Genomic DNA, 57,190 nt, shown 5'->3' on the forward strand with positions numbered 1-57,190 from the left:
CCTTCTGCGATTTTCTTGGGAAGATATCGTACGGGCTTTACGTGTACCACATGCCCATCATTTTCCTTTTGCGCACAATTCTGAAGTCTTCTTTCGGCAACCAACCGGCGGCGTGGCTCGTCTATGTCCTGGTTCTGGGCGGAACCATCGTGGCGGCGTACCTGTCGTACCGTTTCTTTGAACTGCCGTTTTTACGCTTAAAGGACCGCTTCAGTATTGTCTTAAGCCAAGGTTTCGCAGTCGGGCACGAGGTGCAGGCGGCTCACAGCCAGTCCGGCTCTACCGGTCCTGTGCCGAAAGATCCCGAAGGGTAGTGCAGCTTTTTTAAGAGAAGTCTTGGCAGGTAACCTAGAAAGGCTCCAACAATGTCACGGTGGCACAAGAAAATCTTGGCAGTCCTCATGCAGTGGGATTACGGCATCGCCGCGCGCGGCATTTCCATCGAGAAATCCAGCTTCTATCCCTGCCTCCAGGACTTGGTAGCCGATGTCGAACCGCTGTGGTACGACGACTACCTCCACAATCCGGGCCCTCTGCAGGAGGTGGTGCTGGCCAAGGCTCGCGAAGTGAAGCCGGATCTGATCCTCTTTGTTCCCTACACGGACCAGTTTTCCCTTGAGACACTCGACACCCTCAGGAAAGAGTTCGCCACCTACTGCTGGTTTGGTGACGACCAGTGGCGCTTTGAAAGCTTTACCTCGCGTTACGCCCCGCATTTTACCCACGTCTCCACCACCGACCCCTGGAGTGTGCCGAAATACCAGGGGCTCGGCATCGAGCCGATTCTTACCCAGTGGGCCGGTCAACCGTTTCTCGCCGATCGCGGGGCACTCAAAGAGGATAAAGCCTTTCGTTACGACGTCTCGTTCATCGGGGCTGCCACCAAGTACCGGAAGTGGTTTGTGGAGAGCCTGGGCAAATGGGGTATCCGGATCGAGTGTTTCGGTCACGGCTGGCCCAATGGGCGTATCGACAACGAGGAGATGGAGACCATCTTCCGGACCAGCCGGATAAATCTCAACATTTCCAATAGTGTCAGCCACGATATCCGCTTCGTCCTGAGCAGTCCCAGAAACCTCTTGCACTACCTGCGCTCCCCCAAGCGGGTGGAGCAGATGAAAGCACGCAATTTCGAGATTCCGCTTGCGGGGGGATTCCAGTTGACCAACTACGTCCCCTGCCTCGAGCGCTACCTCACCATAGGCACTGACGTGGCGGTCTATTCCACCCCGGAGGATTGCAGCGGGCAGATCCGCTACTACCTGGCGCAAGAAGAGGAGAGGATCGCCGTGGCAGAAGCGGGACATGCCAGAGCCTTGTCCGAGCATATCTATAAGCATCGGCTCGAGAGCATACTCGAAGCGATCTGGGGCGCCTCCCCCGAGAAGGCCTGACGTGACCATGACGAGGAAGGCAGCCATAGTCGTCAGCGACTATTACCAGAACAACAATCTCTTCAAGCGCAACGATCCGGCCTACGACCGCGACGATTGTCTCTACTGCTTTTCCAGGTTGAGAGAGAAGCTGGGTGCTGCTGGTATCGAGCTTAATACCTCGGACATCAGCAAGGTTTCCGATGCTGAAATCGTCATCTACAACGACATGCCCCGCGAACTTCCCGAGAAGCTGCCGGGGCAAAAATTCTACTTGCTGGCTCTGGAGAGCATTGCCATCCATCCGGCCAATTTCGAGGTCGCCCGATACGGCAGCTTCGACAAGGTCTTTACCTGGTACGACAACATCGTCGACCGGGACAAGGTGGTCAAGGTCAATTACGCTTTTCTGTTCAAGACCGACTTCGATCTGAGCGGCGGCAACAAGAACAAGCTGGTGTGCCTGATGGCAAATAATAAAAGATCCAGCCACCCGGGCGAGTTGTACACCACGAGAAAAAAGGCCATTGCCTGGTTCGAGGCCCATCACCCGGAGGATTTCGATCTTTTCGGCCAAGGGTGGGATCTGCTCTTTGCCGGGACCAAGCTTGCCGGCGTGATCAGGAGGCTCGGCCTGAAGCGCTTCTTTAGACGTAACCTCCATGCCTGCTACCGGGGAATCGCCCAGGAAAAACTCCCCGTGGTCAGCAGGTACCGTTTCAGTCTCTGCTTCGAAAACGTCAGAGACATTCCGGGGTACATCACGGAGAAAATCTTCGACTGTTTCTTTGCGGGGTGTGTTCCGGTGTACCTGGGGGCCAACAACGTAACCGACTACATCCCCTCGGACTGTTTCATCGACATGCGCCGGTTCAAGGACTTCGCAGCGCTCTACCAGCATCTGGTTGCCATGTCGAACCACGAGTATCTCGGTTACCTGCAGCGCATCAAGGGTTTCCTCACCAGCGAGGCATCGTATGCCTTTACCGGCGATTATTTTGCCGACACGGTAGCTCGGGGTATTGCCGGTGAATAAGAACATCGTCGTCATAACGCTGGGCCGGGTCCTGCAGATGGTGATCGCCCTGATCTCGGTCCGCGTGTTTACCTCGCTGCTGAGCAAGGGAGAGGTAGGCAACATCTACCTGATCAACTCGATGTTCGGCTTTTTCGGGCTGGCACTGATCAACCCGGTGGGATTGTACCTGAACCGCAAGTTGCACCGCTGGGCTGAGGAAGGAGTCATCCTGAGCCGATTCCTGGTCTTCAATGCCTACCTCGCCATCCTCGCGCTCCTCTCGGCAGGGGTGGTTTTTGCCGCCAGTCGCTACGGAAGGGTAGGGGAGACCATCGACCTGCGCCTGCTCGTCCTCTTCCTGATGTTGAGCGTCTACTTCACCACCTGGAACCAGACCATCGTACCGGCGCTGAACCTCTTGAACCACCGCGTGAGCTTCGTGGTCTTTACGCTCCTCACTCTCGGCACCGGTCTCCTTTGTTCGATTCTCCTGGTGCAGTACGAAGCTGCCACTGCGGTCTCCTGGTTGAGCGGGCAACTGGTCGCTCAAGCCGTAGTCGCGGTGGCGGCACTGGTGTATTTCCAGAAGATGGTCCAGGAGAAGGTCAGCCTTGCGGCAGTCCGCCAGGTGACGACGCGCGAAAACCTTTTCAACGTCCTGCACTTCGTATTCCCCCTCGGATGCACCACGTTTTTCATGTGGCTGCAGAACCAGTCGTACCGGATCGTCATCGAGAAGGCCATCGGGACTGAGTTCCTGGCGCTCCTCGGCCTGGGGATCGGACTCGCCTCAAACATGGCGGGAGCCGCAGAATCCCTCATCCAGCAACTCTACCTTCCCGGTTTCTATCGAGACATAAACACGCCTGATCCTGCCCGGCGTACCGCGGCGTGGAACGCCATGGCACAGCTTACCATCCCCGTCTATATCTCTCTCACCATCATGGTTTCCTGTCTGGCCCCGTTCCTGCTCCATATCCTGGCCAGCAAAAAGTTCGGTGACGCGTACATCTTCGTCATATACGGAGCATGGATCGAGTTCTTCCGGATGACGGCAGGAATCCTCACCTCCGTCGCCCACGCCGAGATGCAGACCAAGTACCTGTTGCGCTCCTACTGTTTCGGTGGTCTGGCTGCGGTAGCCGGGACGGTTTGGGCGGCACGCCTTGAGAACTACGCCCAGGCCATACCGCTGGTCCTCGTGGTGAGCGGTCTCATCGCCATGACGGTCATGTACCTCGACATGAGAAAGATCATGCCGATCAAGGTGGGAATCCGCCGTCTGAGGAAATCCATCCTGCTGTCACTGCCGTTTGCCGTTTCGTTGCCTTTCTTTGGTCAGGAACCTACCATGCTTGTGTCTCTGCTCCTGGTAGGCATCTGTGGGTGCTATTTCATCGCGAGCCAGTACTGGTTGGCACGGCCACTTCTTAAGGAGCATGCTCTGTGACGCGTGAAGCTCCTCTCGTCTCCATCTGTGTCCCCAGCTATAATTCTGCGCGTTACCTCAGGTACACGCTCGATTCCATCGTGTGCCAGAGCTACCGCAACATCGAAGTGATCATCTCCGATAACGCTTCGACCGATGGCAGTGTTGCCATCGCCAAAGAGTACGCGGAACGTCACGGCTTCAGGCTCATCGTGAACGAGAAGAATATCGGGGCGGGCAACAACTGGAACCTGCTCATCGGTCAGGCGCGCGGCGAGTTCCTGGCCATTTACCACTCGGACGACGTGTACGGGCCGGAGATCGTGGAACAGTCGGTCGCGGCCCTGCTGCGCGAGCCGCGTGCCGGGCTCGTCGGTACCCTCGCCACGGTGATCGACGAAAACGGAGACGAGGTTTCGCCCATACTGCTGCACCCCGAGGTGCCGGAGTTGCCCTGTTACGGGTTTCCGGAAGTCTTCCGCGCGGTGCTCAGAGATGGCGCGGGACGCATCTTTTTGGTGACGCCGTCCATCATGGTAAGGCGCAGCTGTTATCAGGAGCTGGGGATTCTGGACAACAGCGGGCGGTTTCGTTCTGCCGCTGACTACGAGATGTGGTTCAGGATCGCCGCGCGGCACCCCGTTATCGTGATTCCGCGCCCGCTCATGCGTTACCGGGTGCATCAGGGACAGGGGAGCGAACAGGAGTTGCGGCGCAACGTCGCGCTTCCCGACATCGTCTCGGTACTGGACGCCTATCTCGATGCTGCCGGAGACGATGCCGCTCTTCGCGCCGAATACCGGCGCTATCGTAACCGCGTCTGCTTCAAGACCGCCCTGAAGCAGAACTGCTGCGGCGAGTTCCGTCGCAGCCTCGACACCATCGGGCTCATCGACGGCACGAGCTATGCGGTCGCCGGCGCGGCCCTGGGGTTCGCCAACCGGCTGCACCTCAACCTGCGCATCTGGCCGGCTCGCCCCTGGCCCTGTCGCGTGCCACGGGGGCGGAACTGATGGCTCGGCCGCTCAAGGTCCTCTACCTGCTGCACGATGCGCGGCGCTCCGGCGTGCCGGCCGTCGCCGCGAACTTCATCCGGCTGGCCGCCGGGGTGAACGTCGAGCCGACGGTACTTTTTGCCTACGACGGGATCTATGCCGACGAGCTGCGTGCCGAGGGTGTTCCGGTCCTGACACTCGGTCCGCGCACCCCGCTCTGGTGGCGGGCCAAGAGGTTCCTGCTGAACCGCTACCTTTTGACCCACGGCACGACGTTCGACGTCGTCCACATCCACAGCCTGAAACTGGCCTGGTCGGTGCTGATCGCCAAGGCGCTGGGGCTCAAGGTGGTGTTTCACCTGCACGAATTGCCGCGCCGGGGCGACTGGCTCTTGCAGCGGGCGATCGCGGCGGCGGACGCCGTCGTCTACTGTTCCGAGACCTGCGCGGCCCACTACGCCGGTTATCCCGCACGGCTTAGCCGCACCATCGTCAACGCCATGCACCTCCCGCCGGCTGCGCTGCACCGGGAACCCGCCGGGCGGCTCAAGGTGGTGATGGCGGCTTCGCTCAACAAGAACAAGGGGCAGGACCTTTTGCTCAGGGCGTTCGCCAAGCTTGCCTGCCGGGACGCCGAACTCTGGCTCTACGGCACCACCGGGCTCTCGGCACGCCGCTACGTTCGTGAGTTGCAGGTCTTTGCAGAACAGCACCAGTTGGGCGAGCGCGTCTTCTTCCCAGGTCCCAGCACGGAGGTGTTCCGGGTGTTCGCCGAGGCGAGCGTCGTGGTCCACACCTCGTGGACCGAATCGTTCGGGATGGCCCTGGTCGAGGCACAGTCCTGTGCCGTGCCGGTCATCGCCCACGACCTGGAAGGGATGCGCGAGGTGGTGCTGGATGGCGTCACCGGGTACCTGGTACAGCCCGGTGCTGTCGAAGAGCTCGCGGCGCGGCTCGACGAGCTTTTAGGCGATGCGGCACTGCGCAGTAAGATGGGCGAGGCGGGGCGCGCCATGGTGGAGCGGCGCTTCGACATGACCTCGCGCGTCGCGGAGTACCGGCAGCTGTACGACGAGGTTCTCAACCGATGAAGATCGTGTTCCTGGCACCCTTCGGTATCCGCCCCAAGGGGACGGTAGTGGCCCGCATGCTCCCGCTGGCTGTCGAGCTGCAGCGCCTGGGGCGTGAGGTGGTCATCGTGGCGCCGCCCTACACCAACCCCGAGGACTCCGGCAAGACCGAAATCCTGCGCGGCGTCCGTCTGGTGAACGTGCGACTCCCGGTCGGCGGCAAGGCGCTCGGCGCACCGCTTCTGGCCTGGCGCCTGCTCAAAGCCTCCCTGGCGGAGCGCCCCGACATCGTGCACCTTTTCAAGCCCAAAGGGTACGGCGGGCTTGCTGCCATGCTCATGCTCTGGTTCGGACGGGTCGGCATCCGGATGCCCCGGTTTTTCCTGGACACCGACGACTGGGAAGGGCGCGGCGGCATGAACGATTTGCACCAGTACTCGACGGCCGAGAAACGGCTCTATGCCTTCCAGGAACAGTGGCTGCCGCGCCGCGCGGTCGGCGTCACGGTGGCAAGCCGCATGCTCGAAGGTGCCATCCGCGACATGGGAGTCGAGGCACGCCGGCTTTTGTACCTCCCCAACGGGGTCGAGGACTCAGCCCTAGGCGACGGGGCGAAGGCCCGCCAAAGGTGGGGGATCCCGCCAGAGGTCCCGGTGCTGTTGCTCTACACCCGTTTCTTCGAATTCAGCCAGGAGAAGCTGCACCGGGTTTTTGCCGAGGTGCACCGAAGGGTGCCGCAGGCCCGGCTCCTGGTGGTCGGTAAGGGGCGGCAGAACGAGGAGGAAGAGCTTGAACTGGCGGCTCGCCGGGAAGGCTTTGCCGAGGCGTTGATCCTGGCGGGGTGGGTCGAGGTTGCCGATCTCCCCGACTACCTGGCGGCCGGCGATGTTGCCATCTACCCGTTTGCCGACACCCTGCTGAACCGTGCGAAGTGCCCGGCGAAACTGACGGAACTTTTGCGCTCCCGGGTGCCGGTGGTGGCCGATGCTGTGGGCCAGATCGAGGAGTACATCGAGTCAGGCGCGACGGGGCTGCTCTGCCCGCCCGACGACTGGCAGGATATGGTTGACAAAACCGTCGAGATGCTTGAAAACTCACAGCTGCGCCGGCAGTTCGGCGTGGCTGGACGACAACGGCTTCTGGACCGGTTCAACTGGCAGAATCTGGCCGGTGCCCTGGACAGCTTTTACCGGGAACTCACTGGAAACGCGAACCCTGGTAGCTAAAGAAGAATCACGCAGCGCCCGAACGTCTTATTGTGGAGCTTAAATCAATGACCGAACGTAGAAAAGACCTCCTTTGCCTATCCGCTCTCTTCGTGGTGCTCATGCTTTTCTACGCGAAGATCCTTTTCACGGGGAAGGTGATCAGCGCTCCAGATATCATCAACGAGTCCTACTGGGGATTCGTCTCGCAAAAAAGCGAGCCCTTCTGGGATATCTTCGCCTTCGACAAGGTGCAGGCAGGGTGGAACATCTTCATCAACAGCGGGTTCACCTCGGAAGGTGGCATCTCGCCGATCCATTTCCTTTTCTGGCTCAAGCTCATTCAGTTCGTCTTCCCGCTCCCCTCGGTGGTCGCCTGGCACATCGTGCTGCACCTCTTTTTCGGCGCGACGGGTCTTTTCCTGTTCTGCCGGGCAATCGGCGCCGGCCGGCTGGGCAGCCTCCTCGCCGCGCTCATCTTTGCGATAGCCCCCGAAAACGCCACGCTCATCAATGCCGGGCACGTGATGAAGATCGCCACCATCTCCTACGCCCCCTGGGCCTTCTACGTCCTGGAACGTGGTTTTCTGACCAGGCGGCTGATTTTTTTCCTGGCCACCGGCCTGGTCCTGGCGCTGCAGTTTTTCAACACCCACTGGCAGATCGCCTACTATACCTGCCTGTGCATCGGTATCTACGGCATCGTGCGTTCCCTGATCATCCTGCGCTCGCCGCAGGAGCGGGCCCTGTTCCCGGTCCCCAAGCTCTTCGGAATGAACCTGGTGGTGCTGGTCTTCTTCCTGACCACGGTCTCCGTCGGTTTGTTGCCCTTAGCCAACTGGTCGCAGGACACCAACCGCGGGGTGCAAAGCGGCGCGAACCAGGGTAAAGGGGGGCTCAGCCGCGACGAGGCGATGTCCTGGTCGCTGCCGCCCGAGGAGGTCGGCGCCTTCGTCATTCCCGGTTTCTTCGGCCTTTCCCGTCAGGAAGGGGGAGAAAACCCGAAGAACATCGCCAGCTACTACTGGGGGCGCATGAACTTCACCCAGACGGCGAGCTACATGGGGCTGCTCCCCTGGCTCCTGGTGCCGCTGCCGCTCATCTTCCGCCGCAACCGCTACACCTGGCTGGCGACCGCGGCGATCGTCGGCGGCGTATTCTTCTCGATGGGGAAGTACAGCCTCTTCTATAACCTGCTCTTCGACTACTTCCCCGGGATCAACCGGTTCCGGGTTCCCAAGATGATCATGTTCATCCCGGTCATGGGTCTGGGGGTCCTCTCCGCGTTCGGCCTCGACCTGCTGCTCGATCCGCGTACCAGGGAGACCAGACAGTTCAAGAAATACCTGATCGGGGTGACGGTACTCCCCGTCGCTCTTCTGCTGCTGTTGGGGGCGGAACTGATCGGCAGGGATTTCTGGATCAACCAGTTCATCGACATGCTCTCGCAACCAACCCGCTACCAGCCGCAGAGCGAGCAACTCGTGCTGCAGCGTTGGACGAACCTGGTGACCGAGACCGGACTCGCAGCCGGACTGGCCGCGCTTTTCGCGGCTGTTTTCTGGGCCTATCGGAAAGGGGTGCTCGCGGCGAAGTTCCTCCCCGCGGCGCTGCTGGTCCTGTTCCTGGTCGACGTCGGGAGGATCGACAGCAAGTTCCTCTTCACCATTCCCGTCCCCGAGAAGAACCGGGCGCAAAAAACTCCGGTCATCGAATACCTGATCCAGCACCGTTCGGATCAGTACCGGGTGCTTCCGATGGACGGCAGCGATCCGATGGCGTACGTGGCGCAGAACATACCCGTGATGTTCACCTCGAACGCCGTGCAGCAGCGCCGTTGGCAGGAGTTCCTGGACAACGTCAACATGGCCTCCGCGATGCTGGACCTCCTCAACATCAGGTACCTCGTGATCGGCAGCGAGCAGTTCGCAAAGGAGAAGGCGGCGCTCGGCCCGAAGTTCGTGCCGGTCTTCACCTCCCCCGACGGCAAATCGCTGATCCTGGAGAACCGGACGGTACTTCCCAAGGCGTGGCTGGTGGGAGCGGTGGCCGTGATACAGTCGCCGGAGCAGAGGCTCGGCTACCTGCAGGATCCCGGCTACGACCCGAGCCAGATCGTGATGGTCGAATCGCCCCCTCCCATCCCGCTGGCCAATCCGAATGCACCGGCCGCGGGCGCCCCTGGCACCGTGCAGGTGACCAGGTACCAGGGCGAGCATATCGACCTGAACGCCCTGGTGGCCAGGAACGCGATCCTCGTGTTGGGGGAGAAATACTATAAGGGGTGGCGCGCCACCGTGGACGGCAAGGAAACCGAGATTTACCCGGTGAACCACGTGCTGAGGGGGATCTACCTGACGCCGGGCAATCACAAGGTGGAGTTCAGCTTCGACCCGGCCCCCTTCAAAATCGGCAAGTCGCTGACGCTCGCCTCATTCGCATTGTTTTTCATCATGCTGGGACGCGAGCTCTGGCTGAAGCGAACCGGGAAGCTCAAGGCCTGACCGGGCCAGCTCACTCGCCTGGCTGACGCCCCTGACTACTGACCCTCGGGCACCGACGACGCTCACGTCCCAGGTGCCCTGCCGCCCTTTGCGTCCTCGCTGTGCAAGGGGCTTAGCTTTTCATCTATGAGTACGGAGAACAGGACGTTTGGATCGACACCTTGAGGAATCGGAAACTCTTGACGAACTGACCGGCTACCGGTTGCGCCTCATCCAGCCGCGACACGGCTACCGGTTCTCGGTCGACCCGCTGCTTTTGGCTGACTTCGCGGGGGTGCGGCCGGGGGACCGGGCGGCGGACCTGGGGACCGGCTGTGGAGTTATTCCGCTTCTTTTGGCGCGACTGGAGGAGTCCTGCACGGTGACCGCGATAGAGTTTCAGCCGGTGATGGCGGATATCGCACAGCGGAACGTCGCGCTGAACGGCCTCGAGGAGCGGGTGGAGATCGTTTCCGAGGACGTCGTTTCCCTGAAGTCGCGCTTTCCGGTGGACAGCTTCGACCTGGTAGTGTCGAATCCCCCCTACCGCCGACCCGGCACCGGAAAGGTGAGCCCGCGCGCCGGGCGCGACGACGCTCGGCACGAAACGACCGCCACCCTGGCCGATTTCCTCGCGGCGGCGAAGTACCTGGTAAAACCCTCCGGTCGCATCTGCTTCGTCTACCACACCAGCCGCCTCCCTGAACTGATGGAGCAGGCCGCCCGGCAAAAGCTCGGCATCCTGAGGTTGCGCATGGTGCACGGCAGCGTTTCGGCGCAGGCCAGGATGTTCCTGGTGGAACTGGTCAAGGGGAGAACGGGTGAGCTTAAGGTGGAGGCGCCGTTGTTGGTGCGCGGCGAGGAAGGTGGCTACAGCGAGGAGAAACTGCGAATTTACCGTGGCAAGGACTGCGTGAAACAGGGCGCTGCGCAGGCTACCGAGGTACCTGAGAATCGCGAGCTATTGAGAGAACCTGCCAAGGTTATTTAGATAAAAGATAGCGGTGACTTGCGCATCAGGTTGATTGTGTGGATAATGAGACGCTGCAGCGGAAACCTTGACAGTCCCTAGACCCCAGTCCCCAGTCCCTAATCCCTGCTTTCCCGATCCCTCTTGATGAGGCGCTCGAGGATGCTGCGCAGTTCCGGGTCGGAGATGGTGGCGGTCTGCTCGGTGATCTCGGTCGCTTCGACGTCAGAGAGCTCGCGCCGCTTGGGAACGTGAGGTTTCTTCAGGGTTGGGGGGACGATGCGGCCGGCCTTCATGTAGATCTCGCGTACCATCTCCTGGCCCAGCTGTTCGTTGACCTTGGCAATCAGCTCCTTCTTGAGATAGGTGAGCTGTTGCATCCAGGGCGCGCTGTCCACGGTGACGGTGAGGGTTCCTTCGCGATAGGCAGAGGGCTGGGCGTGCAAGGCGATGCGGTCGCCAACAGCCTGGTCCCAGACCAGCCAGATACGCCCCTCGTAGAGACGCTTCTCGGCAGGGGTGCCGCTCAGAAAAGCCCCGAGCAGGTCCGAGACCGCTGCGGGACGTTTCATTTTCGGGCGCCGGTCACTCGCCAACGCCGTTCCTCTTGCGGTAGATCCGGCCGCCCATGAACTGGCCGGCAACCGATCCTGCGAGCGTGAAGGGGATGTACTGGATGCCCAAGCCTATCTTCAGCCTGGCATAGATGATGAGCGGGATGGAGATGTGGATGTAGAACCACCATCCGGGAGAAAACTTCCGGCAGCCCTGGCGTAGGTATCCCAAGGGAATGTTGACGGCGGCCGCCAGAAGGACGACGACGGCTACTTGTAGGGCTGTCTGCATGAAGGACCTCTTGAACCACGAATATTATGGATTTAATACGGCCTTGTCAATCCGGATCTCGGGGAGGGGGGGCAAGGCAGGTAAAAGGAGCTGGTGTGGTAAACGAAGGCGATTACGTAGTGATTTTTAACTCGATCCATCGCGTGATGGAGGCCGAGAAACTTTTGAAACAGCAGGGACTGGCGATCCTCTTGATCCCGGCACCCAGGGCACTCGCCGCCGATTGCGGTCTGGCCATCCGTTACGCGGAGGAGGTCAGGCCCCAGGTGGAGGCGGCGCTCACCCTGGCGGGGCTCATGCCACGGGAGTCGTTTCGCAAGCAAGGTGAAGAATTCATAAAGATAGAGGGAGCATGATGATGGATCTCGACTGCAGAGGAATGGCCTGCCCGGCGCCGGTTGTTTCGGTGAAACGGGCCTTGGAGACGGCGGATGGCGTACTGCGGGTTTTGCTCGATGACGGCGCGCCGCGGGAGAACGTGCGGCGCTTTGCCGAAGGGCGAGGCTACCAGGTCCAGGAAGATGCGCAGGACGGAGCCTTCGCCCTGACCATCACGGGTGGCGGAGCTGCGCCTGTGGCTGCCCCCCAGGTGGCAGCTGCCAAGACGGGGCACTCAGTGCTGCTGATCGGTACCGACCGTCTGGGGGACGGTCCTGAGGAATTGGGGCGGCTTTTGATGCGCAACTTCATCATCACCCTTTTGGACGTGGCCGAGTTGCCGGACCGGATGTTCTTCATCAACACCGGCGTGCTGCTTGCCGCCGAAGGTTCCGAGGTGCTGGAGGCGCTGGAGAAGCTGGGCAATCGCGGCGTCGAAGTCCTCTCCTGCGGGGTGTGCCTGGACTTCTTCCACAAGAAGGAGCTCTTGAAGGCCGGGGCGGTGACCAACATGTTCACCATCGCCGAAAGCCTGCTGAACGCGCGCTCGGTTGTCAGGTTGTAATTTGGGAAACCAGCCTCTAAACAGGGATGAACGGGATGAAGGGGATAAACCTGAAGCTGAACCCAAGGCTTTACCAGATGAACTTCTGAGATAATGGGAGTAAAGACAACACCGACACCTTTAGAACTGGTTCGGCCTTTAGCGTTAACGTTCGAGGCCGAACCCGCTTGGAAGGTGTGGTTTTTATCCCCTGCATCCCTTTCATCCCTGTTATTGGTTTGGGGTTTGGTTCTGGATATTTTCCTTGACAATAGATGGGTTTATCTACTAGATTGACTCTCTTGCCGCGGGATACCTGTGTCTTTTTGCAGGCTTCCCCTGAGGCTTTTCGGAAAATAGTGCGCTTTTTCGGCACTTTACAGGATATCGATGTTCGCGACTCTCTCTGACAAGCTGGACCTGGTTTTCAAGAAGCTGCGCGGTCAGGCCGTAATGACCGAGGACAACGTCAAGGACGCACTGCGTGAAGTGCGACTGGCGCTCCTCGAGGCCGACGTCAACTTCAAGGTAGTCAAGGACTTCATCGAGCGGGTGCGCGGCCGCGCCGTGGGCACGGAAGTGCTGCAGAGCCTGGCCCCCGGTCAGCAGGTAATCAAGATCGTCCATGACGAACTGGTCCAGCTGATGGGCGGCGCCGAGGACAACTCGCTGGACCTCGCTGCCAAGCCGCCGGTCGCCATCATGATGGTCGGCCTGCAGGGCGCCGGTAAGACGACTTCCTGCGGCAAACTGGCCAGGTTCCTGAAAAGCCAGCGCAAAAAGACGCTGCTGGTTCCGGCCGACGTGTACCGCCCCGCTGCAATCGAGCAGTTGAAGGTGCTGGGACGCCAGCTGGACGTCGAGGTCTTCGACTCCACCGCGGATCAGAAGCCGCTCGACATCTGCCGCAACGCAACCCGCTACGCGACGCTCAACGGCATCGACGTGGTGATCTACGATACCGCCGGCCGCCACCAGATCGACGACTATCTGATGGAGGAGCTGGAAGGGATCCGTGACGAACTCGCTCCGCGCGAGATCCTCTTCGTGGCCGACGCCATGACCGGCCAGGAAGCAGTCAACGTCGCCAGCGGCTTCAACGACCGCCTGGGGATCACCGGCGTGGTGCTCACCAAGCTGGACGGCGACGCCAAGGGTGGCGCAGCGCTCTCCATCAAGGCCGTCACCGGTAAGCCGGTCAAGTTCGTGGGCCTTGGCGAGAAGCTGGACGCGCTGGACGTGTTCCACGCCGACCGCCTGGTGTCCCGTATCCTCGGCATGGGCGACGTCCTTACCCTGATCGAGAAGGCGCAGGCAACCTTCGACCAGCAGGAAGGCGAGAGGCTGCAGCAGAAGCTGAGGAAGAACCAGTTCGACCTGGAAGACTTCCGCGCCCAGCTGCAGCAGATCAAAAAGATGGGCTCGCTGGAATCTATCATGGGCATGATCCCCGGGATGGGGAAGATGATGCGCCAGATGCAGGGCGCCCAGCCGTCTGAGAAGGAGTTGAAGCGCATCGAGGCGATCATCGATTCGATGACCCCCAAGGAGCGCGCCAACCACACCATCATCAACGGCAGCCGCCGCCTGAGGATCGCCAAGGGAAGCGGCACCAGCGTCCAGGAAGTGAACCAGCTCCTGAAGCGCTTCACCGAGGCGCAGAAGGTGGTGAAGCAGTTGCAGAAGATGGGCCCGAAAGGGCTTATGAAAGGGATGAAGGGCATGGGTAAGGGGATGTTCCCCTTCTAAACCCGGCTTTTACTTTTGACACGATAGACGAACCCGAACACCCATACTTACAGAAGTCGCGGATCCAAGATCCGAGAATACCAGGAGGAAGAAATGGCAATAAAGATCAGACTTGCACGTGCGGGCGCCAAGAAGAAACCGTTTTACCAGGTAGTAGTTGCTGACTGCCGCAGCCGCAGGGACGGGCGCTTCATCGAGAACGTCGGTACCTACGACCCGAACAAAAACCCGGCAGCGTACAACCTGGAAGAAGGGAAGACCCTTGAGTGGCTGAAGCAGGGCGCTCAGCCGACCGATACCGTCAAGCAGATCCTGAAGAAGACTGGCATCTGGGAGAAGTTCGTAACTCCGGCTGCCTAGTGTATAACGTCCGGTAAACCGGATATCCCACACTACAGAGGATAGCGACAATGAGAGAACTTGTAGAGACCATCGCGAAAGCACTTGTTGATGATCCCAGCCAGGTCAAAGCTACCGAAGAGATGGAGGAAGACACCAACGTCATCAAGTTGACGGTAGCCAAGGAAGACATGGGACGTATCATCGGCAAGGAGGGACGCACCGCAAAAGCGATCCGCACCCTGTTGAACGCAGTTTCCACAAAGGACAACAAGAAAGCTATCCTGAAGATTGTAGAGTGACGATGTCTCAAAGCAGCAAGCTGTTACTGATCGGTAAAATCCAGGCAACCCAGGGGATCCGGGGGCAACTTCGGGTCATTCCCTTTGCGGGCGATGCCTCGAGCATCTCGCTTCTGGACCACGTGCTGATCAAGGCTCCAAGCGGCGCCCTGGAAAGCTTTCCGATGCGCTCGGCGAAGGCCCACGGCAAGAGGGTGATCCTGACCCTCAGCCAGTTCGACAACATAAACCAGGTGCTGCACCTGGTGGGCCGCGAGATCTACGCGGAACGCGGCCAACTGCCGGAACTCCCCGATGACGAGTTTTACTGGTCGGACCTGCTCGGCCTGGAAGTGGTAAGCCAGGAAGGGGAGGTGTTGGGAGAACTGGTCGATATCATCGAGACCGGCTCCAACGATGTCTACGTGGTACGGTTGGAGGGGCGCGAGGTATTGGTCCCTGCACTGGAGGACGTGGTCCTGTCGGTCGACCTGGAAGCAAACCGCATGACGGTCTCTCTTCCCGAGGGGCTGCTCGATCTATGAAATTCGACATACTGACGCTTTTCCCGGCCATGTTCGAGGGGCCGCTGACGGAGAGTATCCTGAAGCGTGCCTGCGAGAGCGGGCTCATCGAGGTCGCGCTGCACAACATCCGCGACTGGGCGCTCGACAAACACGCCACGGCCGACGACTCCCCCTACGGTGGAGGGGCCGGCATGGTGATGAAGGTGGAACCGCTGGCCGGTGCCATCGAGAGCGTGAAGGAGAAGCACCCCGGTTCCAAGGTGATCCTGACCTCCCCGGGCGGGCGGACCCTGTCCCACGCGGTGGCGCAGGAACTCTCCCGCGAAGAGGGGCTTATCATCATCTGCGGCCGGTACGAAGGGGTTGACGAAAGGGTGAAGAAGCTCTTCGTCGACGAAGAGATCTCCCTGGGGGATTTCGTGATGACCGGCGGGGAGATCGCCGCCATGGCGCTCGTCGACAGCGTGGCGCGGCTGGTGCCGGGGGTACTCGGTTCCGACGACTCCGCACTGTACGACTCCTTCGCCGACGGTCTTTTGGAGTATCCGCAGTACACGCGGCCTCCCGAATTTCGGGGCGAGAAAGTTCCCGACGTGCTCCTGTCCGGCAACCACGCGGTGATCGCCAAGTGGCGCCGCAAGGAGTCCTTGTTAAGAACGCTTGCCTCCCGTCCCGAGCTCCTCGGCCGGATCGAGTTGAGCAAGGCGGACCAGAAACTTTTGGCGGAGGTGAATTCGTGAGCCTCGCCGAACGTTTGAGCATAGCGCTGATCCACTACCCGGTGCTGGACAAGAACCAGGACCTGGTGGCGACGGCAGTAACCAACCTGGACATCCACGACATCGCGAGGTCGGGGCGCACCTTCGGGATAGCGCGCTACTACATCGTGACGCCGGTCCAGGAGCAGAGGAACCTGGTCGACAAGATCAGGACGCACTGGCTGGAGGGTTGGGGATCCACCTATAACCCGAAGCGAAAGATGGCACTGGAATTGATCCAGAGCGAGAATTCGCTGGCCGATGCGCTCGACGACATCGAGAAACGTACCGGGAAAAAGGCCAAGGTCGTGGTGACCGGCGCCGCGGGACGCCCCAACTCGGTGAGCTTCGAGAAGATGAAAGAGATCCTGGCAAGCGATCCCGAGCAGCACTACCTGCTCCTTCTGGGGACCGGCTGGGGGCTCACCGAAGAGGTCTTCAACAAGGGCGATTATGTGCTGGAGCCAATCAGCGGCGGTGGGGACTACAACCACCTTTCGGTGAGAAGCGCGGCAGCCATCATGCTGGATCGGCTCTTCGGTAGATAGAGAGAAGTTCAACTTCAATGGAACGCGGATCAGGCGGATGAACCGCTCGGAGATCAGCTGAATCCGCGTCATCCGCGTTCTATTGAATTCGTGTTTTCCGTTTTTTTACGCAGTCACAAACTTGCAGAATCAGAAGTTCCGATAAGGGAGGAAGTAGAACATGAACAAGATCGACCGTATTGAATTCGAGCAGATGAAGAAGAACATCCCGGTTTTCGTCCCCGGCGACACCGTGAAGGTGCAGGTTAAGATCGTTGAAGGCGACAAAATGCGTATCCAGGCGTTCCAGGGCGTCTGCATCGGCCGTCAGAACGGCGGTATCCGCGAGTCCTTCACCGTGCGCAAAATCTCCAACGGTGTAGGCGTGGAGAGGGTGTTCCCGCTGCACTCGCCGTCCATCGAGGGCATCGAAGTGGTAACCCGTGGCCAGGTACGTCGCGCGAAGCTGTACTACCTGCGCAAACTGCGTGGTAAGGCTTCCAGGATCAAAGAGCGCAAGTACGTGCACGCGGTTAAGTAAGACCAACGTCGAAAAGCCCCGGTCATCCCGACCGGGGCTTTTTTTGTGTGAGTTACCATTCGCTTCAGGAGGGAAGGGTGTCCGATCTTTTCCAGGACAACCAGCCGATCGATCTGCTCTTGCACGAGTCGCAGGCCCAGCGGCGCGGCTATCGCTGCGTGGCCGGCATCGACGAGGCAGGCCGCGGCCCACTGGCCGGTCCCGTGGTCGCAGCTGCGGTAATCCTCCCGGAGGGATTGATACTCCCCGGCGTGAACGACTCCAAGCAGCTCACCCACCTGCAACGTGAAGAACTCTACGACACAATCCGCCGCGAGGCTGTTTCCGTGGGGGTCGGTATCGGTGACCACGAACTGGTGGACCGCATCAACATCCTGCAGGCGACGCTCTCAGCCATGCGCGACGCCATCCTGCAACTCTCTCCCACACCCGACTTCCTGCTCATCGACGGCATCTCTGCGGTTGCCATGAACATCGCCCAGAAAACGGTGAAGAAAGGGGATTCTCTCTCTATCTCCATCGCTGCCGCCTCGATCATCGCCAAGGTGACCCGGGACCGGATGATGGTGCAGTACGACGCGCAGTATCCCGGTTACGGCTTCGCCGAGCACAAGGGGTACGCGGCGGCTTCCCACATGGCCGCCATTGCGAGCCTCGGCCCCTCGCCGATCCACCGCAAGACCTTCCGCGGCGTAAAGGAACATCTCCCCGAAGCAGTTCCGTCTGAAACGGCCGACTCGCTCACCCTCCCAGGCTTCTAATCTTTCCTCCACAATTACATCTACAACGTGATAACTTGCTGCTACACTGTCTGGGGTGAATCGATCAGAACCGTCCGGTGCGGGGTGCTATGCAAGAGAAGCGCGGCAACAGCTCTTTCGGAGAGCAGGGTGAGTCTATAGCTGCTACCTATTTGCAGGGGCAGGGCTTCACCATTGTCGAGCGTAATTTTCGCTGTGTCTGTGGCGAGCTTGATATTATCGCCCGCGAAGGCAGAACGATCGTGTTCATTGAGGTGAAGTGCCGCAACAATGAGAAGTACGGGCCGCCTCAGCTTGCGGTTACCCCGTTCAAACAGCGGCAGATTTCCAAGGCGGCGTTGGTGTGGTTGGCGAAAAAGAAGCTGTATGACGCCGAGGCCCGCTTCGACGTCGTTGCCATAGTGGCCCGGAAAGGTGAGGTGCCGGTGATCGAGCATATCCGTGATGCCTTCGAACTGGCTTACTGAAGACTTATTTGCCACGGTGCCACCAAGCACACGGAGAAAGGCGTTGGGATCAGAGGGTGCGCCAGCCTCTTAAGTAGGGTGGACTTTTACTGTTCTGGTTCGGCCTCTTTCGTCCGCGGAGAAGGCCCAACCGGTAAAAATGTTGGACTGATTTTTTCAGACGTAGCTGCTAGGCAAGGCCCCTGTTGCTGCCGGATACCCGGTTTTCTCCGTGATCTTGGTGGCTTCGTGGCTAATTCTGATTTTAGGGGGGTTATTTATGCAGGTCGTTACCATTCTCTACCGCCTGGCGGTATCGCTCTGGCTTGGCGGTGCGGCGCTCTTTACCTTTATGCTGACCCCGATCCTGTTCCGGTCGGAAAGCCGGGACAGCGCCGGTCGTATCGTCGGTCTGCTGTTCCCCGGCTACTTCCGCTGGGGGCTTGCCTGTGGTGCGGTGGCGCTGATTTGTCGACTGATTCTTTCGGGGAAAGGGACGGTTCTCGCCGGGATCATCCTGGCGGTCATGCTGGCGCTCTGCTCGTTCCAGGCATTTTACATCGAGCCTAAGGCTGCGGCGCTGAAGAAGGAAATCGTCTCCTTTGAGACAACTCCGAAAGATCACCCGCTGCGCCGCGAGTTCTCCAAGCTGCACGGGGTATCGGCGGTGTGCAACCTGGCGGTGATCGGTGGCGGCGTGGTACTGGTCGTCCTTTTTTAAAAACCGATATTGCCACGGAGCCACCAAGCTAAAACCGGCTTTTTTAGGAAAAAGTTTGCCCCTCCCTCATAGGCTATGCTAGTTATTAGAAAAAAATCCCGGAGACGTTCATGGATTTTACTGTTGCCCTGGCCCAGATAAAGCCGAAGCTCGGCTGTCTGGCTGACAACCTGGCCATCGCCGAGGCCGCCATAGAGAAAGGGATCGCGGAGGGCGCCGAGCTCATCGTGTTCCCGGAACTCGCCCTCACCGGTTATTTCCTGAAGGACCTGGTCCCCGATGTCGCTCTCAGGCTCGATGCGCCGGAGCTCCAGAAACTGAAGGATCTGTCGCGGCACATCTCGATTGCCATCGGCCTGGTCGAGGTCACCTCCGATTACCGCTTCTTCAATACCGCGCTCTATCTCGAAGAGGGCGAGATCCGCCACGTGCACCGCAAGGTGTACCTGCCGACCTACGGTCTCTTCGACGAGCAGCGCTACCTGGCACGCGGGGAGCACTTCCGTGCCTTCGACAGCCGCTTCGGCCGGATCGGCATCCTGATCTGCGAGGACATGTGGCACCTCTCCGCGCCTTACATCCTCGCCATGGACGGCGCTACCTCCATCATCTGCCTCTCCTCCAGCCCGGGGCGCGGCATCAGCGACGCCGAAGGGCTTGGCTCCGCCGGTGCTTGGCAGCGGCTCACCTCCACGACGGCAATGTTCCTGAACTGCCGGGTCTTCTACTGCAACCGCGTAGGCTACGAGGACGGCATCAACTTCTGGGGCGGCTCCGAGGTCATCACACCGTCGGGTGACGTGGCAGTGCGCGGTGCGATTCTCGACGAGGACTTCGTGCTGGCCAAGGTCGACGAGGGGGCGCTCAGGCGCGAGAGGATCTTCTCTCCCATGATGCGGGACGAGAACATGATGCTGACCGTGAAGGAGCTGCGGCGCATCGAGCGGGAGAGGGGGTAGCGATGGGCGCGTTATCGGTGAATACCACGCTGTTGCGCAAGATGCTGGTCGGCTTCGTGCGCGACGAGGTGTACAAGGTTGGGGTGAAAAAAGGGGTACTCGGGCTCTCAGGAGGCATCGACTCCGCGCTGGTGGCCTTCATCGCGGCCGAGGCGCTCGGGCCGGAAAACGTCTACGCCTATACCATGCCCTACAAGACCAGTAACCCCGAGAGCGAGGCGCACGCCAAGCTGGTGGCGGACGCGTTGGGGATAAACTACAAGGTCATCGAGATAACCCCGATGGTCGACGCCTATTTCGGGCTGGTGCCGGATGCCGACAACATGAGGCGCGGCAACAAGATGGCCCGCGAGCGCATGACCATCCTGTACGATCACTCTGCCGCGGTGGGCGGCCTGGTGCTGGGGACCAGCAACAAGACCGAACTCCTCCTGGGGTACGGCACGTTGCACGGCGACATGGCCAGCGCCTTGAACCCGATCGGCGACATCTACAAGTCGCAGGTATGGGCACTCTCCGAAGCCATGGGGGTGCCGCACGAGGTGATCGAGAAGAAGCCGTCGGCCGACCTGTGGGCCGGGCAGACCGACGAGCAGGAACTCGGCTTCAGTTACCGCGACGCCGACGAACTGCTCTACCGCATGGTGGACCAGCGCATGACTCGCGAGGAGCTGATTGAGGCGGGTTTTGCCGCCGACTTCATCGATAACGTGCAGCGCAAGGTCCAGGGCTCGCACTTCAAGCGCCGGCTCCCGGTGATCGCCAAGGTTTCCAACCGCACCATCGACCGCGACTTCCGCTACGCGCGGGATTGGGGCAAGTAACGGTAACTTTGCCACGGAGACACGGAGCACACGGAGAAAACCTAACGAAGGGAAAGGCCGAACCGACCTTGTCAGGTACTGCCTTTCCCCTTTTGTTTTAATGTCCCTCTTCGCTTTGAAGTACTCTCCATGACCTCCGTACTTCCGGGGCAAAAAAAGGATTTTATGTCATTTGGAACTCTCTACATCGTAGCCACACCGATTGGCAACCTCGAAGACATCACGCTGCGCGCGCTGCGCATCCTCAAGGAGGCGGACCTGATCGCTGCAGAGGATACCCGCCACACCCGCAAGCTCTTGACGCACTTCGGCATCTCCCGGCCGCTCACCTCGTACTTCGACCACAACAAGGAAGTGAAGGGGAGCTACGTGCTTGATAGGCTGCTCAACGGCCTGAACGTGGCGCTGGTTACCGACGCCGGAACCCCCTGCGTTTCGGATCCGGGGTACCAGCTGACCCGAGACGCGGCTGCTGCCGGCGTCACCGTGGTACCGATCCCCGGCGCCTGCGCCGCCATCACGGCGCTCTCGGCATCCGGCCTACCGTCGGATCTCTTCACCTTTGCCGGATTCCTTTCGAACCGGGCGGGGAGACGGCGCGAGAAGCTGGAGTCGCTGGTGACCCTGCCCGGACTGATCATCTTCTACGAGGCCCCCAAGCGTCTGCTCGCCACGTTGAAGGACATGCTGGAAATCCTGGGGGATCGCGAGATCGTCCTGGCGCGCGAACTCACCAAGCTCTACGAGGAGTTCCTGCGCGGCAAAATCTCTGATGTCATAGCTGAGGCTGAACGGAGGGAGCTGAAAGGTGAGGTGGCGATCCTGGTCGCCCCGAGTACCGAGGAAGCCCTGCCGGATACGCCGCAGATGGAAGAGTTGCTGGCCAAGTATCTGGCCTCGGGAGAGTATTCGCTGAAGGATGCGGTGAAGAAGGTGACCGAGGAAACGGGCCTGCCGAAGAGCACGGTGTACGCCGAGGCGCTGAAGATGAAGCAGGGGCTAGGGGCTGTGGAATGAAGCAGGGATTAGGGATTAGGGACTAGGGAACGGCAAATACAAGATGAGAAAAGGCAGGTCGCCGAAATGGCGCCTGCCTTTTTTGTTGATTTCCAAAGAGGTGAAAGAACAGCCCTAGCCCCTAGCCCCTGCCTTTACGCCAATCTTGCGCCGTTGGGGACCGGGCGCTCTGGGACGGCGAGGACGATGGCGCCGTTTTCGTCGGGGAAGCCGGTTATGAGCACCTCGGAGAAGAATCGGCCGATCTGCTTACGCGGAAAGTTGACGACACCGATCACCTGTTTGCCGACCAGTTCCTCGCGGCTGTAGAGCCTGGTGATCTGGGCGCTGGATTTCCTGATCCCCGCTTCCCCGAAATCCACCCGCAGCTTGTACGCCGGGTTGCGTGCCTCCGGAAACTCCTCCACCTCCAGAATCGTCCCCACCCGCAGTTCCACCCGCTCGAAATCATCCCAGGTTATTTCTGCCATCTCATCTCCCTTTTAGCCCCAGCCTTTCATATCGTCAGATCCTAACGGGTCCACCGCGTCTCAGCTGAAGAAACTTCTGAATGCGGCTATGGTGCGCTCGACGTCTGCTGCACTCACGTCGAGGTGGGTGACCAGGCGGATGCAGTCGCCGCCACCCAGCAGAATTCCCTGACGCCCCAGTTCCTCGCGCAGCTTGGCAGCGGTTCCCGCCGGAGGGGTGACGAAGAGGATGTTGGTGTTGGCGGGGCTGACGCTCAGGCCTTTGATTCTGGAAAGTCCGTCGGCCAAGGCTTGGGCGTTTTGGTGATCCTCGGCCAAACGCTCCACGTTGTGCTTCAAGGCGTAGATCCCTGCTGCGGCCAGGATGCCCGCCTGCCTCATGCCGCCGCCGGCCACCTTGCGCCAACGGTGTGCACGGTCGACGAAGGCGGCGCTGCCGCACAATACGGAGCCTACCGGTGCCCCCAACCCTTTGGAGAGGCAGACCGAGACGGTGTCGAAGTGTTTGGCGATTTCGGTGACCGCCACTCCCTGGTGCACGGCGGCGTTGAAGACGCGGGCGCCGTCCAGGTGCAGAGAAAGGCCGTGACTGCGGGCGCAGCGCTCGGCCTCGGCCAGGTAGGGAAGCGGCAGCACGCGGCCGCCCTGGGTGTTTTCCAGGCAGAGCAGCCGGGTCACAGCGTGATGGTGATCCGGGGACTTAACAGCGCGGGAAACCTTACCCAGATCGAGGCTGCCGTCGGGCTCGAAGTCGAGCGGTTGGGGCTGGATGCCGCCGAAGATGGCTCCGCCGCCACCCTCCCAGCGGTAGATGTGGGCCTCCTGGCCGGCGATGTACTCGTCGCCACGGCCGCAGTGGGTCAACAGCGAGAGAAGGTTACTCATGGTGCCGCTGGGGACGAACAGGGCGGCTTCCTTGCCGAGCATCTCTGCCGCCAGCTCCTGGAGCCGGTTAACCGTCGGGTCCTCGCCATAGACATCGTCGCCCACCTCGGCCTGGGCCATGACCTTGAGCATTTCCTGGGAGGGGCGGGTTACGGTATCGCTTCTCAGATCGATCTGTTTCATTGATCTCCTCGTGTGGCGGTTAGTTGTGTTGTGGGGACGGTGGTCCGGCGTCCGGCGGAAAGGACCTGCCGTGCAAGAAAAAAGGACCGGCGCCTCAGGTGCCGGTCCCTTCTATCGTTGCTGCGCGTGCCGCCGGGCGGTGCGCCTAAACAGCTGAAACCTCAACCCACCTTTCCAATACCGGAAGCGGGCGGAGTTGGCAACAAAAAAACCAGCAGGGATGAACAAGATGAAAGGGATAATGCCCAAGAGTTTTTGGTGTTATCCCCTTCATCCTGTTCATCCCTGTTGTCTTACCCGTTTTATCCCTGTTTCATCGCGAAACGACTCTCCCAGGGCCGGTCCGCGGGGGTCATGGTTACCCCATGGTCCGGGTTGGCCGAGAGATGGCGCAGGATGAGATAGACGGTCTCCACCTCCTCGGGGCGTGCCAGGGCGAGCGCGCATTCCTCGCAGGTGAAGGCGCGGCTGTTCTGGCTGCGCATAAGCTCCAGGATCTCGGCCTGCAGCTTGAGTACGGTTCCGGCCGCTTTCTTGCCCGCTTCCACACCGGGCTGGTGGTAGGCGTTCACGTTGATGAGCGTGGCGTAGAGCCCAACGGTCCGCTCATAGAGGGCAATGAGCACGCCCACCGTGAAGGGGTCCACCCCGGGGACCGTGATGGTGACCGACTCCCTGCCGCTTTCGTAGAGCGCGGTCCGCGTCCCCTGGAAAAAGCCGGAGAGGTAATCCCCCGTGGTGGCGCCCGGTTCGACCTGGCTGGAGGCACCGGGACGGTCCTTGAGGACTTCGATGAAGGTGGCAAAGAAGTTCGGTACACCTTCACGCAACTGCTGCACGTAGGCGTGTTGGTCGGTTGACCCCTTGTTGCCGTACACGGTGATCCCCTGCAGTACCACCTGGCCGTCCAGGTCCTTCTCTTTGCCCAGCGACTCCATGATGAGCTGCTGCAGGTAGCGAGAGAAGAGGAGCAGGCGGTCCTTGTAGGGGAGGATCACCATATCCTTGGCCCCTTTGCCTTGGGTGGCGTGGAACCAGGAAAGCGCCAAAAGGGCGGCGGGGTTCTCCTTGGTGGCGGTGCGGCGGGTGCTGACATCGCAGAGTCGGGCGCCTGCCAGCATCCGGTCCACGTCGATCCCCTGAAGGGCCGCAGGCAAAAGGCCCACTGCCGAGGTCACCGAGGTGCGCCCGCCGACCCAATCCCACATCGGGAAGCGCGCCAGCCACCTCTGCTGTGAGGCGGTCCGGTCCAGTTCGCTGTCGACGCCGGTCACGGCGACGGCATGGGCGGCGAAGTTGAGACCGGCCCTTTGAAAGGCAAGCTGCGCCTCCACCATGCCGTTGCGGGTTTCCTTGGTGCCGCCGCTTTTCGAGATGACCACCACCAGGGTCTGGGGAAGGGCGGGACCGATCTCCGCAATCACCCGATCCATACCGTCAGGATCGGTATTGTCGAAGAAAAATGGGCGCATCGGGTCCCCGGCGTTTCCCAGGCTGTCTGCCACGAACTGCGGCCCCAGCGCCGAACCACCGATGCCGACCACCAGAGAATGGGTGAACCGGCCGCCGTCGGGTGCCTTGATGTTCCCGGAGTGCACCGAGTGCGCAAAGGCCTTCACGGAGGCGAGGGTCCCGGTAATCTCCTCGGCCAACTCGGGAGTGGGGGCCAGTTCTGCTGCGCGCAGCCAGTAGTGCCCGACCATCCGGTTCTCATCGGGGTTGGCAATCGCTCCGCCTTCCAACTCGGCCATCTCGGCATACGCCTTCTGCAGCCTGGGCTCCATCTCCGCAAAGAAATCGGCGGGATAGTTCATACGGCTGGTATCGAGCACTAGGCCGGTTTCCGCATCCGCGTAGAGCCGGTCCTTGAAGCGCTCCCAAAGCTGCAACTTTTCCATGGTCTCCTCCGTGCCGCCAGTAGGTACTCGTATCTGGTGAATCCTTCTCATTAGATGTTAGCTGCTCCCCTGTCACCGTTACCGGCGGTCCGACACCTGCCACTACCAGGTTTTCCGCGAACTCAGCCTCGTGAAGGGGGCACTGTGTTCCTCATGTGCGTCGGGGCATGATAACACAGATTAGTTTTTGTTCAAGTGTCCGGGAGGCCCTGAGACGCTGTTCAAAGCCTGCTGAAGTTCATGAAATGCTTGCGCTGTATAAGTATTCGAAAATGCGCAGTAATTCCCGATATGTACCGATCCTGTGCACCTCGTGAACAAGTTTTGAAGCTGGTCCGGATTGCTGCCTGCGCCTTCGGTGTCAGTCAAAGGCTTGAATTATCAATAGCTTGCAAAAATAATGAAGAACGGCGACCGGCTGGTATGGCTGTTGTAATAGGGGAGAATGCGGCAAGCAAAAACGCTGGCAGCAATCCTCCACGAGGCTGCGCAATGATCACTGCGGCGAGTCCTCGGCCGGCAGAAATCTACCAGAACCAGAAGAGGAGGCGATCATGGGACACAGATGCAAGGATTCGAATCACCGGGCTGGTGCCTACCAGTACCGTGCGCTCGAGGTGGTACTGACCAAAAAGAGCCTCCCTGCTGATTACGGTGGACCAAGCGCCGTGCTGACCGTGGAAAACGACTGGGATACCTTGAGCTTCGTCAAGGAAAATATGGCCGATATAGCGGCGAATATGGTGAGGGTGAACGCTATGAGAGTGGACAACAATCCGCATGTGGAGGAGAGCGCAAGGCTCTTCGAGAGTAATCTGCAACCCCTTTTTACCCTGATCAGTGCCACCGCGACGGAGCACGTCATGGACAAACTCTCCATCTCCTTGCGAAAGGCGTTGCTCCTCATGGCCATGGATCGCTACAGCTGCGACAGCGAAAGCATCTGCCGCGCACTGGGGATCACCAGGATGAAACTGGAGAAGGAACTTAAACGGTGCGGTCTCTTGCAGCAGGAGCAAAAGGCGGCGTAACGGCAGGTTACCTGCAGGGTTGAGGTTGAGGTTGACCGGGTTTTCCGGCCGGGACCTCAACCTTAACCTCAACACACCTATTACTCGAGGTTTTCTCCTTCCCCCCTTGTCCCCACCTCACGTTGCGATTCCCATCCGCCGTTTTATGGTAGCGAAACATTCAGTCGCCCGACCCCTCCGGTTGACAGCGATGTCCCCCGTGACGAGTTGCGCGCTCGACCTTCTTTTTACGCGATCCCGGATTATGCCAGAGGCGTGCCGTAGACGTTCTACCTTGTCGAAATGCCTTGAATAATAAGGTGGGATTTGCTACAGTGCCCCGTCGATCCCGATTGATATATGGCTTCCCTACCCCGCCGGAAACACCGATACTACACGGTGTTGCTTCGGTGGGAGGTGCGCCTTTCTAAAGAACCGAGGCCTGTTATGGATGCAGCACTTGCCCTTATTGGGGAAGACCTGAAAAACGTAGAACTGCAGTTCAAAAAGGACCTGCAGTCGGATGTTCCCCTGATCCGCAAAGTGGGCGAGTACGTGCTTTCCAGCGGCGGCAAGCGAATCCGTCCGGCCCTGGTGCTTCTGGCTGCCAAGCTCTGCGGTTACCAGGGTGACAGAAGCGTCCCCCTGGCAAGCGTGGTCGAGTTCATCCACACGGCAACCCTGCTGCACGACGACGTCGTCGACAATGCGAACCTGCGCCGCGGTCTTGCCTCCGCCAACACCCTGTGGGGCAACGAGGCATCGGTGCTGGTCGGCGACTTCCTGTTCTCCAAGTCCTTCTCCCTCATGGTGCGTGACGGCGACCTGCGCATCCTGAAGGTCCTCGCCGACGCCACCACCATCATTGCCGAGGGGGAGGTGTTGCAGCTCGTGGTGACCAGCGATCTCGACATCACCGTGGAGCGCTTCATCGACGTGGTGCGCTGCAAGACCGCGATCCTCCTCTCGGCCGCCTGCGAAGTGGGCGCCATCCTGGGCGGCGCCGCGCTGGAACAGCAGTCCGCTCTCGCCGCTTACGGGATGGAGCTGGGGATCGCTTTCCAGTTGATGGACGACACCCTCGACTACACCGCCAGCGAAGAGCAGTTCGGCAAGAGCATCGGTCACGACCTCGAAGAGGGCAAGATCACCCTGCCGCTCATCCACACCCTGAAGAACTGCAGCGCCGACGAGCGCGAGGTCATCTCGAACGTCGTCGACAAGGAACTCCTCTCCGACGAAGATTTCGCCAAGGTCCTTGCCCTGGTGCAACGCTACGGGGGGATCGAACACACCATCGCGACCGCCCGCGACCATGTCGCCCAGTGCAAAAAGCACCTGGAGTGCTTCCCTGCGTCCGTGGCTCGCGAAGCGCTCGCCGAGCTCGCCGAATACGTGGTGACGCGCGTTAAATGACGAGCCGGCACCTCGTCATTTAACCGACCCTGTCAAAAAATCCCCACCAAAAACGCATCTTTAGCATTAGTGCTCTCACATTTTAAGTCTCTCGTTGAAGTTCTGTATTCAGTAACTTCAGGGCTGTCGCCTATTTCCCCCGTCTCGTCAGAAAATGCCACGTTTGCAGCTCTCGCTGGCGTGTTTTTTGCTGCCGTGTAAACGGATGTTTTCTAATGATTGTTGGCCGGGGGGGGACGTGGACGAAGAGATGCTGCTGCACTCGTCTGAGTTGGAGTTGAATGGAGAAACATTCCAGATCAACGTTTTCTGCAGTACTGCCGGGCGTTACTTCGCAAAGACCTGCCTGAGCGAAAGCGACGTCATCATCACCGATGGCCCTTCGGTACCGGAAACTTTGAAGAAGCATGAAGGGTTGCTCCCCTTGGCTCTGGGGACCCGAGAGCTTACCCAAAGCTATCTCGGTTATTGCCGGAGAACCAAACCCAAGCGCTAAGTCGGACCGAGAAGTTCGGTCCACCCGTTGCTCCTGCCCTGCCGCCACGGCAGGTTGGCCTCGCTCGCTCTGACGTACTCCGAGCGGGGCTCATTTTTTTTCGCCCCGCACGAACCCGCCCCAGAACCTCCTGCCGCCACGTTGGGACGCTCAGCTCCCGAGAATGACTCACCGAAAGGTCCCGATTCATTATAAAAGAGGTTGCCCTGATCCCAGTAATCGGTTAAAAATTGATCTGGATCTGTAGCGGAACCACTTTCTCCAATGAGACCGGACCCCCATGACCGCCAGAATTCTCATCATCGACGATGACAGCTCGCTGCGCCGCGTGCTGGAGTACAACCTGCAGCAGGAAGGGTACGAGGTATTTGCCGCGGCTGACGGTGAAAGCGGCCTGAGGCTCTTCGAGGAACGTGCGCCGGCCCTGGTGATCACCGACCTGAAGATGCCGGGGATGACGGGATTCCAGCTTCTCTCCGCCGTGAAGGAGCGCTCGCCGGGCACCGTGGTCATCGTGCTCACCGCCTTCGGCGCCATAGATACCGCCGTCGAGGCCATGAAGCTTGGCGCCTTCGACTATCTCACCAAACCGTTCAACCGTGACGAGCTGAAACTCACCGTACAAAAGGCCCTGCAGCTGCGGGGGCTCTCCGAGGAAAACCGCCTGCTCAAGGAGGAGCTTTCCGGACGGGCTGAGTTCAAGAGCATCGTCGGCACCTCGCGTGCCATGGACGGAGTCTTCTCGGTGGTGCGCAAGGTGGCCGATACCGAGGCTACCGTCCTCATTACCGGGGAATCCGGGACCGGCAAGGAGTTGGTGGCGCGCGCCATCCATTCCGGAAGCTCGCGCCGCAGCGGACCCTTCATCGCGGTGAACTGCGCGGCGATCCCGCGCGACCTCCTGGAAAGCGAACTGTTCGGCCACGTAAAAGGCGCCTTCACCGGTGCGATCCGGGACAAGGACGGCAAGTTCCAGCTGGCCGACGGCGGGACCATCTTCCTGGACGAGGTGGGTGACCTGCCGCTCGAGCTGCAGCCCAAGCTGTTGCGGGTTCTGCAGGAGCGGGTACTCGAGCCGGTCGGGGGCACCAGCGTGAACCGGATCGATGTCCGGGTGGTGGCCGCCACCAATGCCGATCTCGAGAAGGCAATCGGTGAGGGACGCTTCCGCGACGACCTCTACTACCGGCTCTCGGTGATTCCCCTGCGGCTCCCCCCCTTGCGCGAGCGGGTGGAGGACATCCCGCTTCTGGTGCGTTACTTCTGCGGCAAGTTCGGCGGCAGTTCGGTGACCTTCAGCAAGCAGGCGCTGGAACTGCTCAAGCAGTACCCCTGGCCGGGCAACGTGCGCGAACTGGAAAATACCGTGGAGCGCCTGCTCATCATGCGGGAAGGGGACGAGATCGGAGTGGAGGAGCTTCCGGAGAAGTTTTCTGCCTCGGGTGAAAAGTCGGAAGGCGGGGTGCTGCGCCTGCCGCCGGGGGGGTATTCGCTGGAGCTGCTGGAGCGGGAGGTGGTACTCGAGGCGCTGAACCGGTGCGACTGGAACCAGACTGCCGCGGCGCGCTTCCTGCGCATTCCGCGCCACACCCTGATTTACAGGATGGAAAAATACCACATCACACAGCCGGGGAGGAAGTAGATGAAGGGACGCATCGTGGTACTCATGCTGTTGGCGCTCAGCCTCGCCTTCGGGTGCACCAAGCGCCAGGAGGTCGCCGCCGAAGGAAAGCCGGCTCCCGATTTCACCCTGAAGGACCTGTCGGGCAACCCGGTCCAACTCTCCTCGTTGAAAGGGAAGGTGGTCTTGGTCAACTTCTGGGCCACCTGGTGCCCCCCCTGCCGGGAAGAGATCCCCTCGATGGCGCGCATGACCCAGGCCATGCAGGGCAAGCCCTTCCAGCTCCTGGCCATCTCGGTCGACGAGGGTGGCAAGAAGGCGGTGGTAGATTTCTTCCAGAAAAGCGGCAACGTGCTCCCGGCCCTGCTGGATACCGATGGTGCCGTCTCCAGGCTCTACGGTACTACCGGGGTCCCCGAGACCTTCGTGGTCAACCCCAAGGGGGTCGTGGTCAAGAAGGTGGTAGGAGCCATGGACTGGAGCGACCCGCAGGTTCTGGCGGCGCTGGACCAACTGGCTAAGGAAAAATAGACCCTGCGCTGTCTGCCGCAGCCGGTCGGAGGAATAGGTATGGAAAGCACCAACATCACCCTGGTGGGCGCCTTTGTCGCGGGCCTTTTGTCGTTTCTGTCGCCCTGCGTCCTGCCGCTCATTCCCTCCTATATCACCTACATCACGGGGCTTTCTTTTGCCGACCTGCAGGCCGAGCATCCCAGTCACCAGGTGCGTCGGCAGACCATCATCCATTCCCTGCTCTTCATCGCCGGGTTCACCTGCGTGTTCGTCCTCTTGGGGGCCTCCGCGAGCTTCCTGGGCGATTTCCTGCACGAACACAAGACGGCGATCCGGCGCGTGGGCGGCATCCTGATCATCGTCTTCGGTATCCATGTCTCGGGGCTCTTCGACATCGGGATGCTCCTGGGTGAAAAGAAGCTGACCCTGCACCGCAAGCCTGCCGGCTACCTCGGGAGTTTCATCGTCGGGGTGGTGTTTGCCGCCGGCTGGACCCCCTGTATCGGCCCGATCCTCGCCACCATCCTGGCCGTGGCGGCCACCGAGGGACGCGGCGTACTGTTGCTGCTGACCTACTCGATGGGACTCGCCATCCCGTTTTTCCTCGCCGCACTCGCCATGCACCAGTTCCTGGTCTTCTTCAGGCGCTTCAAGCGGCACATCCGCCTCTTCGAGATCTTCACCGGGATTTTGATGGTCGTGGTGGGTGTGCTCATCTACTTCAACTACCTCACCATTTTGAGCCGGTACCTGAGCGGAATCTTCGGAGAGTAGCCAGGGGAAGAGTCCTCGAGTGGTTGAGCGGTCGAGTGGGTGATAAAACGGAAAAACCGTTGTTCGCTACCGAGCGGGGTGTTTGCAACCCGACGCGGAGCGAACAACGGTTTTTTTGTAGCCGAGCTGCCAGCGCCTGCTACACGGCCTCCTCGAGTACCACCAGGTAGCCGTCCGGGTCGAAGCACCAAAGCTCCCGGGTGCCGTAGGGTTTCAGCTCCGGGGGGTAGAGCACCTCGAGTTCCTCCTCGAGAAGTTCCTGGTAGATATCCTCGATCCCCTCGACTTCGAAGTGCAGGGTCATCCCCACCCCCACCGGGAAGGCCTGCAAACGGGCCCCCAGGATGGGGTGACGCCGGGAGACCTCTTCCTGCTCCACAAAGATGATCTTCGCCTCCCCCACCGAAAGCAGCAGATGTTCGGGCGCCCCGAACGAGGTCAGTGCCCGCTGTACCGGCAGGTCCAGGATGCCTCCGTAAAAGGCCTCGGTGGTGTCGAGATCGGCAACCGAGAGCTGGATGGACCGCAGAATCCCTGCCACGAACCCCCCGTTCTTCCTGCGTTCTCCCCCCAAGCTGTTCACGCGGGACAACCGGCCTGCGCTGCACGGCTCATTCCCCGTCAGGTCCTACTACCCGACGCCGTTTCCGTTGCCCCGGCGCCACTCGGCCAGGTGACGCTGGTCCCCTTCTCTCCCGGCCCCACTCACGGCGCGCTGATGGTGTAGAGGTTACTCTCTTCGCCGTTCTGGTTTACCACCTGGAGCCGGATGTCCTTCGGGGAAGGGTCGTAGGGGTGGCGCTGGTAGACGATCTGGTTGCACCCCCGGTAGACCAGGTTGTCGCGGTCGCCCACCGCAGGGCCGCGGGTCCCGACCCGGGTGCCGTCGGCGACCAGGACCGAGTTCTGCAGGAAGTTCCTCCCCGTGATCACCAGCTCGTAATAGCTTACGAAATCGCTCCCTACCGCTACCCCGAGGATCTCGGGGCGCGAGTCGAGAAAGAGCGCAAGCGTCCCGGAGAGCGCCTCGGGCGGGTTGAGTACCTGCACCTGGTGCAGGCCCGGGGCGAGTTGCGGTGCCATGAAGGAGAGGGCGTTGCCGGAGATGACCCGGGTTCCGACCGCGGCACCATCCAAAAGGATCTTGCTGTTGGGCTGGAAGTTGGTGCCGCTCAGCACCACCTCGCGCTCCCGCCCCGACGCGCAGATCGTGACGGTTTCCGGGAGCAGGTTCGAGGCCACGGGTTTCACCGGCTGCAGGTTGAAGTTGTAGGCGCGGCTCGTGGCGTTGTCTTCGCGCTTCAGGTAGAGGGCGTAGACGCCGGCAGGGAGTTCGGGGAGTACCACGCTCAGTACCTTCGGTCCGAGTACCGTGGTGGGAAGCTCCTGGGTGCCGAGCCAGGCCGCGGTGCCGGTGGTGAACCCGGTGCCGCTGAGGGTGACGGCGGTGCCCGGTTCGCCTTGCGCGGGGATGATGCTCAAAACGGTGAGTGGCGGGAGCTTCGCCTCTGAGGTCGCCCCCCCTTTACGGGGGGGGGCAGCGCCGGGAGGACCCTGCGCGAAGCAGGTAGCCGCAAAGAAGAGGCAAATCATGAGGATGCTGATCGAAAAACGGTTCACGGCGCTCCCTCCCTGTGGTGGCCCTGCCAACGGAACCTGCCGTAACTGCACCGGTTTCAGCGAGGAGGTCGAATGCCGCTCTTGGACTGAGCCAGATCCCCTCACAGGCTTAATTAGATCATTTGCCCTCGGGTTGTCAACGATCCAGGGTGAGCGAGAGCCAGGCGCCGATCAGGAGGAAGATGAAGTTGGTGGCCCAGGCTGCCACCATCGGGGGGAGTAGCCCGACCTGGCCGAAGGAGATGATCACCGAGTTGACGATCACGTAGAGAAAACCGATCCCCAGGGATAGGCCGATCCCCATGGCGATGCCGCTGGTGCGCCCCCCCCTGAGGGCGAACGGGATGCCGAGGAAGGACATGATGGCGCAGCCGAAGGGGAGCGAGAAGCGGCTGTGCATTTGCGCCAGGTAGCGGGTCGGGTCGTAGCCGCCGGCCCTGAGTTTGTCGCAGTAGCGCCTGAGCTCAATGATGGTCATGCTGTCCGAGTACTTGCCGAGCACCTTCAGGTCGTCGGGTTTCAGCTTGAGCGGTACCTTGAGGGTCGGGAAACGGCGGGTCTGCGCCACCTCGCCCCCCTGGAAGTCGCGCACCTGGGCGTTTATCAGGGTCCAGCCGCTGGCGCCGAGCACGCCGGAGTCCGCGTCGGTGCGCTGCACCGGCTCGCCGCCGTCCTTGAGCTGCCAGAGCGTCACCCCCTTGAGGGACTGGCTGGCGGGATCGAAGAGGCTCGCCCTGAGGATGAGCCCCTCCTCGCGGTGCCAGATGTTGTGCTGGCGGAAGTACATGCTCGGGCCCTTCTTCTCGATGAGCACCTCCTGGATGTAGGTCCGTTCGGCATAGCTCCGGGGGAGCACCAGCTCGCCCAGGAACAGGCTCAAAACGCTCACCAGAAAGGCGATGCACAGGATCGGGGCGGTGATGCGCCACAGGCTCACCCCGCAGCTGCGCATGGCGGTGAGCTCGCTGTTCATCGAGAGGGTTCCCAGGGTGAGCAGGGTGGCCATCAGTACGGCCAAGGGGGCTGCCTGGCTCACGATCTCCGGGGTCTTCGCCACGAAGAACGCGGCGATGTGGTACCAGTGGGCGCCATGCCGGGTGAAGCGGGCGATCTTCTCCATGAAGTCGACCACCAGGTAGATGGCGATGAAGGCACCCAGGCAGAGTCCGAGCATCTTCAGGTAGGCCTGGGCCACGTAGCGGGTGAGGATCCTCATCGCGCCCCCTTCCTGGCGAAGCGTGCCTTGATGAGGGCGCTCAGCCGGGCGTAGCTCTCGGTGAAGGGGAGTGGTTGCTCGCTGGCGGTCTTGTGGAACAGGTAGGCCCCCAGGAGCAAAAAGAGCAGGTTGGGCGCCCAGCAGGCGGCGACCGGCGCCAACAGCTGGCGCTCACCCAGGGCCTTGAAGGCGGAGAGGGCGACGTAGTAGAGCAGGAGCACACCGATGCTCAGGGAGAAGCCGGCGGCCTTGCCGGAGCGGCGGTTCTGGATCCCCAGCGGCATGGCGAGCAGGGTGAAGACGATGCAGGCAAAGGGGAGCGCGAGGCGGCTGTGGTACTCGAGCTGCATCGAGAGGAGCTCCTTCGGCTTGTAGCGTCCCGCCGGCGGGCGGATCAGCTCGTCGAGGGTCATCTCCTCTTCGCTCTTGTTCTGGTTCCCCCCCGGCTTGGCCAGCGAGACCCTGAGGTTGTACTCGTGGAAGTCCACCATACGGTAGTTGCCGGCCTCGGTGGAGCGGTGGATGCTGCCGTCGTTCAGGTGGAACTCGATGGCGTGGGCCTGGGGATCGGTCAACAGGGCGCCCGATTTGGCGAAGATGGTCGCGGGCTCCTTCGGGTCGCGCTCGTCGTGAATCACGATCCCGCTCATGGTCTGTCCCTTCTGCATGAAGATGTCGGCGTAGATCACCATGCCGGGAAAGGCGTCGTTGAAGACCTTTTCCTTGATGACCACCCCGGCGCTGGCCTGGGCCACGTTGATGACCAGCTTCTTGAAGGAGCTGTTGCCCCAGGGGACGGCGTAGACGGTGACCCACAGGCAGGCGGCGCAGGCGAACAGGGAGAAGATCATGGGAGGCGGCAGCATCCCGTAGAGGCTGATGCCGCAGCTTTTCATTGCGGTGATCTCGCTGTCGCCGGAGAGCCGGCCGAAGGCGAGCAGGATGGCGAGCAGGAGCGCCATGGGGATCGTGAAGAGCCAGAAGGAGGGGAGCAGGTAGATGACCATCCAGAGCACGTCGGAGAAGGGAACCCCTTTTTCCACCACCATCTCGGCGAGCTTGAGGAACCTCCCCATCAGGAGCACGAAGGTGAACGTGAACATCCCGACCAGGAAGGGGGGTGGTATCTCCTTGAAAATATACGTGTTCAGGGTCTTTCTCATGAATCCAGGATGATACATGAGATGGCGGGGGAAGTAAAGGAGAGAGGCAGGGGGAGAGGCAGGGACTGGGGACTGGGGACTAGGGGCTAGGGACTAGGGACTAGGGACTAGGGAAAGGCTAAAGACGGGAAACGGCACCAGGGATGAGGGGCTTTCCGGGCTAGTACAGCTTCTGGATGCGGGAGCGTGAGGCTTGTGGCTCTTCGGCTGGAGACGAGACTGGAGGCGAGAGGTTTCCCCCTGGTCCCCAGCCCCCAGTCCCTAGCCCCTGTTATTGTAGCCCCTGCCTTTACGCCGCCTCGTCGGTGGCCAGGTCGGAACTCTGGAAGATCTTGTCCAGGTCCAGGATCATCATGAAGCCGCCGTTGTGCTTGCCCATCCCGACGATGAACTCCATGTTGAGCCTGGTGCCGATCCTGGGTGCCGGCTCGACCTGCTCGGGCTCGAGGTCGATCACCTCCTGCACGGCGTCGGCCAGGACGCCGACCACCACCTGGTCGTCCTCAATGGTAAGCTCCACTACGATGACGCAGCTGTTCACGGTCTGCTCGGTGGCGCTCATGCCGAACTTGAGCCTCAGGTCCATGACCGGAACCACGCTGCCGCGCAGGTTGATCACGCCGCGCATGAAGGAGGGGGTCCTCGGCACCTTGGTCACCGTGGTGAAGTCGAGAATCTCCCGCACCTCCGCCACGTCCAGCGCGAAGGTCTCCTCGCCGAGCCGGAAGGTCAGGTACTGGGTGCTTGCCACTGCGATTTCTGCTCCGCTCATGTCGTGCTCCTTTTTAAAAGGATGGGGGTTGAGGCCGAAGGCGGTCCAAGGCACCTCTCGACCTCAACCGTTTCTCCTGCCTTGTCAGTACTTTTCGAATGCCGAGTCCTGGCCGTCGCTCTCCTCCAGGCTGAAGGCGTGACCCGCGACCGCCTGTTTCTTCACGGGGGGGGAAACCTGGACGTGCTGGGGAGTGGCCACCCGTTTCGCCTCGGCACGCTGACGGGCCACCGGCTTGGCGGCAGCGGCACTTTCCTTCACCTTGAAGAAGGCGATGGTGGTCTGCAACTGCTCGGCCTGGCTGGAGAGTTCTTCTGCCGTCGAAGACATCTCTTCGGCAGCTCCGGCATTTTGTTGAATGACTTGATCGAGCTGCTGAATTGCCTTGTTGATCTGGCTCGATCCGGTGTCCTGCTCTTTGGAGGCCGCGCTGATCTCCTGGACCAGTTCGGCGGTCTTCTGGATATCCGGCACCAGTTGGGCGAGCATCTCGCCCGCTTTCTCAGCCACGTCGACACTGGATACCGAGAGCTCGCTGATCTCGCCGGCGGCCGCTTGGCTCCTCTCGGCGAGTTTTCTCACCTCGCTTGCCACCACGGCGAACCCTTTGCCGTGCTCGCCGGCGCGGGCCGCCTCGATGGCGGCATTGAGGGCCAGCATGTTGGTCTGGCGCGCGATCTCCTCGATGATGTTGATCTTGCCGGCGATCTCCTTCATGGCGTTGACTGTCTGGGCCACAGCCTTGCCCCCCTCGAGGGCGTCCGAGGCGCTCTTCACCGCGATCTTCTCGGTCTGTAGCGCGTTGTCGGCGTTCTGGCGGATGTTGGCCGACATCTCCTCCATGGAAGACGAGGCCTCTTCGGCGGAGGCCGCCTGCTCGCTCGCCCCCTGTGAAAGGCTCTCGGCTCCGGAGGAAAGCTCCATGCTCCCTTGCGCCACGTTGTCGGCGGCGCTCTTCACCTCGCTCACCACCTCGGAAAGCTGTTTCACCATGGCAGCCAGCGCTTTCATCAGCTCGTCCTTCTCGGAGCGCTCCTTGATATCCAAAAGGAGGTTCCCACCGGCGATCTCCTGGGCGGCCTTGGTGATGGTCTCCATGGCGGCGATCAGCACATTCAGGTTGTTCTTGAGCTCGTTGAAATCCCCCTGGTACTGCTCGACGATGCGCGGCGGGACATCCCCCTTGGAGATGCGATCCACGTACTGGGCGGCCACGTTCAGGGGACCGATTACTGCGTCGAGGGTGTCGTTGACGCCGGCGACGATCTTCTGGAAATCCCCCTGGTGGCGCTTGGCGTCGGCGCGGGTGGCGAGCTTGCCGGCGATAGCTGCCTCGGCCAGCATGTTGGCGTCCTGCACCAGCGCGTTCACGTTGTCGATGCAGTTGTTGAGGTTCACCTTCACCTCGTTGAAATCGCCGTTATAGGTATCGGTGATCTTGGGCGGGATGTCCCCCTTCGAGATGCGATCCACATACTCTGCGGTGACGTTCAATGGGCCGATGACGGCGTCTAGTGTTTCGTTGATGCCGGTGATGACGCCGCGGAACTCGAAGTTGATCTTGTCCGCTTCGCCGCGGGTCCCCAGTTTGCCGGCGACCGCGGCCTCGGTGAGTCGGCGGCACTCCTCGAGAAGCGACTTGAGGATGCTGCCGATATTACGGGAGAGGAACAGGCCGACACCGATGCCGAAGAGGATGCTCCCGACGATGAGCGCGATCATGAAACTGCGGCTGTCGTTGTACATTTGGGTGGTGTCGTCGGAGATCTTCTTGGAGTTCCCCTCCTTCATCTTACTCAGATCGGTCAACAGGTCATCCACCACGTTGACCTTCTCGCGCCCCTCGGATTCTGAAAGCTGTACCGAGGCCCTGTTCTGGGCGAGCTGCTCGCTCAGGGCGAGGGTCACCATCCGCTTGTGAACATCAAGGTACTCCTGCCAGGCCTTGTCCAGCTTGGCAAGATTCTGCTTGCCGCGCTCCGAGGTGAACAGCGGGCGGGACTTGGCGAGGTTGTCCTGGTACAACTTCTCGTACTCGCCAATCCGCTTCTGGTAGAGGTCCCGGTCGGTCTTGCTGGAGGAGAGCATCAGGTTCTTGGTGGCTCGGTCGAGGTAGATCAGGTCGATGTTGGCCTCCTTGATGTAGGAAAGCCCCAGGAGCTCGCGCTGGTACATCTGGTCGGCCAGATCGTTGATCTTACCCATGTTCTTGATGCCGATGAAGCCGACCAGCGCGGTCAGCGCGGCCAGGATCATAAACGAAGCCAGGAGCTTCTTGCTGATGGTGAGGCTGTTGAGCAGGTTCATAGTCTTCCTCGTGTTGGAGTTGATAGTGTCGCTACTAGAGCAGTGGCAGAAACAGGTTCGCTACGGGTTGCCGGAATCTCGTTGCTTGTGACGCTGGTCTCCTCCTGTTCGTGAGCGTAACCCGGGCCCGACGGGCCACCGCAACCGACAGTGCATCGTTAAAAACAGTCGGCACAAGGTTCATTAACCGGTTTCGGAACAGCGTATACTTTCTAAAGTCCGTAAATATCCGTTTTTTATGTGGTTATTGACCGGACGCTGGCGTAGGAATTTGTAAGGATTGGGGGGGTGCGGATGCTGCTTGCCTGGGACTTGGAGCGGGATTGGCGTGTGAAAGGGACGAGGGGGGAATTGACGGGTGCCGCGCTACCCAATGGCGGGGGCCAGAAACGAGTGCGCAGGAGCGCGACGGGACCGGAGGGGTCGGCTGTCGCCTAGCCCCCGGTCCCTGGTTGTTGATTCCTGCTTTGGTTACGCGGCCGACTGCTCTACTTCGAGGTCGGAGCCCTGGAAGATCTTGTCGATGTCGAGAATCATCATGAACGTGCCGTTGTGCTTGCCCATCCCGAGGATGAACTCCATGTTGAGCTTGGTGCCGATCTTCGGCGCCGGCTCGATCTGCTCGGGCTCGAGGTCGATCACCTCCTGCACCGCGTCGGCCAGGACGCCGATCACCACCTGGTCCCCTTCGAGCTCGAGCTCGACCACGATGATGCAGCTGTTCACGGTCTGCTCGGTGGCGCTCATGCCGAATTTGAGCCTCAGGTCCATGACCGGGACGACACTGCCGCGCAGGTTGATCACGCCGCGCATGAAGGGAGGCGTCCTCGGCACCTTGGTCACCGTGGTGAAGTCGAGGATCTCCCTCACTTCGGCCACGTCCAGGGCGAAGATCTCGTCACCGAGTTTAAAGGTGAGGTATTGGGTGCTTGCAGCTGCCGATTCTGTTGTGCTCATGTCCCGCTCCTTGGTTAAGGGTTAAGTGGAGGTTAAGGCCGGTACGGGGAACGTGAGCCCTGACCTTAACCTCAACCGGGTTCCTAGTATTTTTCGAAGGCGTCGTCCTTGAAGTCGACGTCATCCAGCGCAAGGGCATGCCCGCCTACCGCCTGCTTTCTGGCAACCGGCTCGGGGTGTGCCAGGTGCTGCACGACGGGCTTCGCGATCCGTCTGGACTTGACCGGAGCGGATTTCGCGGACGAGGCGCCTTCCTTGACCTTGAAGAAGGCGATGGTCGACTGCAGCTGCTCGGCCTGGCTCGAGAGTTCTTCTGCCGTCGAAGACATCTCTTCGGCAGCTCCGGCATTTTGTTGAATAACTTGATCGAGCTGCTGGATCGCCTTGTTGATCTGGCTTGCGCCGGTGTCCTGTTCCTTGGAGGCCGCACTGATCTCCTGGACCAGTTCGGCGGTCTTCTGGATGTCCGGCACCAACTGGGCCAGCATCTCGCCCGCCCGCTCGGCCACGTCTACGCTGGAGACCGACAGCTTGCTGATCTCGCCCGCTGCCGCCTGGCTTCTCTCGGCGAGTTTGCGCACCTCGCTCGCCACCACCGCGAACCCCTTGCCGTGCTCGCCGGCACGGGCCGCCTCGATGGCGGCGTTCAGGGCGAGCATGTTGGTCTGGCGCGCGATCTCCTCGATGATGTTGATCTTGCCGGCGATCTCCTTCATGGCGTGCACCGTCTGGGCGACCGCCTTGCCCCCTTCGATGGCGTCGGAGGCGCTCTTCACCGCGATCTTCTCGGTCTGCATCGCGTTGTCGGCGTTCTGGCGGATGTTGGAGGACATCTCCTCCATGGACGAGGAGGCTTCCTCGGCGGCAGCCGCCTGCTCGCTGGCACCCTGCGACATGTTCTCGGCACCGGAAGAGAGCTCCATGCTCCCCTGTGCCACGTTGTCGGCCGCACCCTTCACCTCGCTCACCACCTCGGAGAGCTGGCTCACCATGGCGGCGAGGGCCTTCATCAGCTCGTCCTTCTCGGAGCGCTCCTTGATGTCCACCAGGAGGTTGCCGCCGGCGATCTCCTGGGCGGCCTTGGTGACGGACTCCATGGCGGCGATCAGCACGTTCAGGTTGGTCTTGATGATGTTGTACTGCCCCTTGTACTCGGCGGTGATGGTCGGCGGGAGGTCCCCCTTGGAGATGCGGTCCACGTAGTCGGCGGTCACCATGAGCGGGTTGACGATGTTGCTGACCGTGTCGTTGACCCCGGCCACCAGCTTGTTCCAGCCACCGACGAAGAGCTCGGCGTCGGCACGCTGGTCCAGTTGGCCGTCGGCCGCCGCACGGATCAGGATGTCGGTCTGTGCCAAGAGGTCGTTCATCATCTTGACCATGTTGTTCAGGTTGTTCTTGATGACGTTGTACTGCCCCTTGTACTCGGTAGTGATGGTGGGGGGGATGACCCCCTTGGCGACTTGGTCCACATAGTCGGCGGTGACCATGAGCGGGTTGACGATGTTGCTGACCGTGTCGTTCACGCCGGCCACCAGCTTGTTCCAGCCGCCGACGAAGAGTGCTGCGTTGGCACGCTGGTCCAGCTGGCCGTCAGCAGCTGCGACGATGATCTTGTCGGTTTCCGCCAGCAGATCGTTCATCATCTTGACCATGTTGTTCAGGTTGTTCTTGATGACGTTGTACTGCCCCTTGTAATCGGTGGTGATGGTCGGCGGGATGCTCCCCTTGGCGATCTGATCGACGTAGTCGGCGGTGACCATGAGTGGGTTGACGATGTTGCTGACCGTGTCGTTGACCCCGGCCACCAGTTTGTTCCAGCCGCCGACAAAGAGGGCGGCATTGGCGCGCTCGTCAAGCTGCCCGTCGGCGGCAGCCTTGATGATCTTGTCGGTTTCCGCCAGCAGGTCGTTCATCATCTTGACCGTGTTGTTCAGGTTGTTCTTGATGACGTTGTACTGCCCCTTGTAATCGGTAGTGATGGTCGGCGGGATGATCCCTTTGGAGATCTGGTCGACGTAGTCGGCGGTCACCATGAGCGGGTTGACGATGTTGCTGACCGTGTCGTTGACGCCGGAAACCAGCTTGTGCCAGCCGCCTACGAACTGGCTTGCGTCGGCGCGGCGATCCAGATCCCCGTCCGCCGCCGCCTGGATGAGTACGAGGAGCTGGGACTCGAAGCTCTTGATGTTCTGGCGCAGGGCCTCGATGGTGTTGTTGATGAACACCTTCTTGCCGGGGAACTGCTCCAGTTCGGCGTCGAAGTTCCCCTTGCCGAACTCGGCGATGCAGGCCATCGCCTTCTTCTTCACCGCGATGTGGCCGTTCACCATGGTGTTCACCCCTTGTGCCATGGTGCGGTAGGCCCCCTGGTACTTCTCGACCGGCATGATCACGTCGATGTCGCCCAGGTCGTGCTGGCGGGACATCTCGTTCATGTCCGAGAGCAGGTTATTAAGGGTGTCGATGCAGTTGTTGAGGTTCAGCTTCACCTCGTTGAAGTCGCCGTTGTAATTGTCGGTGATGCGCGGAGGGATGTCCCCCTTGGAGATGCGGTCGACGTACTCGGCGGTGACGTTCAGCGGGCCGATCACGGCGTCCAGCGTGTCGTTCACGCCGGTGACGATCTTGCGGAAATCCCCCTGGTGGCGGCTTGCGTCAGCGCGGGTGGCGAGTTTCCCCTCCACGGCGGCCTCGGAGAGCAGGTTTGCGTCGGCGATCAGGGCGTTGATGTTGTCGATGCAGTTGTTGAGGTTGAGCTTCACCTCGTTGAAATCGCCGTTGTAGCTGTCGGTGATCTTGGGCGGCATGTCACCTTTGGATATGCGGTCGACGTACTCGGCGGTGACGTTCAAGGGGCCGATGACGGCGTCGAGAGTCTCGTTGACGCCGGAGACGATCTTCTGGAAGTCCCCCTGGTGGCGGCTTGCGTCGGCACGGGTGGCGAGCTGGCCGGCGATGGCGGCATTGGAAAGGAGCGTCGCGTCGGCGACGAGCCCCTGGATCGCCTGCACCATCTTCTGCATGGACTGCTGCAGGAGCCCGGTTTCGTCTGAAGAACTGGAGTCGAGCACCACATTGGTGTCGCCGGCGGCGATCTTGTTGGCCGCAGTGATGCACGCCTCAACCGGCTTGATGATGGAGCGGGTGATCAGGTAGGCGATGGCGACACCCAGGAGCAGCGCGATCACGGCCAGGGCGATGATGATGTTCTTGGTAGTGGTTGCCGAGGCGTCGGCCTCTTTGCCCGCCTGCTCCACCAGCTTGTCCTGGAACTGGCTCAGCTTGTCCAGCGAGGCGAGGTAGGCGTTTTGCTTGGCCCGGTTATCGCCCAGCAGGAAGTTGCGGGCCTCGCCGAACTTCCCTTCCTTGACCAGGACGAGGTAACGGTCGGTGGAGTCACGGTAGCTGGCCCTGAGCGTCTTGGACTCTTCGAGGAGCTTCTTGCCTGCCTCGCTGGTGATCATCTTGGAGAGCTTATCCATCCGCTCACCGGCGATCTTGCGCTGCTCGACGATCCGCTCCACCTCTTTTCCGACACTGGCGGGGCTGGTGTCCAAAAGGATGTTCCGGGTGGCGCGGGCCGTGATGTTGGTGGCATCGACGGCGTCGTTCACCAGGACCGCTTTGGGGAACTTGTCGGTGGCCATCTGGTTGATCTCGTGGTCCAGGCTGTTCACCCTGATGATGCTGAAGACCGACATGACGCAAAGAAGCGTCAACAACAGTCCGAAGCCAACCCCAAGCCGTACTCCAATTCTCAGATTCTTCATACGTCCCTCCCTGTTAGTGGTGCAGGTGCCGTGATATGTGGTGTCTGAAGAGGTGCAGCCGAGCCGCTCAACCGCTCGATTTGCTCAAGTGCCTGGGCGATCTGTTCCTGTGCCTGCTCGAGCACCGGGGCATCGTGCCCGGAATAGATGCTCTGTACCCTTTTGCCCGCCAGCCGGCGCAGTCCCTCCAGAAAACCTGGTGGGAACCGGTCCAGTGGCGGCCGGAAACGGAACTGGGTATCCCCGCAAAAAAGAGCCCCGTTCGACGGTGCGAACAGGCAGATCGAATCCGAGGAGTGCCCCGGCAGGTGGATCACCTCGAGGAGGTCGTCGCCCGCCTTCAGGAACTGGCCGTCCCGGATGATCTCGTCCACCCCGTGACCGGCACTGAAGGCTATGACCCGGGACCCGTAGCGCTCCTTGACGGCGGCAGCGCCTCCCATGTGGTCGAAGTGGTTGTGGGTGAGGATGACCTGTTCCACCTTGACCTTGCCGAACCCGGTAGAGAGGCGCTCGATCTGGTCCAGGACAAAGTCGTCGCTTCCGGGATCGATGAGCGTGTTCAGGTCACCGATGCGGTTCCAGTCCCCCAGGATCAGGTAGGCGTTGCAGCTGTAGGTCCGCTCGCTCTTGCGCAGGGGGATGATCTGCATCTATGAGTCTCCGACCTTCTTGTACAGCTGGGCGTCGGGAACCACCTGGGTGAACAGGTGCGCCACCTCGGCGGGTAGCTTCTGGGTGTTCTCGGTGGCCAGGTAGCCGCCGGGCGCCAGTGCCTGGTGGAACATCTTGAAGACCTCGACCCGTTCGGGGTACTGGAAGTGGAGCATGACGTTCTTGCAGACGATGAGGCAGTAGTCCGAGCCGATCGGCTTCAGGGAGAGCAGGTCGTGGTACTGGAAGGTGATCCTGCTGCGCAAAAGTTCCACCGCCCGCAGGTGCCCCTCCCGCTCGGTCGTCTCGAAGTATTTGTCCAAAAGCTCCGCCGGCGTGCGCTGCAACTCTTCCCTCGGGTAAACCGCCGCCCGCACCACGTCGCCGAAGTTGTTGGCGCTGTCGTAGTCGGTGGCATCGATTCTCAGGTTGCGATACCCGTACGGGTTCATACGTTGGGCGAAGATCATGGCGATGGTGTAGGTCTCCTGCCCCAAGGCGCACCCGGCATCCCAGATCTTGATCCGGCTGCGGCCGCTGGCGTACTGGATCATGTGCTGCGCGGCGTACTCGAGTGTGGGTTGGTCGCGCATGAAAAAGGTGAAGGCCATCGTCTTCGGCTCCCTACAAATGACGTTATTTAATGTAAGTTTCGGCAGATTGTTCCGTCGGCTGTAGAGCGATTCTTGCTGAAAATTTCGTAGTGTATACTCTTACCGGTCTACTTGCTCAGCTTGTGCCTGATGGCATAACTGATCAATTCGGCGTTGCTTTTGAGGCCCAGCTTGTTCATGACCCGCGCCCGGTAGGTGTTCACCGTCTTCACGCTGAGGAAGAGTTCGGCGGCGATCTGTGCCGGGCTTTTTCCTGCTCCGGAGAGGCGCAGCACGACGAACTCGCGGTCGGTCAAATCTTCGTGCGATAACACGGTGTGTCCGGGGCCGGCAGCCAGGTGCTCCGCCAGGTGTTCCGCGAGCCCGCCGCTCAGGTAGCGCCCACCCGCCAGCACCTTGCGCACCGCGGCCACCAGGTCCTCGGGAGCGCTCTCCTTGGCGAGGTATCCGGAGGCTCCCTGGGTGAAGCAGCGGATGGCGTACTGGTCCTCGGGGTACATGCTGAGGATGATGATGGGGACCTTGGGCGCCTCGCGATGCAGGGACTTCAGCAGGTCGAGTCCGTTCACCCCCGGCAGGGCGATGTCCAGGAGCACCAGGTCGTAGCTCCCCTCGCTCACCAGGCGCACCGCTTCCTGGGCCTGTCCGGCTTCGTCGCAGACGATCTCGAGGTCCCGGCTTAGTTCCAGAATTCGGATCACCCCCCTGCGCACCAGGGTATGGTCATCGACTACCAGTATTTTCGTCACGGTCACCTCGTGATGACGAGATTGGAGCTTCCTAGGGGGTGTCCGCGGGTTATCGGAAAATTCGTATACGGTTTCCCTTAAAAGGTAACATTTTCTTTCTCGTATCGGACCGGATCGGGAAAGCTTTAGCATTTTCATGAACTTTACGGCTTTGCCGCGTTGCGCTTCGCCCCCGCTTTCCGGCTACTTGACCCGGTGTCATCCCGTTCCGGGGAAGATTTTTTTTGCCTCTTAATGTGGTTTGCGGTACAAGGGGGGTATGGAAAACAAAGAGATCATCAAGAAGGCGCTGCTCTTCTCCGGGCTGGACGAGGAGCATCTGGTCGAGGTTGCCAACATCGCGGTACGCCGTCCCTTTGCCAAGGGGGAGAGCCTCTTCGTCGAGGGGGAGAAGGCTCAGGGGTTCTACCTGCTCGCGGAAGGTTCGCTCAAACTGTGCAAGATTTCGCCGGACGGGCGGGAAAAGGTGCTGCACATGGTGCACCCGGTGGAGACCTTCGCGGAGGCCGCGTTTTTCGGGGATGGCAACTACCCCGCCGAGGCGCGTGGCGTGGAGAAGGGGGAGGTCATTTTCTTCCCGCGTGAGTCCTTCATGGGGCTTTTGGAAAGGAACCCGCGCTTCTCGCTGAACCTGATCGCCTCGCTCTCCCTGCTGCTGCGCCGCTTCGCGCGGCAGATCGAGGAACTCTCCTTCGCCGACGCACCGGCGCGACTCGCCTCGTACCTCATCGACCTGGCCGGGCGCAAGAGTACGAGTTTCCAGGGGAAGACCTACCTGGAGCTGGACATGCGCAAGGGGGAGCTCGCCTCGCGCCTGGGTACGGTGAGCGAGACCCTGTCGCGCACCTTCCGCAAATTGAAGGACGACGGCATCATCGAGGTCGACGGCAACAAGGTGATCATCCTCAACATGGAGCGCCTGAAAATGATCGCCGGCCGTTAACGGCCCCGCGCTGGCGCCAGTGCACCCTGTCGCACCGCATGAGCCGGTTTTAAACAGCAGAAACCCGCGATCAGGGACTGCTGGAATGAAGGGGGTGCGTTTCCAGGCTTTCCTGCTGGTGACGTTAATCCCCTTCATCCCGTTCATCCCTGTTATGTTTGGTTTATCCCCTCCATCCCTACCTCTCCCACAACTCCCTGTCCCGCAATTGTTAATTAATAATTTTATGTAAAAATCCCGCAGACCCTTGTCACGGTTCAACCTGCTGCTATACTTTTGCCGGTTCAGCCTGTTGCTATCTTTTTCTTAGCTGTGCGGAGGAAGCTTGGATTGGGAATGCTGCTGGAGTAAGGATGAAATAACCCCCGAGGGTTGCCCGTACATCGGGGATGGCGAGGAGGATCTCTACACCTCGCACCGCCGCAGGGTGGTGGAAAAATGCGTCGAATGTCCCCGGTTCAAGAACGACCTGGCCCGCATGAAGAGCACCGGGCAGCCGCTTGCCGAGGTGCTTCCCTATATCCTCACCGAATTCCAGGAGCAAAAGGCGCAGATGGGCGCCATGCTCAGCTTCCTGAACAGCAAAACCCGTGAAATCAAGTTCCTGCGCGAGGTCGGGCTGGTCTTGCAGACCTCCCTGGACCTCGACGAGGTGCTCTCGGTCGCCATGACCGCGATCACCGCCGGCAAGGGGTTCGGCATGAACCGGGCCTTTTTGCTGATGACCGACAAGGAGCGCCGCAACATCCGCGGCTACCTGGGGGTCGGGCCCAAGAACTACGAGGAGGCCTGGCATACCTGGGAGGATCTCAGCCGTTCCAACTTCACCCTCAAAGAACTCGCCAAGAATTTCCAGAAGACCAAGCTCACCTCCGAAAAGGTGAAGTTCCACGACATCCTCTCCCTGCTCACCGTGCCGCTTTCGGACCAGGGGCACATCTTCAACCGGGCCCTGCGGGGCAAGAAGCCGATCCTGGTCGAGAACGCCCTCAACAACCCGGACCTGGACCGGGGGCTCGCCCGCATCCTCGGGGTGGACACCTTCCTGGTCATGCCGCTTATCTCCAGAAACCGGCGCATCGGCGTGATCATCGCCGACAACTGCATCACCCACAAGCCGATCACCTTGCAGGACATGCAGTCGCTGGAGACCTTCGCCTTCCCGGTCGCCTTCGCCCTCGAGCGCGCCTCGCTCTACGAGAGGCTCCAGGAGGAGGTCGCCAAGCAGAAGTCCGCGAACCTGAAACTGAGGGAGCAGCAGGAACTCATCGTCAAGATGGAGAAGATGGCCTTGGTGGGGAAGATCACCTCCTCGATCGCCCATTCCATCAGAAACCCCCTCATGGTGATCGGCGGCTTCGCCCGCACCCTTTTGAAGGGGACCGCCGAGGACGACGAGCGCCACGGCTACCTGGAATCCATCGTGCGCGAGACGCGCCAGCTCGAGGAGGTCTTAAGCGAGGTGCTCGACTACTCCGAGTCGCTCTTCCCGGTGATGGACCTGTGGGACCTGAACAAGCTGCTCTCCAGTGCCATCGACGAGCTGGGGACGACGCTCGAGGAGAGCGGGGTGGTCTGCCGGCAGGAGCTGGCGAGCGAGCTCCCCATGGTGCGCGTCGACTACAAGCAGATCAGCTACTGCGTGAAGACCATCATCTCGACGGCACTGGCCGCCATGGAACGCGGCGGCGAACTCAAGGTCGAGACCGAGCTCGACGGCGACGGCGTCCTGGTGCGCATCAGCGACAGCGGCACCGCGCTCACCCAGCAGGCGCAGGACGCCCTCACCACCCCCTTTTACCTCACCCAGGAGATGGGGGGGGGCGTCGGGCTCTCCCTGTGCAAGACCATCCTGGAGCGGCAGGGGAGCTCCCTTTCCATCATGAACCGCCCGGGTGGCGGCAACACCTACAGCATCAGGTTAAGTACACGCAAGGAGGCGATCTGAACATGGCACAACTACTGGTAGTGGACGACGAGGCGAACATCCGGCTTCTCTACGCCCAGGAACTGAGCGACGAGGGGTACCAGGTGGTGACGGCGGGCTCGGCGCTGGAGGCGGTCGAGAAACTGCAGGAGAGCGCCTTCGACCTGGTGGTCCTGGACATCAAGCTGAAAAACGAAAGCGGGATCGAGCTGTTGCAGCGCATCGTCAAGGAGCGCCACAACCTGCCGGTCATCCTGTGCACCGCCTTTTCCTGCTACAAGGACGACTTCTCGGCCTGGCTCGCGGACGGCTACGTGGTGAAATCGAGCGACATGCAGGAACTCAAAGACGAGATCAAGCGGGTGCTCACCAAACGGCAGAAAGCGGCGCAGGCTGCAGGGTGACCTCCGGGGGAAAGGCGTTGAGTCGTTGAGTGGTCGAGTCGTTGATCCGGAGGTGCCTGAAGTCTCCGGCCCTGGGACCGCTCGACCGCTCACCCACTCAACCGCTTAACGCGTTTCCCGTGGCACCCGCAGCCGTCTGGAGTCCGGCCGCTGCACCACTCAATTTGCTCTACGAATTTTTCCCCCATTTCTTGTCGGATTGCGATCGTCCCAAGGAGGATTGACCTATGAAGGCTGTCATTATGGCGGGTGGCTTTGGTACCCGCATGCAACCGCTTACCTGCAACATCCCCAAGCCGATGGTTCCGCTCATGAACCGTCCCATCATGCTGCACATCGTGGAACTCCTGAAAAAGCACGGCATCACCGACCTGGTCATGCTCCTGTACCACCAGCCGAGCGTCATCAAGAACTTCTTCCGCGACGGCGCCGAATTCGGCGTGCGCATCACCTACGTGACGCCGCTCGAGGACATGGGGACGGCGGGGGCGGTGAAGTACGCCGAGAAGTACCTGGACGAGCGCTTCCTGATCATCTCGGGCGACCTCTTGACCGACTTCAACATCCAGAAGGTGATCGACTTCCACGAGAACAACAAGGCGCTCGCCACCATCACCCTCACCTCGGTGAAGGACCCGCTGCAGTTCGGCGTGGTGATCACCGACAAGGACCGGCGCATCACCCAGTTCCTCGAGAAGCCGGGCTGGGGCGAGGTGATCTCGGATACCATCAACACCGGCATCTACGTCCTCGAGCCCGAGGTCTTCAAGATGATCCCCGAGGGGGAGAACTTCGACTTCTCGCAGGACCTCTTTCCGCTCCTGTTGAAGAAGAAGGCGGCGCTCTTCGGCTACCCGGTGAAAGGGTACTGGCGCGACATCGGCAACACCGACAGCTACCGCGAGGCGCACCACGACATCCTCAAGGGGAAGGTCAACGTGAAGATCGACGAGCCCAAGAAGGACCTGGTGGGCAAGGATCTCAGGATCGGAACCGACGTGCGGCTGGGCGAGGGGACCCTCATGGAGGGGACCGTGGTCGTGGGGGACAACTCCCAGGTGAAGGCGGGCGCCCAGATCAAGGACTCGGTGATCGGCCGAAACTGCACCATCGAGCCCGGCGTGAAGCTCACCCGCTGCGTGATCTGGGACAACGTCTTCATCAAGAAAGGGGCGAAGATCAACGACTGCGTCCTGTGCAACAACGTAAGCGTCGGGCAGGCGACCGTCATGGAGGAAGGGGTGGTGGTCGCCGACGACACCTCGATCGGCGAGGACAGCTACTTCAAGCGCGACGTGAAGGTCTGGCCGCGCAAGGTGATCGAGTCCGGCTCCACGGTGACCGACAACCTGATCTGGGGCGAGCGCTGGAAGAAGTCGCTCTTCGAGGGGGAGATGATCAAGGGGCTCTCCAACATCGAGCTCACCCCGGAGTTCGTGGCGAAACTCGGGTGCGCCTACGGCACCTCGCTTCCCAAGGGGAGCCACGTCCTGGTCGGGCGCGACTCGACCCTCTCCTCGCGCATGCTGAAGCGCTCCTTCCTGGGGGGGATCCTCTCGGCGGGGGTCAACGTGCGCGACATCCGGATGATCTCGCTCCCGATCCTGCGCTACAAGCTGCGTACCTTCGGCGAGGTGGGGGGGGTGCACTTCAGGCAGAGCCTGGATGATCCGGCCATCACCGAAATCGTCTTCCTGGACGCCGACGGCCTCGACTTCTCGAGCTCCATGGGGAAAAACGTGGAGCGCATCTTCTACAAGGAGAACTTCAGGCGCGCCCACTACCAGGAGCCGGGCGGCATCACCGAACTCCCCCAGGTGGTCGACTTCTACCGCGAGGGGTTCTTCAGGGGGCTCGACCAGCAGCTGATCCGCAATGCGGCACCCAAGGTGGTCATCGACTTCAACCACTCGGTGGCCGGGCAGATCCTCCCCCAGATCCTGAACGACCTGGGTGTCGAGGTGATCGGGCTCAACACCTACCTGGACGAAAGCCGCGGCTCGAAGAGCGCCGACGAAAAGCCGCACTCGCTGCAGCAGCTCTCCAAGATCGTGGTCACCCTCGAGGCGCAGGCGGGGTTCTGGCTCGACCCGACCGCCGAGGAGGTGGTGCTGATCGACGAGACCGGCAGGGTTTACCCCCCGGAGGAACAGCTCCCGTTGTTGGTAGCACTCATGCTTAAAAGCGGGGCCCGCGGCACCATTGCCGTCCCGGTCTCCGCCCCCTCGGTCATCGAGCAGATGGCGGGGGAAAACGGCTGCGCGGTCAGGCGCACCAAGAGCGCCGAGCGCTCCATGATCGAGACCGCGATCTCCCCCGAGGTCGTCATGGCCGGCACCATGAGCGGCCGCTTCGCCTTCCCGAAGTTCCAGGCCGCCTTTGACGGCATGTTCACCATCGCGAAGACCATCGAACTGGCGGCCACCGCGCGACAGCCGATCTCCAAGGTGCTGACCGACGTGCCGCGTCGCACCTTCCTGCAGGGGAAGGTCCCCTGTGTCTGGGAGAAGAAGGGCGGCATCATGCGCAAGATGAGCGAAGACAGCCTGGACAAGGAGGCGAGCTTCATCGACGGCATCAAGGTGAGCTTCGGAGAGGATTGGGTGCTGGTGCTTCCCGACCAGTACCAGCCGGTGGTGCACGTGGTGGCCGAGGGGAAAGACCCCAAGGCCGCACACCGTCTCTTGGACGAGTACATGCAGAAGGTTGAGAAGTGGAAGAAGGAGCTGACGCTCTAGGCACGGAAGGCGCCGCGCAGCCGGGCGGCACAAGGAGAGCCAAGCCATGGCCGAACCGTTGTACGTGTCCTTTCTCTGGCACATGCACCAGCCCTTCTACAAGGACCCGGTCCAGGGGGAGTACATCCTCCCCTGGACCTACCTGCATGCCATCAAGGACTACTACGACATGCCGGCCATCGTGGACGCCTCCCCCGGCGCCAAGGTGACCTTCAACCTGGTCCCCTCGCTCCTGGAGCAGATCCAGGACTACGCCGCGGGGACCGCCGTCGATCCCTTCCTGACCCGGGCGCGCATGGCGCCTGCCGACATGACCGAGGAGGAGCGGCTCTTCGTCCTGGACAACTTCTTCTCGGCGAACCGGCAGCGCATGGTCGAGCCGCACCAGCGTTACCTCGAACTCTACTGTCTGGCGGGAGACGGCGTGGGGGGCGGTTCCCGGGACCGGCTCCGGGTCATGGGGGACCAGGAGATCCTCGACCTGCAGGTCTGGTTCTACCTGACCTGGACCGGCGAGGCGGCCCGGCGCCGCTTCCCGGAGTTTCGGGAGCTGGTGCGCAAGGGGAAGAACTTCACCGCCTCGGACAAGATGCTGCTCTTCGAGACCCAGCGCGTCCTGATCGGCGAGATCATCCCGCTCTACAAACGCCTGCAGGAAGAGGGGAAGGTCGAGCTCTCGGTCACCCCCTACTTCCACCCCATCCTGCCGCTTCTGTGCGACAGCCGCCTGGCCCAGGTCGCCATCCCGCGGGTCACCCTCCCCACCCAGCACTTTCGGCATCCCGAGGACGCCCGCAGCCAGCTGGACCGCGGCATCTCCTGCTTCGAGCGGCTGTTCGGTACGGCCCCCAAAGGGGTCTGGCCCTCGGAGGGGGCGGTGAGCGACGAGGTGCTGGGGATCCTCGCCGAACGGGGAATCACCTGGACCGCCACCGACGAGTGGGTGCTGGCGAAAAGCCTGCCGCGTGGCCTGGGGCGGGATAGGGAAGCCCTCTACCGCCCCTACGACTGCCAGCAGGGGGAGCGCGAGACCAGCATCTTCTTCAGGGATCACGTGCTCTCCGACCTGATCGGCTTCACCTACTCGCAGTGGGAGGCGGACAGGGCCGTGGCCGACTTCCTGGCGCGGCTCAAGGAGGTGCGCCAGCGCTGCCACAGCGCGGTGGTGGCACCGGTCATCCTGGACGGCGAGAACGCTTGGGAGTACTACCAGGACAACGGGCTCCCCTTTTTGAGCAAGCTCTACCACAGCCTGGCGGGGACCCCGGGCCTGGCACCTGCCACCTTCTCCGAGGTCCTCGAATGGGTTCCCGAGCGGCGGGTCTTGAGCCACATCCATCCCGGTTCCTGGATCAACGCGAACTACGGCATCTGGATCGGGCACCCCGAGGAGAACCTGGGGTGGGACTACCTCGCCAAGGCGAGGGCCGCCGCCGTGCAGCAGAGCCCGGCGGTCGCGGCGCTCCTGGCCGGAGAAACCGCACCCCCCGACCCGGGAAAGCTCGACGTGGGGTACGAGGTGGCCGAGCTGGTGGTGCAGGCGCTCTACGCGGCGCAGGGGAGCGACTGGTTCTGGTGGTATGGGGACGATCACTTCTCGCCGCACTCCGCGAGTTTCGATCTCCTGTTTCGCCGGCACCTGATGAACGTCTACCGGCTTTTGGGGCTCACCGTGCCGCGCGAGCTCTACGAGCCGATCAAGAAGCAGTCGCCGGCGGGGTTCGTCCGCGAGCCGGCCGCGCTGATCACGCCGGCCATCTCCGGGCTGGTTACCGACTACTTCGAGTGGCTGGCCGCGGGGCTCTACGACCTGACCAAGCAGTACTCGGCGATCCATGCCGGCGAGAACCTGCTGCAGTCCTTCTTTTACGGCTACGACCGGAACTTCTTCTACGTGAGGATCGACGGGGTGCAGTTTCTGGAAAAGATCCTCAAGCGCGACGACGTCCTGTCGCTGCACCTGATCCACGCCAACGAGTACCGTCTGGACATGCAGCTTGGGCTCTCCGAGAACCAGCTCATGGTGAAAGGGCCGGCGGAATGGCAGGCAAGCGGCACGCTGGCCCAGTACGGCGTGGTGCGCATCGCCGAAGCACGGATCCCGCTGCCCGTCTTGCAGCTCACCCCGGGCGACAAGATCTTCGCCTACCTGACCCTGATCCACAGCGGCGAAGAGGTGGGGCGCTGGCCGGTCGACACGCCGCTCCTATTAAGCTACACCGGCCCGGATCTCGACCTGGAGACCTGGCTTATCTGAAACGCAGGAACCCGGAACCTTTGTGGTTCCTCGAGGTCACATGTCCGAATTAAGGTGGGACCCACTCAAACAGCACTGGGTGATAATCGCGACCGACCGGGGGCGTCGCCCGCGCGACTTCCAGGTGGAACCGGAAACCGGCACCCTCACCAACTGCCCGTTCTGCTACGGCAACGAGGACAAGACGCCGCCGGAGATCTTCGCGATCCGACCCGACGGCGAGCCGAACCAGGCCAACTGGCGGGTCCGGGTCATCCCCAACAAGTTTCCGGCGCTGCGCATCGAGGGGGATCTGAGGACCCGCGGCTACGGCCCGTACGACGTCATGGAGGGGATCGGTGCCCACGAGGTGATCATCGAGACTCCGGACCACGACCGGCAGCTCGCCGACCTTTCGCTCCCGGAAATCACCGACGTCCTGATCGCCTACCGCACGCGCATCCTCGACCTGCGCGGCGACCCGCGCTTCCGCTACCTGGTGCTCTTCAAAAACCACGGCAAGCGCGCCGGTTCTCCCATCTCGCACTCGCACAGCCAGCTCATCGCGGTGCCGCTCACCCCGCCGGTGGCCGCGACCGAACTGAGGGTCTGCCAGGAGTTCTACGAGGCCAAGGAGCGCTGCATCTTCTGCGACGTGGTGCAGTTCGAGATAGCGGAAGGGACCCGCGTGGTGCGGGAATTCGGCAACTTCGTGACGGTCACCCCGTACGCCTCGTGCTTCCCGTTCGAACTGAGGCTCTATCCCAAGCGGCACTCCTATGATTTCGCCCTCTTAAGCGATGCGGAGCTCATGGAGCTGGCCCAGGCGCTCAAGGACATGCTCTGCCGGGTGAAGAGCGTGTTGCGCGATCCGCCCTATAACTTCATCCTGCACACGGCGCCCCCCCGGCAGCAGCGCCTGGGCAAGCCCGAGTACTGGGGCTCCATCGAGTACGATTACCACTGGCACATCGAGCTGGTGCCGCGCCTGACCCAGATCGCCGGCTTCGAGTGGGGGACCGGGTTCTACATCAACCCGACCTCGCCGGAGGACGCCGCGGTGTTCCTGCGCGAGGTCGAACTGGATTTCGTCTGACCGTGGGGGGACTCCGGTACTTTCCCTGCACCCCAGCGGGCACTGGAGCGGTATACAGCGTTGACGAATGGGGCCGCGAGCTGTTAAGTGGTCCGGTCGCGCGTCCCGTTTTCCCAGAAAAACCTTTACTTAACCGCGCTTCTAATCTAAAATCACATATAATTTTAAGCTTTTAGAGGTTTCTCCATGAAGATTTTGTTCGTTTCCTCTGAGGTAACCCCCTTTGCCAAGACCGGTGGTCTGGCCGACGTGGCGGGTGCCCTTCCCAAGAATTTAAAGACCCTGGGCCATGATGTCCGGATCATGATGCCCTTTTACAGCAGCGTCGAGAAGGGGGGCATGGCGGTCAGAAAGGGGCGCAAGAGCGCCTCGGTCCTTATGGACGGCGTCGAGAAGAAGGGGTTCCTGCGCCAGGCCGCGCTGGGCGACATCCCGGTCTACCTCATCGAAAACAAGGAGTACTTCGCCCGCGAGGAACTCTACGGCACCGCCGACGAGGACTACCCGGACAACTCGCTGCGTTTCTCCTTTTTCTGCCGCTGTGTCCTCGAGCTGCTGAAGAAAATGGACTTCCGCCCCGACATCATCCACTGCCACGACTGGCAGACCGCGCTCATCCCGCACTACCTGAAGCACGAGCGCAAGCATGATCCGTTCTTCGCCAAGACCGGGGTCATCTTCACCATCCACAACCTCGCCTACCAGGGGCTCTTCCCCCCCGAGGAGCTGGAAGGGATGGGGCTCTCCAAGGAGTGCTTCACCATCGACGGGCTCGAGTTCTACGGCAAGGTGAACCTCCTGAAGGGGGGGATCGTCTCCGCCGACCTGGTCACCACGGTCTCCGAGGCCTACTGCCGCGAGATCCAGACCCCGGAGCTTGGCTGCGGAATGGAAGGGGTGCTGCACAACCGCAAGGACGACCTGTACGGGATCCTGAACGGCCTCGACTACGAGGAGTGGAACCCCGCGATGGACAAGGACATCATGAAGAACTACAGCCACGCCTCCCTGTCGGGGAAGCTGGTCGACAAGATCGGCCTGCAACGGCTGATGGGGCTCGCCAGCGCGCCCGAGATCCCGCTTTTCGGGATGGTATCGCGCATGGTGTCGCAAAAAGGGTTCGACCTGATTGCCGATCTCCTGCCGCAGCTTGCCAAGGCCCCCCTGCAACTGGTGGTGCTGGGCACCGGTGAGGAGCGCTACCTGAAGGCCTTCAGCGACATCAAGGCGGCAGGCGCCCGCAACATCGCCTGCGCTACCGGGTTCGACCACGCGCTGGCCCCGAAGATCTATGCCGGCAGCGACATGTTCCTCATGCCCTCCTCCTTTGAGCCGTGCGGCCTGGGTCAGCTGATCGCCATGCGCTACGGCTCGGTGCCGGTGGTGCGACGGACCGGCGGCCTGGCCGACAGCGTCTTCGATCCGCAGGACAGCGACAAGACCCCCAACGGGTTCGTCTTCGAGGATTACACCCCGGAGGCACTCTGGGAGGCCATGAACCGCGCCATCACCGCCTACCAGGACCGGGCCCTTTGGAAGAAACTGATGCGCCGCGGCATGAGCTGCGACTTCTCCTGGCAGAACTCGGTGCACAAGTACCTGGAACTCTACCGCAAGGCCCTGGCGCGCAAGGGGGTTGAAGCATGACGCAGGAGCCGGAAGACGACGAGATAGAGGAACTCACCAAGGAGATCCGCAAGCTCATCGATAGCAACAAGCAGTTCCTGGCGCGGGTGAACGACGAGGATTTCGACGATGATGAGGAGGCCGAGGCCGAGGAAGGCGAGGCCGATTCGGATGACGAGGATTTCGAGGAGCTGTAAGCCTTCTCGCGAAACGACAGCCAGGCTCAGTTGAAACAGAAGAGGCCGGTGCTGGGGATGATCCCTGCACTGGCCTCTCTTTTTGCGTCACATTGTCACGGCAGCTACTTGGCCGGGGTCTCCGGCATTATCTCTTCGGATCTCACCGCCGGTTCCTGGATCCCCTGGGGAACCGGGGCCGGAGCCTCCTGGACTGCAGGTGCTTGCGGTACCTCCTGGGGCGCCGGCGCTGCCTGGGGGGCGGGGGCTGCCGGTGCCGGGTTCGCCGGCGCCGGTACCGCGGGATTCGCGGGTTCCAGGGCTCCGGTCGGCGCCGCTGCCGGGGCGGTCTCTTTCTTGCCGCCGAAGAGCGGCTGGTACTTCTTCATGAGGCTGATCATGTCGTCGAACCGGTCGGCGTACAGGGAGGAGACCGGCGGACCGTTACTGACCGACGTCTCGGTCTTGGCAAGGGCCCTGGTGATGCCGGCGATGGTCTTGAACTTTACGTCCACCTTGTCGCTCAGGTTGGCGGCCGCCTCGTCGAAGTCCGGGTACTGCAGGGAGAGCAGCATGGGATAGGAGAGCGGCAGCGACTTCTTGAAGTTCGGGTATTCCCAGATGATCTCGCCGTCCCGGTCCACCAGTTCCGCCGATAGTGCCAGGAAGTTGTAGTCGGTCTCCAGGTAGGAGAGCAGATTATTGGCGTAGACCTTTTCCGTCCTGGTGATCCCGTTCACCACCACGAGCAACAGGGCATCCAGGTTGTTCTCGGCCGCCAGGCGCCGCACCTCGTCCTTCTTGTAGAAGTACTTGTTGTAGGTCACCCCGGCGTCTTCGCGGCGCTCGCGGTTTTGCAACAGCGTCGAGAAGAGTCTGCCCGGATCGCCGTCCACGGGACGGACCGAGTAGAAGGTTCCGGTGCTCCTGAGCCGGGCAATCAGTTCCTTCTCGTTCTTCGCGTTGAAGGTCTGGATCAGCGCGACCAGCGAACTCTTGTCCGGATGCCGCAGGTCGGAGTCCGCGTCGGTGAAGAGCGAGGCAACGCCTACGGTCTTCACCTTTTTCTCCAGCGTCTCCTGGGGAATGTTGTAGTAGTTGTGGGCGCAGCCGAAGGTGCTAAGGGTTAGGGCAACTAACAGGGCCAGCTTGAGAAACGACCGCATCGTACCTCCTCCTGTAGTGGCGTGCT

At 61.3% G+C, this 57,190-nt stretch carries 55 protein-coding genes (1 of these 55 cut by a window edge); 38 read left to right on the forward strand and 17 right to left on the reverse strand.

From position 1 onward, the window contains the following. The 9 genes from H7688_RS18650 to H7688_RS18690 form a co-directional block, all read left to right on the forward strand. Nucleotides 1–314, forward strand: the final stretch of a protein-coding gene (locus H7688_RS18650) for an acyltransferase family protein (RefSeq protein WP_183362723.1). Its footprint begins 844 nt before the window's first position; the window shows 314 of its 1,158 coding nt (coding positions 845–1,158); its start codon lies beyond the left edge, outside the window; the stop codon is at nt 312–314. 75 nt (nt 315–389) lie between these two features. Further along, nucleotides 390–1,394, forward strand: coding sequence for a CgeB family protein (locus H7688_RS18655; RefSeq protein ID WP_183362724.1), 1,005 nt, complete (start codon nt 390–392; stop codon nt 1,392–1,394). A gap of 7 nt (nt 1,395–1,401) precedes the next feature. Continuing rightward, complete coding sequence (locus H7688_RS18660) at nt 1,402–2,409, forward strand: glycosyltransferase family 10 domain-containing protein (protein ID WP_246329888.1); 1,008 nt, start codon at nt 1,402–1,404, stop codon at nt 2,407–2,409. Continuing rightward, nucleotides 2,402–3,841 carry a lipopolysaccharide biosynthesis protein gene (locus H7688_RS18665; RefSeq protein WP_183362726.1) on the forward strand — a complete coding sequence of 480 codons (1,440 nt, stop codon included), beginning with the start codon at nt 2,402–2,404 and terminating at the stop codon, nt 3,839–3,841. Before H7688_RS18660 ends, H7688_RS18665 begins: the two co-directional genes overlap by 8 nt. After that, on the forward strand, nt 3,838–4,833 hold the full coding sequence (locus tag H7688_RS18670; protein ID WP_183362727.1) for a glycosyltransferase: 996 nt from the start codon (nt 3,838–3,840) through the stop codon (nt 4,831–4,833). The genes H7688_RS18665 and H7688_RS18670 overlap by 4 nt, the downstream gene beginning before the upstream one ends. Continuing rightward, the gene (locus H7688_RS18675; protein ID WP_183362728.1) at nt 4,833–5,906 is read left to right on the forward strand and encodes a glycosyltransferase family 4 protein; all 1,074 of its coding nucleotides are present in this window, start codon (nt 4,833–4,835) and stop codon (nt 5,904–5,906) included. The genes H7688_RS18670 and H7688_RS18675 overlap by 1 nt, the downstream gene beginning before the upstream one ends. Continuing rightward, complete coding sequence (locus H7688_RS18680) at nt 5,903–7,111, forward strand: glycosyltransferase family 4 protein (RefSeq protein WP_183362729.1); 1,209 nt, start codon at nt 5,903–5,905, stop codon at nt 7,109–7,111. The genes H7688_RS18675 and H7688_RS18680 overlap by 4 nt, the downstream gene beginning before the upstream one ends. A gap of 47 nt (nt 7,112–7,158) precedes the next feature. Then, nucleotides 7,159–9,594 (forward strand): YfhO family protein, encoded by a 2,436-nt coding sequence (locus tag H7688_RS18685; RefSeq protein ID WP_183362730.1) that lies wholly within the window; start codon nt 7,159–7,161, stop codon nt 9,592–9,594. Nucleotides 9,595–9,742: 148 nt separating this feature from the next. Beyond that, nucleotides 9,743–10,564 carry a tRNA1(Val) (adenine(37)-N6)-methyltransferase gene (locus H7688_RS18690; protein ID WP_183362731.1) on the forward strand — a complete coding sequence of 274 codons (822 nt, stop codon included), beginning with the start codon at nt 9,743–9,745 and terminating at the stop codon, nt 10,562–10,564. Nucleotides 10,565–10,662: 98 nt separating this feature from the next. Here the strand turns inward: H7688_RS18690 and H7688_RS18695 are convergent, their stop codons facing one another. Continuing rightward, nucleotides 10,663–11,115, reverse strand: a complete 453-nt coding sequence (locus tag H7688_RS18695; protein ID WP_183362732.1) for a DciA family protein — start codon at nt 11,113–11,115, stop codon at nt 10,663–10,665. Nucleotides 11,116–11,128: 13 nt separating this feature from the next. After that, nucleotides 11,129–11,389: a hypothetical protein gene (locus tag H7688_RS18700; protein ID WP_183362733.1), complete on the reverse strand. Its 261-nt coding sequence runs from the start codon at nt 11,387–11,389 to the stop codon at nt 11,129–11,131. 95 nt (nt 11,390–11,484) lie between these two features. Between H7688_RS18700 and H7688_RS18705 the strand changes: the two genes are divergently transcribed. From H7688_RS18705 to rsmI, 15 genes are all read left to right on the forward strand, one after another. After that, a complete protein-coding gene (locus H7688_RS18705; protein WP_183362734.1) occupies nt 11,485–11,745 on the forward strand; it encodes a putative Se/S carrier protein in 261 nt (86 codons plus the stop codon). Beyond that, a complete protein-coding gene (gene yedF / locus H7688_RS18710) occupies nt 11,745–12,332 on the forward strand; it encodes a sulfurtransferase-like selenium metabolism protein YedF (RefSeq protein ID WP_183362806.1) in 588 nt (195 codons plus the stop codon). Before H7688_RS18705 ends, yedF begins: the two co-directional genes overlap by 1 nt. 369 nt (nt 12,333–12,701) lie before the next feature. After that, the gene (gene ffh, locus H7688_RS18715; protein ID WP_183362735.1) at nt 12,702–14,060 is read left to right on the forward strand and encodes a signal recognition particle protein; all 1,359 of its coding nucleotides are present in this window, start codon (nt 12,702–12,704) and stop codon (nt 14,058–14,060) included. A 93-nt stretch (nt 14,061–14,153) separates the two neighbouring features. Beyond that, nucleotides 14,154–14,420 carry a 30S ribosomal protein S16 gene (gene rpsP, locus H7688_RS18720; protein WP_183362736.1) on the forward strand — a complete coding sequence of 89 codons (267 nt, stop codon included), beginning with the start codon at nt 14,154–14,156 and terminating at the stop codon, nt 14,418–14,420. A gap of 50 nt (nt 14,421–14,470) precedes the next feature. Next, entirely contained in the window at nt 14,471–14,701 is a 231-nt protein-coding gene (locus H7688_RS18725; protein ID WP_183362737.1) for a KH domain-containing protein, read from the forward strand. 2 nt (nt 14,702–14,703) lie between these two features. Next, nucleotides 14,704–15,225 carry a ribosome maturation factor RimM gene (gene rimM / locus H7688_RS18730; RefSeq protein ID WP_183362738.1) on the forward strand — a complete coding sequence of 174 codons (522 nt, stop codon included), beginning with the start codon at nt 14,704–14,706 and terminating at the stop codon, nt 15,223–15,225. Next, on the forward strand, nt 15,222–15,947 hold the full coding sequence (gene trmD, locus H7688_RS18735) for a tRNA (guanosine(37)-N1)-methyltransferase TrmD (RefSeq protein WP_183362739.1): 726 nt from the start codon (nt 15,222–15,224) through the stop codon (nt 15,945–15,947). Before rimM ends, trmD begins: the two co-directional genes overlap by 4 nt. Further along, the gene (locus H7688_RS18740; RefSeq protein ID WP_183362740.1) at nt 15,944–16,513 is read left to right on the forward strand and encodes an RNA methyltransferase; all 570 of its coding nucleotides are present in this window, start codon (nt 15,944–15,946) and stop codon (nt 16,511–16,513) included. Before trmD ends, H7688_RS18740 begins: the two co-directional genes overlap by 4 nt. Nucleotides 16,514–16,673: 160 nt before the next feature. Next, complete coding sequence (gene rplS, locus H7688_RS18745; protein WP_183362741.1) at nt 16,674–17,033, forward strand: 50S ribosomal protein L19; 360 nt, start codon at nt 16,674–16,676, stop codon at nt 17,031–17,033. A 77-nt stretch (nt 17,034–17,110) separates the two neighbouring features. Next, the gene (gene rnhB / locus H7688_RS18750; protein ID WP_183362742.1) at nt 17,111–17,794 is read left to right on the forward strand and encodes a ribonuclease HII; all 684 of its coding nucleotides are present in this window, start codon (nt 17,111–17,113) and stop codon (nt 17,792–17,794) included. A gap of 89 nt (nt 17,795–17,883) precedes the next feature. Next, nucleotides 17,884–18,261, forward strand: a complete 378-nt coding sequence (locus H7688_RS18755) for a YraN family protein (RefSeq protein ID WP_183362743.1) — start codon at nt 17,884–17,886, stop codon at nt 18,259–18,261. Nucleotides 18,262–18,520: 259 nt separating this feature from the next. Next, nucleotides 18,521–18,961 carry a DUF4149 domain-containing protein gene (locus tag H7688_RS18760; RefSeq protein ID WP_183362744.1) on the forward strand — a complete coding sequence of 147 codons (441 nt, stop codon included), beginning with the start codon at nt 18,521–18,523 and terminating at the stop codon, nt 18,959–18,961. Between the two features lie 110 nt (nt 18,962–19,071). After that, nucleotides 19,072–19,920 (forward strand): nitrilase-related carbon-nitrogen hydrolase, encoded by an 849-nt coding sequence (locus H7688_RS18765; RefSeq protein WP_183362745.1) that lies wholly within the window; start codon nt 19,072–19,074, stop codon nt 19,918–19,920. A gap of 2 nt (nt 19,921–19,922) precedes the next feature. Further along, the gene (locus H7688_RS18770) at nt 19,923–20,744 is read left to right on the forward strand and encodes an NAD+ synthase (protein ID WP_183362746.1); all 822 of its coding nucleotides are present in this window, start codon (nt 19,923–19,925) and stop codon (nt 20,742–20,744) included. 165 nt (nt 20,745–20,909) lie between these two features. Continuing rightward, entirely contained in the window at nt 20,910–21,761 is an 852-nt protein-coding gene (gene rsmI / locus H7688_RS18775) for a 16S rRNA (cytidine(1402)-2'-O)-methyltransferase (RefSeq protein ID WP_183362747.1), read from the forward strand. A 134-nt stretch (nt 21,762–21,895) separates the two neighbouring features. Here rsmI and H7688_RS18780 read toward each other — a convergent pair whose 3' ends face one another. From H7688_RS18780 to H7688_RS18790, 3 genes are all read right to left on the reverse strand, one after another. Continuing rightward, complete coding sequence (locus H7688_RS18780; protein ID WP_183362748.1) at nt 21,896–22,231, reverse strand: tRNA-binding protein; 336 nt, start codon at nt 22,229–22,231, stop codon at nt 21,896–21,898. A gap of 60 nt (nt 22,232–22,291) precedes the next feature. Further along, the gene (ltaE, locus tag H7688_RS18785) at nt 22,292–23,299 is read right to left on the reverse strand and encodes a low-specificity L-threonine aldolase (protein WP_183362749.1); all 1,008 of its coding nucleotides are present in this window, start codon (nt 23,297–23,299) and stop codon (nt 22,292–22,294) included. A 302-nt stretch (nt 23,300–23,601) separates the two neighbouring features. Next, entirely contained in the window at nt 23,602–25,197 is a 1,596-nt protein-coding gene (locus H7688_RS18790) for a glucose-6-phosphate isomerase (RefSeq protein ID WP_183362750.1), read from the reverse strand. A 554-nt stretch (nt 25,198–25,751) separates the two neighbouring features. Between H7688_RS18790 and H7688_RS18795 the strand changes: the two genes are divergently transcribed. The 6 genes from H7688_RS18795 (at nt 25,752) to H7688_RS18820 (ending at nt 31,027) form a co-directional block, all read left to right on the forward strand. Then, nucleotides 25,752–26,228, forward strand: a complete 477-nt coding sequence (locus H7688_RS18795; protein WP_183362751.1) for a hypothetical protein — start codon at nt 25,752–25,754, stop codon at nt 26,226–26,228. A gap of 426 nt (nt 26,229–26,654) precedes the next feature. Further along, the gene (locus H7688_RS18800; RefSeq protein ID WP_183362752.1) at nt 26,655–27,623 is read left to right on the forward strand and encodes a polyprenyl synthetase family protein; all 969 of its coding nucleotides are present in this window, start codon (nt 26,655–26,657) and stop codon (nt 27,621–27,623) included. A gap of 238 nt (nt 27,624–27,861) precedes the next feature. Beyond that, nucleotides 27,862–28,119, forward strand: coding sequence for a hypothetical protein (locus H7688_RS18805; RefSeq protein ID WP_246329882.1), 258 nt, complete (start codon nt 27,862–27,864; stop codon nt 28,117–28,119). 280 nt (nt 28,120–28,399) lie between these two features. After that, a complete protein-coding gene (locus tag H7688_RS18810) occupies nt 28,400–29,761 on the forward strand; it encodes a sigma-54-dependent transcriptional regulator (protein WP_183362753.1) in 1,362 nt (453 codons plus the stop codon). Then, nucleotides 29,762–30,271 (forward strand): TlpA disulfide reductase family protein, encoded by a 510-nt coding sequence (locus H7688_RS18815; protein ID WP_183362754.1) that lies wholly within the window; start codon nt 29,762–29,764, stop codon nt 30,269–30,271. Between the two features lie 39 nt (nt 30,272–30,310). Beyond that, nucleotides 30,311–31,027 carry a cytochrome c biogenesis CcdA family protein gene (locus tag H7688_RS18820; protein ID WP_183362755.1) on the forward strand — a complete coding sequence of 239 codons (717 nt, stop codon included), beginning with the start codon at nt 30,311–30,313 and terminating at the stop codon, nt 31,025–31,027. A 139-nt stretch (nt 31,028–31,166) separates the two neighbouring features. Here H7688_RS18820 and H7688_RS18825 read toward each other — a convergent pair whose 3' ends face one another. The 11 genes from H7688_RS18825 to H7688_RS18875 all read right to left on the reverse strand — a co-directional run bounded on the left by H7688_RS18825 (nt 31,167) and on the right by H7688_RS18875 (nt 44,852). Then, complete coding sequence (locus H7688_RS18825) at nt 31,167–31,568, reverse strand: VOC family protein (RefSeq protein WP_183362756.1); 402 nt, start codon at nt 31,566–31,568, stop codon at nt 31,167–31,169. A 164-nt stretch (nt 31,569–31,732) separates the two neighbouring features. Beyond that, nucleotides 31,733–32,647, reverse strand: coding sequence for a choice-of-anchor Z repeating domain-containing protein (locus H7688_RS18830; RefSeq protein ID WP_246329883.1), 915 nt, complete (start codon nt 32,645–32,647; stop codon nt 31,733–31,735). A gap of 136 nt (nt 32,648–32,783) precedes the next feature. Continuing rightward, on the reverse strand, nt 32,784–33,863 hold the full coding sequence (gene lptG, locus H7688_RS18835) for an LPS export ABC transporter permease LptG (RefSeq protein WP_183362757.1): 1,080 nt from the start codon (nt 33,861–33,863) through the stop codon (nt 32,784–32,786). Then, the gene (gene lptF, locus H7688_RS18840) at nt 33,860–35,026 is read right to left on the reverse strand and encodes an LPS export ABC transporter permease LptF (RefSeq protein ID WP_183362758.1); all 1,167 of its coding nucleotides are present in this window, start codon (nt 35,024–35,026) and stop codon (nt 33,860–33,862) included. Before lptF ends, lptG begins: the two co-directional genes overlap by 4 nt. A gap of 289 nt (nt 35,027–35,315) precedes the next feature. Further along, nucleotides 35,316–35,798: a chemotaxis protein CheW gene (locus tag H7688_RS18845; protein ID WP_183362759.1), complete on the reverse strand. Its 483-nt coding sequence runs from the start codon at nt 35,796–35,798 to the stop codon at nt 35,316–35,318. Nucleotides 35,799–35,882: 84 nt separating this feature from the next. After that, the gene (locus H7688_RS18850) at nt 35,883–38,105 is read right to left on the reverse strand and encodes a HAMP domain-containing methyl-accepting chemotaxis protein (protein ID WP_246329884.1); all 2,223 of its coding nucleotides are present in this window, start codon (nt 38,103–38,105) and stop codon (nt 35,883–35,885) included. Nucleotides 38,106–38,576: 471 nt separating this feature from the next. Continuing rightward, complete coding sequence (locus H7688_RS18855) at nt 38,577–39,062, reverse strand: chemotaxis protein CheW (RefSeq protein WP_183362760.1); 486 nt, start codon at nt 39,060–39,062, stop codon at nt 38,577–38,579. A gap of 83 nt (nt 39,063–39,145) precedes the next feature. Beyond that, nucleotides 39,146–42,835 carry a methyl-accepting chemotaxis protein gene (locus tag H7688_RS22950; protein ID WP_183362761.1) on the reverse strand — a complete coding sequence of 1,230 codons (3,690 nt, stop codon included), beginning with the start codon at nt 42,833–42,835 and terminating at the stop codon, nt 39,146–39,148. Beyond that, nucleotides 42,832–43,488, reverse strand: a complete 657-nt coding sequence (locus tag H7688_RS18865) for an MBL fold metallo-hydrolase (protein ID WP_183362762.1) — start codon at nt 43,486–43,488, stop codon at nt 42,832–42,834. The genes H7688_RS22950 and H7688_RS18865 overlap by 4 nt, the downstream gene beginning before the upstream one ends. Continuing rightward, complete coding sequence (locus tag H7688_RS18870) at nt 43,489–44,100, reverse strand: CheR family methyltransferase (RefSeq protein WP_183362764.1); 612 nt, start codon at nt 44,098–44,100, stop codon at nt 43,489–43,491. Between the two features lie 110 nt (nt 44,101–44,210). After that, entirely contained in the window at nt 44,211–44,852 is a 642-nt protein-coding gene (locus H7688_RS18875; RefSeq protein WP_198424511.1) for a response regulator, read from the reverse strand. Between the two features lie 259 nt (nt 44,853–45,111). Here H7688_RS18875 and H7688_RS18880 point away from each other — a divergent pair, with 259 nt between their 5' ends. From H7688_RS18880 to H7688_RS18915, 8 genes are all read left to right on the forward strand, one after another. Further along, nucleotides 45,112–45,795, forward strand: a complete 684-nt coding sequence (locus tag H7688_RS18880; protein WP_183362766.1) for a Crp/Fnr family transcriptional regulator — start codon at nt 45,112–45,114, stop codon at nt 45,793–45,795. 325 nt (nt 45,796–46,120) lie between these two features. Continuing rightward, on the forward strand, nt 46,121–47,743 hold the full coding sequence (locus H7688_RS18885) for a sensor histidine kinase (RefSeq protein WP_183362768.1): 1,623 nt from the start codon (nt 46,121–46,123) through the stop codon (nt 47,741–47,743). 2 nt (nt 47,744–47,745) lie between these two features. After that, complete coding sequence (locus H7688_RS18890) at nt 47,746–48,126, forward strand: response regulator (protein ID WP_183362770.1); 381 nt, start codon at nt 47,746–47,748, stop codon at nt 48,124–48,126. A gap of 227 nt (nt 48,127–48,353) precedes the next feature. Further along, entirely contained in the window at nt 48,354–50,864 is a 2,511-nt protein-coding gene (locus tag H7688_RS18895; protein WP_183362772.1) for a mannose-1-phosphate guanyltransferase, read from the forward strand. A gap of 46 nt (nt 50,865–50,910) precedes the next feature. Continuing rightward, entirely contained in the window at nt 50,911–53,121 is a 2,211-nt protein-coding gene (locus tag H7688_RS18900) for a glycoside hydrolase family 57 protein (RefSeq protein WP_183362774.1), read from the forward strand. A gap of 40 nt (nt 53,122–53,161) precedes the next feature. After that, a complete protein-coding gene (galT, locus tag H7688_RS18905; RefSeq protein ID WP_183362776.1) occupies nt 53,162–54,196 on the forward strand; it encodes a galactose-1-phosphate uridylyltransferase in 1,035 nt (344 codons plus the stop codon). A 186-nt stretch (nt 54,197–54,382) separates the two neighbouring features. Further along, nucleotides 54,383–55,843 carry a glycogen synthase GlgA gene (glgA, locus tag H7688_RS18910; RefSeq protein ID WP_183362778.1) on the forward strand — a complete coding sequence of 487 codons (1,461 nt, stop codon included), beginning with the start codon at nt 54,383–54,385 and terminating at the stop codon, nt 55,841–55,843. Then, nucleotides 55,840–56,019, forward strand: coding sequence for a hypothetical protein (locus H7688_RS18915; RefSeq protein ID WP_183362780.1), 180 nt, complete (start codon nt 55,840–55,842; stop codon nt 56,017–56,019). Before glgA ends, H7688_RS18915 begins: the two co-directional genes overlap by 4 nt. A gap of 104 nt (nt 56,020–56,123) precedes the next feature. On the opposite strand, the gene H7688_RS18920 is transcribed toward H7688_RS18915, so the two are convergent. Further along, complete coding sequence (locus H7688_RS18920; protein ID WP_183362782.1) at nt 56,124–57,164, reverse strand: hypothetical protein; 1,041 nt, start codon at nt 57,162–57,164, stop codon at nt 56,124–56,126. Nucleotides 57,165–57,190 lie beyond the last annotated feature (26 nt).

Origin of the sequence: Geomonas limicola (genome assembly GCF_014193675.1) — a bacterium.
In the GTDB taxonomy this organism is placed as follows: domain Bacteria; phylum Desulfobacterota; class Desulfuromonadia; order Geobacterales; family Geobacteraceae; genus Geomonas; species Geomonas limicola.

Bases quoted from the DNA above. Each gene is read 5' to 3' on its own strand.
- H7688_RS18660 (WP_246329888.1), top strand. From the start codon at position 1,402: ATGACGAGGAAGGCAGCCATAGTCGTCAGCGACTATTACCAGAACAAC.
- H7688_RS18675 (WP_183362728.1), top strand. From the start codon at position 4,833: ATGGCTCGGCCGCTCAAGGTCCTCTACCTGCTGCACGATGCGCGGCGC.
- H7688_RS18680 (WP_183362729.1), top strand. From the start codon at position 5,903: ATGAAGATCGTGTTCCTGGCACCCTTCGGTATCCGCCCCAAGGGGACG.
- H7688_RS18685 (WP_183362730.1), top strand. From the start codon at position 7,159: ATGACCGAACGTAGAAAAGACCTCCTTTGCCTATCCGCTCTCTTCGTG.
- H7688_RS18695 (WP_183362732.1), bottom strand. From the start codon at position 11,115: ATGAAACGTCCCGCAGCGGTCTCGGACCTGCTCGGGGCTTTTCTGAGC.
- H7688_RS18700 (WP_183362733.1), bottom strand. From the start codon at position 11,389: ATGCAGACAGCCCTACAAGTAGCCGTCGTCGTCCTTCTGGCGGCCGCC.
- yedF (WP_183362806.1), top strand. From the start codon at position 11,745: ATGATGGATCTCGACTGCAGAGGAATGGCCTGCCCGGCGCCGGTTGTT.
- ffh (WP_183362735.1), top strand. From the start codon at position 12,702: ATGTTCGCGACTCTCTCTGACAAGCTGGACCTGGTTTTCAAGAAGCTG.
- rpsP (WP_183362736.1), top strand. From the start codon at position 14,154: ATGGCAATAAAGATCAGACTTGCACGTGCGGGCGCCAAGAAGAAACCG.
- H7688_RS18725 (WP_183362737.1), top strand. From the start codon at position 14,471: ATGAGAGAACTTGTAGAGACCATCGCGAAAGCACTTGTTGATGATCCC.
- rimM (WP_183362738.1), top strand. From the start codon at position 14,704: ATGTCTCAAAGCAGCAAGCTGTTACTGATCGGTAAAATCCAGGCAACC.
- trmD (WP_183362739.1), top strand. From the start codon at position 15,222: ATGAAATTCGACATACTGACGCTTTTCCCGGCCATGTTCGAGGGGCCG.
- rplS (WP_183362741.1), top strand. From the start codon at position 16,674: ATGAACAAGATCGACCGTATTGAATTCGAGCAGATGAAGAAGAACATC.
- H7688_RS18755 (WP_183362743.1), top strand. From the start codon at position 17,884: ATGCAAGAGAAGCGCGGCAACAGCTCTTTCGGAGAGCAGGGTGAGTCT.
- H7688_RS18760 (WP_183362744.1), top strand. From the start codon at position 18,521: ATGCAGGTCGTTACCATTCTCTACCGCCTGGCGGTATCGCTCTGGCTT.
- H7688_RS18765 (WP_183362745.1), top strand. From the start codon at position 19,072: ATGGATTTTACTGTTGCCCTGGCCCAGATAAAGCCGAAGCTCGGCTGT.
- H7688_RS18770 (WP_183362746.1), top strand. From the start codon at position 19,923: ATGGGCGCGTTATCGGTGAATACCACGCTGTTGCGCAAGATGCTGGTC.
- rsmI (WP_183362747.1), top strand. From the start codon at position 20,910: ATGTCATTTGGAACTCTCTACATCGTAGCCACACCGATTGGCAACCTC.
- H7688_RS18780 (WP_183362748.1), bottom strand. From the start codon at position 22,231: ATGGCAGAAATAACCTGGGATGATTTCGAGCGGGTGGAACTGCGGGTG.
- ltaE (WP_183362749.1), bottom strand. From the start codon at position 23,299: ATGAAACAGATCGATCTGAGAAGCGATACCGTAACCCGCCCCTCCCAG.
- H7688_RS18790 (WP_183362750.1), bottom strand. From the start codon at position 25,197: ATGGAAAAGTTGCAGCTTTGGGAGCGCTTCAAGGACCGGCTCTACGCG.
- H7688_RS18795 (WP_183362751.1), top strand. From the start codon at position 25,752: ATGGGACACAGATGCAAGGATTCGAATCACCGGGCTGGTGCCTACCAG.
- H7688_RS18800 (WP_183362752.1), top strand. From the start codon at position 26,655: ATGGATGCAGCACTTGCCCTTATTGGGGAAGACCTGAAAAACGTAGAA.
- H7688_RS18810 (WP_183362753.1), top strand. From the start codon at position 28,400: ATGACCGCCAGAATTCTCATCATCGACGATGACAGCTCGCTGCGCCGC.
- H7688_RS18815 (WP_183362754.1), top strand. From the start codon at position 29,762: ATGAAGGGACGCATCGTGGTACTCATGCTGTTGGCGCTCAGCCTCGCC.
- H7688_RS18820 (WP_183362755.1), top strand. From the start codon at position 30,311: ATGGAAAGCACCAACATCACCCTGGTGGGCGCCTTTGTCGCGGGCCTT.
- lptG (WP_183362757.1), bottom strand. From the start codon at position 33,863: ATGAGGATCCTCACCCGCTACGTGGCCCAGGCCTACCTGAAGATGCTC.
- lptF (WP_183362758.1), bottom strand. From the start codon at position 35,026: ATGAGAAAGACCCTGAACACGTATATTTTCAAGGAGATACCACCCCCC.
- H7688_RS18845 (WP_183362759.1), bottom strand. From the start codon at position 35,798: ATGAGCGGAGCAGAAATCGCAGTGGCAAGCACCCAGTACCTGACCTTC.
- H7688_RS18850 (WP_246329884.1), bottom strand. From the start codon at position 38,105: ATGAACCTGCTCAACAGCCTCACCATCAGCAAGAAGCTCCTGGCTTCG.
- H7688_RS18855 (WP_183362760.1), bottom strand. From the start codon at position 39,062: ATGAGCACAACAGAATCGGCAGCTGCAAGCACCCAATACCTCACCTTT.
- H7688_RS22950 (WP_183362761.1), bottom strand. From the start codon at position 42,835: ATGAAGAATCTGAGAATTGGAGTACGGCTTGGGGTTGGCTTCGGACTG.
- H7688_RS18865 (WP_183362762.1), bottom strand. From the start codon at position 43,488: ATGCAGATCATCCCCCTGCGCAAGAGCGAGCGGACCTACAGCTGCAAC.
- H7688_RS18870 (WP_183362764.1), bottom strand. From the start codon at position 44,100: ATGGCCTTCACCTTTTTCATGCGCGACCAACCCACACTCGAGTACGCC.
- H7688_RS18880 (WP_183362766.1), top strand. From the start codon at position 45,112: ATGGAAAACAAAGAGATCATCAAGAAGGCGCTGCTCTTCTCCGGGCTG.
- H7688_RS18890 (WP_183362770.1), top strand. From the start codon at position 47,746: ATGGCACAACTACTGGTAGTGGACGACGAGGCGAACATCCGGCTTCTC.
- H7688_RS18895 (WP_183362772.1), top strand. From the start codon at position 48,354: ATGAAGGCTGTCATTATGGCGGGTGGCTTTGGTACCCGCATGCAACCG.
- H7688_RS18900 (WP_183362774.1), top strand. From the start codon at position 50,911: ATGGCCGAACCGTTGTACGTGTCCTTTCTCTGGCACATGCACCAGCCC.
- galT (WP_183362776.1), top strand. From the start codon at position 53,162: ATGTCCGAATTAAGGTGGGACCCACTCAAACAGCACTGGGTGATAATC.
- glgA (WP_183362778.1), top strand. From the start codon at position 54,383: ATGAAGATTTTGTTCGTTTCCTCTGAGGTAACCCCCTTTGCCAAGACC.
- H7688_RS18915 (WP_183362780.1), top strand. From the start codon at position 55,840: ATGACGCAGGAGCCGGAAGACGACGAGATAGAGGAACTCACCAAGGAG.
- H7688_RS18920 (WP_183362782.1), bottom strand. From the start codon at position 57,164: ATGCGGTCGTTTCTCAAGCTGGCCCTGTTAGTTGCCCTAACCCTTAGC.